44 protein-coding genes (1 of these 44 cut by a window edge) are annotated in these 57,671 nt (G+C 69.2%); 12 read left to right on the forward strand and 32 right to left on the reverse strand.

The window, feature by feature from the left end; translation table 11 throughout:
• Nucleotides 1-154 precede the first annotated feature (154 nt).
• Nucleotides 155-1,249, reverse strand: coding sequence for a bifunctional succinyldiaminopimelate transaminase/glutamate-prephenate aminotransferase (locus ACIOJD_RS03175; RefSeq protein WP_401907931.1), 1,095 nt, complete (start codon nucleotides 1,247-1,249; stop codon nucleotides 155-157).
• A 181-nt stretch (nucleotides 1,250-1,430) separates the two neighbouring features.
• Nucleotides 1,431-1,751 carry a ferredoxin gene (fdxA, locus tag ACIOJD_RS03180; protein WP_003985062.1) on the reverse strand — a complete coding sequence of 107 codons (321 nt, stop codon included), beginning with the start codon at nucleotides 1,749-1,751 and terminating at the stop codon, nucleotides 1,431-1,433.
• A gap of 140 nt (nucleotides 1,752-1,891) precedes the next feature.
• On the opposite strand from fdxA, the gene ACIOJD_RS03185 reads away from it, so the two are divergent.
• Both ACIOJD_RS03185 and ACIOJD_RS03190 read left to right on the forward strand, forming a co-directional pair.
• A complete protein-coding gene (locus ACIOJD_RS03185; RefSeq protein WP_401907932.1) occupies nucleotides 1,892-2,986 on the forward strand; it encodes a GNAT family N-acetyltransferase in 1,095 nt (364 codons plus the stop codon).
• 17 nt (nucleotides 2,987-3,003) lie between these two features.
• Nucleotides 3,004-3,876, forward strand: coding sequence for a tetratricopeptide repeat protein (locus tag ACIOJD_RS03190; RefSeq protein WP_401907933.1), 873 nt, complete (start codon nucleotides 3,004-3,006; stop codon nucleotides 3,874-3,876).
• Between the two features lie 263 nt (nucleotides 3,877-4,139).
• On the opposite strand, the gene ACIOJD_RS03195 is transcribed toward ACIOJD_RS03190, so the two are convergent.
• From ACIOJD_RS03195 to ACIOJD_RS03230, 8 genes are all read right to left on the reverse strand, one after another.
• The gene (locus ACIOJD_RS03195; RefSeq protein WP_401907934.1) at nucleotides 4,140-4,778 is read right to left on the reverse strand and encodes a response regulator; all 639 of its coding nucleotides are present in this window, start codon (nucleotides 4,776-4,778) and stop codon (nucleotides 4,140-4,142) included.
• Nucleotides 4,779-5,140: 362 nt separating this feature from the next.
• On the reverse strand, nucleotides 5,141-6,253 hold the full coding sequence (locus ACIOJD_RS03200; RefSeq protein WP_401908917.1) for a sensor histidine kinase: 1,113 nt from the start codon (nucleotides 6,251-6,253) through the stop codon (nucleotides 5,141-5,143).
• A 65-nt stretch (nucleotides 6,254-6,318) separates the two neighbouring features.
• Nucleotides 6,319-7,056: an ABC transporter permease gene (locus ACIOJD_RS03205; RefSeq protein WP_401907935.1), complete on the reverse strand. Its 738-nt coding sequence runs from the start codon at nucleotides 7,054-7,056 to the stop codon at nucleotides 6,319-6,321.
• Nucleotides 7,053-8,000 carry an ABC transporter ATP-binding protein gene (locus ACIOJD_RS03210; RefSeq protein ID WP_401907936.1) on the reverse strand — a complete coding sequence of 316 codons (948 nt, stop codon included), beginning with the start codon at nucleotides 7,998-8,000 and terminating at the stop codon, nucleotides 7,053-7,055. The genes ACIOJD_RS03205 and ACIOJD_RS03210 overlap by 4 nt, the downstream gene beginning before the upstream one ends.
• Nucleotides 8,001-8,406: 406 nt before the next feature.
• Entirely contained in the window at nucleotides 8,407-10,617 is a 2,211-nt protein-coding gene (locus ACIOJD_RS03215; RefSeq protein ID WP_401907937.1) for a hypothetical protein, read from the reverse strand.
• A 234-nt stretch (nucleotides 10,618-10,851) separates the two neighbouring features.
• A complete protein-coding gene (locus ACIOJD_RS03220) occupies nucleotides 10,852-11,262 on the reverse strand; it encodes a DUF6113 family protein (protein ID WP_401907938.1) in 411 nt (136 codons plus the stop codon).
• Nucleotides 11,259-12,242, reverse strand: a complete 984-nt coding sequence (gene mshB / locus ACIOJD_RS03225; protein ID WP_401907939.1) for an N-acetyl-1-D-myo-inositol-2-amino-2-deoxy-alpha-D-glucopyranoside deacetylase — start codon at nucleotides 12,240-12,242, stop codon at nucleotides 11,259-11,261. The genes ACIOJD_RS03220 and mshB overlap by 4 nt, the downstream gene beginning before the upstream one ends.
• 189 nt (nucleotides 12,243-12,431) lie before the next feature.
• Complete coding sequence (locus tag ACIOJD_RS03230; protein WP_329829152.1) at nucleotides 12,432-12,626, reverse strand: hypothetical protein; 195 nt, start codon at nucleotides 12,624-12,626, stop codon at nucleotides 12,432-12,434.
• 157 nt (nucleotides 12,627-12,783) lie between these two features.
• On the opposite strand from ACIOJD_RS03230, the gene ACIOJD_RS03235 reads away from it, so the two are divergent.
• Nucleotides 12,784-14,994, forward strand: a complete 2,211-nt coding sequence (locus tag ACIOJD_RS03235; RefSeq protein WP_401907940.1) for a prolyl oligopeptidase family serine peptidase — start codon at nucleotides 12,784-12,786, stop codon at nucleotides 14,992-14,994.
• Between the two features lie 187 nt (nucleotides 14,995-15,181).
• On the opposite strand, the gene ACIOJD_RS03240 is transcribed toward ACIOJD_RS03235, so the two are convergent.
• The 6 genes from ACIOJD_RS03240 to ACIOJD_RS03265 all read right to left on the reverse strand — a co-directional run bounded on the left by ACIOJD_RS03240 (nucleotide 15,182) and on the right by ACIOJD_RS03265 (nucleotide 21,740).
• Nucleotides 15,182-16,354 carry an ABC transporter ATP-binding protein gene (locus ACIOJD_RS03240; protein ID WP_401907941.1) on the reverse strand — a complete coding sequence of 391 codons (1,173 nt, stop codon included), beginning with the start codon at nucleotides 16,352-16,354 and terminating at the stop codon, nucleotides 15,182-15,184.
• Nucleotides 16,347-17,321, reverse strand: a complete 975-nt coding sequence (locus ACIOJD_RS03245; RefSeq protein WP_401907942.1) for an ABC transporter ATP-binding protein — start codon at nucleotides 17,319-17,321, stop codon at nucleotides 16,347-16,349. The genes ACIOJD_RS03240 and ACIOJD_RS03245 overlap by 8 nt, the downstream gene beginning before the upstream one ends.
• Nucleotides 17,322-17,330: 9 nt before the next feature.
• Entirely contained in the window at nucleotides 17,331-18,323 is a 993-nt protein-coding gene (locus ACIOJD_RS03250) for an ABC transporter permease (RefSeq protein WP_401907943.1), read from the reverse strand.
• Nucleotides 18,316-19,239: an ABC transporter permease gene (locus ACIOJD_RS03255; RefSeq protein ID WP_401907944.1), complete on the reverse strand. Its 924-nt coding sequence runs from the start codon at nucleotides 19,237-19,239 to the stop codon at nucleotides 18,316-18,318. Before ACIOJD_RS03255 ends, ACIOJD_RS03250 begins: the two co-directional genes overlap by 8 nt.
• A 66-nt stretch (nucleotides 19,240-19,305) precedes the next feature.
• A complete protein-coding gene (locus ACIOJD_RS03260; RefSeq protein ID WP_401907945.1) occupies nucleotides 19,306-20,937 on the reverse strand; it encodes an ABC transporter substrate-binding protein in 1,632 nt (543 codons plus the stop codon).
• 209 nt (nucleotides 20,938-21,146) lie between these two features.
• Nucleotides 21,147-21,740, reverse strand: coding sequence for an ATP-binding protein (locus ACIOJD_RS03265; protein WP_401907946.1), 594 nt, complete (start codon nucleotides 21,738-21,740; stop codon nucleotides 21,147-21,149).
• 161 nt (nucleotides 21,741-21,901) lie between these two features.
• Here ACIOJD_RS03265 and ACIOJD_RS03270 point away from each other — a divergent pair, with 161 nt between their 5' ends.
• Together ACIOJD_RS03270 and ACIOJD_RS03275 are read left to right on the forward strand one after the other, a co-directional pair.
• Nucleotides 21,902-22,786 (forward strand): helix-turn-helix domain-containing protein, encoded by an 885-nt coding sequence (locus tag ACIOJD_RS03270; RefSeq protein ID WP_401907947.1) that lies wholly within the window; start codon nucleotides 21,902-21,904, stop codon nucleotides 22,784-22,786.
• A complete protein-coding gene (locus ACIOJD_RS03275; protein ID WP_401907948.1) occupies nucleotides 22,783-22,986 on the forward strand; it encodes a DUF397 domain-containing protein in 204 nt (67 codons plus the stop codon). The genes ACIOJD_RS03270 and ACIOJD_RS03275 overlap by 4 nt, the downstream gene beginning before the upstream one ends.
• 355 nt (nucleotides 22,987-23,341) lie before the next feature.
• Here the strand turns inward: ACIOJD_RS03275 and ACIOJD_RS03280 are convergent, their stop codons facing one another.
• From ACIOJD_RS03280 to ACIOJD_RS03325, 10 genes are all read right to left on the reverse strand, one after another.
• Entirely contained in the window at nucleotides 23,342-23,953 is a 612-nt protein-coding gene (locus tag ACIOJD_RS03280; RefSeq protein WP_401907949.1) for a hypothetical protein, read from the reverse strand.
• A 1,247-nt stretch (nucleotides 23,954-25,200) separates the two neighbouring features.
• Complete coding sequence (locus ACIOJD_RS03285) at nucleotides 25,201-25,560, reverse strand: hypothetical protein (RefSeq protein WP_401907950.1); 360 nt, start codon at nucleotides 25,558-25,560, stop codon at nucleotides 25,201-25,203.
• A gap of 1 nt (nucleotide 25,561) precedes the next feature.
• Nucleotides 25,562-30,265, reverse strand: a complete 4,704-nt coding sequence (locus ACIOJD_RS03290; protein ID WP_401907951.1) for a putative T7SS-secreted protein — start codon at nucleotides 30,263-30,265, stop codon at nucleotides 25,562-25,564.
• A gap of 231 nt (nucleotides 30,266-30,496) precedes the next feature.
• Nucleotides 30,497-31,624: an ABC transporter ATP-binding protein gene (locus tag ACIOJD_RS03295; protein WP_401907952.1), complete on the reverse strand. Its 1,128-nt coding sequence runs from the start codon at nucleotides 31,622-31,624 to the stop codon at nucleotides 30,497-30,499.
• A gap of 25 nt (nucleotides 31,625-31,649) precedes the next feature.
• Nucleotides 31,650-32,711 carry an ABC transporter ATP-binding protein gene (locus tag ACIOJD_RS03300; protein ID WP_401907953.1) on the reverse strand — a complete coding sequence of 354 codons (1,062 nt, stop codon included), beginning with the start codon at nucleotides 32,709-32,711 and terminating at the stop codon, nucleotides 31,650-31,652.
• A 10-nt stretch (nucleotides 32,712-32,721) separates the two neighbouring features.
• Nucleotides 32,722-33,699 (reverse strand): ABC transporter permease, encoded by a 978-nt coding sequence (locus ACIOJD_RS03305; RefSeq protein ID WP_401907954.1) that lies wholly within the window; start codon nucleotides 33,697-33,699, stop codon nucleotides 32,722-32,724.
• 152 nt (nucleotides 33,700-33,851) lie between these two features.
• A complete protein-coding gene (locus tag ACIOJD_RS03310; RefSeq protein ID WP_401907955.1) occupies nucleotides 33,852-35,651 on the reverse strand; it encodes an ABC transporter substrate-binding protein in 1,800 nt (599 codons plus the stop codon).
• A gap of 99 nt (nucleotides 35,652-35,750) precedes the next feature.
• A complete protein-coding gene (locus ACIOJD_RS03315; RefSeq protein ID WP_401908919.1) occupies nucleotides 35,751-36,704 on the reverse strand; it encodes an ABC transporter permease in 954 nt (317 codons plus the stop codon).
• 592 nt (nucleotides 36,705-37,296) lie between these two features.
• Complete coding sequence (typA, locus tag ACIOJD_RS03320; protein WP_401907956.1) at nucleotides 37,297-39,171, reverse strand: translational GTPase TypA; 1,875 nt, start codon at nucleotides 39,169-39,171, stop codon at nucleotides 37,297-37,299.
• Between the two features lie 445 nt (nucleotides 39,172-39,616).
• Nucleotides 39,617-42,334 (reverse strand): ABC transporter substrate-binding protein, encoded by a 2,718-nt coding sequence (locus ACIOJD_RS03325; protein ID WP_401907957.1) that lies wholly within the window; start codon nucleotides 42,332-42,334, stop codon nucleotides 39,617-39,619.
• Between the two features lie 376 nt (nucleotides 42,335-42,710).
• Here ACIOJD_RS03325 and ACIOJD_RS03330 point away from each other — a divergent pair, with 376 nt between their 5' ends.
• The 4 genes from ACIOJD_RS03330 to ACIOJD_RS03345 all read left to right on the forward strand — a co-directional run bounded on the left by ACIOJD_RS03330 (nucleotide 42,711) and on the right by ACIOJD_RS03345 (nucleotide 46,771).
• Nucleotides 42,711-42,941: a hypothetical protein gene (locus ACIOJD_RS03330; protein ID WP_401907958.1), complete on the forward strand. Its 231-nt coding sequence runs from the start codon at nucleotides 42,711-42,713 to the stop codon at nucleotides 42,939-42,941.
• Between the two features lie 72 nt (nucleotides 42,942-43,013).
• Nucleotides 43,014-43,880: a hypothetical protein gene (locus ACIOJD_RS03335; RefSeq protein ID WP_401907959.1), complete on the forward strand. Its 867-nt coding sequence runs from the start codon at nucleotides 43,014-43,016 to the stop codon at nucleotides 43,878-43,880.
• 66 nt (nucleotides 43,881-43,946) lie between these two features.
• On the forward strand, nucleotides 43,947-45,941 hold the full coding sequence (locus ACIOJD_RS03340; RefSeq protein WP_401907960.1) for a fumarate reductase/succinate dehydrogenase flavoprotein subunit: 1,995 nt from the start codon (nucleotides 43,947-43,949) through the stop codon (nucleotides 45,939-45,941).
• Between the two features lie 8 nt (nucleotides 45,942-45,949).
• A complete protein-coding gene (locus tag ACIOJD_RS03345; RefSeq protein WP_401908922.1) occupies nucleotides 45,950-46,771 on the forward strand; it encodes a succinate dehydrogenase/fumarate reductase iron-sulfur subunit in 822 nt (273 codons plus the stop codon).
• Nucleotides 46,772-46,868: 97 nt separating this feature from the next.
• Here the strand turns inward: ACIOJD_RS03345 and ACIOJD_RS03350 are convergent, their stop codons facing one another.
• Complete coding sequence (locus ACIOJD_RS03350; protein ID WP_401907961.1) at nucleotides 46,869-47,927, reverse strand: glycoside hydrolase family 18 protein; 1,059 nt, start codon at nucleotides 47,925-47,927, stop codon at nucleotides 46,869-46,871.
• Between the two features lie 199 nt (nucleotides 47,928-48,126).
• Here ACIOJD_RS03350 and ACIOJD_RS03355 point away from each other — a divergent pair, with 199 nt between their 5' ends.
• Nucleotides 48,127-48,420 carry a hypothetical protein gene (locus ACIOJD_RS03355; RefSeq protein ID WP_401907962.1) on the forward strand — a complete coding sequence of 98 codons (294 nt, stop codon included), beginning with the start codon at nucleotides 48,127-48,129 and terminating at the stop codon, nucleotides 48,418-48,420.
• Nucleotides 48,421-48,488: 68 nt separating this feature from the next.
• Here the strand turns inward: ACIOJD_RS03355 and ACIOJD_RS03360 are convergent, their stop codons facing one another.
• From ACIOJD_RS03360 to ACIOJD_RS03380, 5 genes are all read right to left on the reverse strand, one after another.
• Nucleotides 48,489-51,047 (reverse strand): SpoIIE family protein phosphatase, encoded by a 2,559-nt coding sequence (locus tag ACIOJD_RS03360; protein WP_401907963.1) that lies wholly within the window; start codon nucleotides 51,045-51,047, stop codon nucleotides 48,489-48,491.
• A 147-nt stretch (nucleotides 51,048-51,194) separates the two neighbouring features.
• On the reverse strand, nucleotides 51,195-51,797 hold the full coding sequence (locus ACIOJD_RS03365) for an ATP-binding protein (RefSeq protein WP_401907964.1): 603 nt from the start codon (nucleotides 51,795-51,797) through the stop codon (nucleotides 51,195-51,197).
• Nucleotides 51,798-51,869: 72 nt separating this feature from the next.
• Nucleotides 51,870-52,304 carry a (deoxy)nucleoside triphosphate pyrophosphohydrolase gene (locus ACIOJD_RS03370; RefSeq protein WP_401907965.1) on the reverse strand — a complete coding sequence of 145 codons (435 nt, stop codon included), beginning with the start codon at nucleotides 52,302-52,304 and terminating at the stop codon, nucleotides 51,870-51,872.
• A 273-nt stretch (nucleotides 52,305-52,577) separates the two neighbouring features.
• Nucleotides 52,578-52,757 carry an SPOR domain-containing protein gene (locus ACIOJD_RS03375; protein WP_401907966.1) on the reverse strand — a complete coding sequence of 60 codons (180 nt, stop codon included), beginning with the start codon at nucleotides 52,755-52,757 and terminating at the stop codon, nucleotides 52,578-52,580.
• Between the two features lie 270 nt (nucleotides 52,758-53,027).
• Entirely contained in the window at nucleotides 53,028-53,780 is a 753-nt protein-coding gene (locus tag ACIOJD_RS03380; RefSeq protein ID WP_401907967.1) for a GntR family transcriptional regulator, read from the reverse strand.
• A gap of 264 nt (nucleotides 53,781-54,044) precedes the next feature.
• Between ACIOJD_RS03380 and ACIOJD_RS03385 the strand changes: the two genes are divergently transcribed.
• The gene (locus ACIOJD_RS03385; protein WP_401907968.1) at nucleotides 54,045-55,154 is read left to right on the forward strand and encodes a threonine synthase; all 1,110 of its coding nucleotides are present in this window, start codon (nucleotides 54,045-54,047) and stop codon (nucleotides 55,152-55,154) included.
• 110 nt (nucleotides 55,155-55,264) lie between these two features.
• Nucleotides 55,265-57,671, forward strand: partial view of a glycosyl hydrolase family 65 protein gene (locus tag ACIOJD_RS03390; protein ID WP_401907969.1) — the 5' portion only. Its footprint extends 209 nt past the window's final position; only the first 2,407 of its 2,616 coding nucleotides appear in the window; it begins with the start codon at nucleotides 55,265-55,267; its stop codon lies off the right edge, out of view.

The raw sequence follows: 57,671 nt of genomic DNA on the forward strand, positions 1-57,671 counted from the left end.
TGCCCCGGCGGGGCGGCGGGGGGGGGGCGCGGCGCCGCGCCCGCCCGCTTTTTCAAATACCCCCCGTCTCACATTACGTTCGTGTGGTGGGGGGGGGGCGGGGGCCCCCCCCCCCCCCCCCCGCCCCTCCACATGCGGCTGCCACCGAACGACCTCAGACCAGCCGCTTGACCGCCGCTTCGATCCGCTCGTCGGTCGCCGTCAGCGCCACCCGCACATGCCGCTCCCCCGCCGGGCCGTAGAAGTCGCCGGGCGCGACCAGAATGCCCAGCTCGGCGAGGTGGGCGACGGTGTCCCAGCACGGCTCGTCACGCGTCGACCACAGGTAGAGGCTCGCCTCGCTGTGGTCGATACGGAAGCCGTGCGCCTCCAGCGCGGCGCGCAACGAGCGGCGGCGGGCCGCGTACCGCTCGCGCTGCTCCCGTACGTGCGTGTCGTCCCCGAGCGCCGCGACCGTCGCCGCCTGCACCGGCGCGGGGGTCATCATCCCGCCGTGCTTACGGATCTGGAGCAGCTCACCCAGGACTGCCGCGTCGCCCGCCAGGAAGGCCGCGCGGTACCCGGCGAGGTTGGAGCGCTTGGACAGCGAGTGGACGGCCACGAGGCCCTCATACGTACCGCCGCAGACATCCGGATGCAGTACGGACACCGGCTCGGCCTCCCAGCCGAGCTCCAGGTAGCACTCGTCGCTGAACACCAGCACGCCGTGCTCACGGGCCCAGGCCACGATCCGGACCAGCTCGTCCTTGGCCAGCACCTGTCCGGTCGGGTTGGACGGCGAGTTGAGCCACAGAAGCTTCAGGCCCGCCGGGTCCAGATCCGTCGGGTCGTCGTACGCGACGGGCTCGGCGCCGCAGAGCCGCGCGCCCACCTCGTACGTCGGGTACGCGAGCCGCGGATACGCGACCCGGTCGCCCGCGCCGAGACCGAGCTGCGTCGGCAGCCAGGCCACCAGCTCCTTGGAACCGACCACCGGCAGCACGTTCGCATGCGTCACACCACGCGCGCCGAGCCGCCGCTCCACCCAGCCGGTCAGCGCGTCACGCAGCGCCACGGTCCCCCACACCGTCGGATACCCGGGCGAATCGGCCGCCGCGATCAGGGCACGCCGGATCAGGTCGGGGACCGGGTCGACGGGGGTACCGACGGACAGGTCCACGATCCCGTCCGGATGGGCCCCGGCCGTCGCTTTGTACGGCTCCAGCTTGTCCCAGGGAAAGACGGGAAGGCGCGAAGAGACTGCGGACACGGTGCTCACTCTTTCTCGTACTTTTCCGTACGGCTCCCGGCCGCACGGATGCCCGGCCGTACGGATTCCCGACCGCACGACGGCCGACCGTACGACCGGCCGTCCGTACGACGGCCGGTCGTACGGACGAAACACCGCGGTCCCGTACGGCGGGAAGCCGTACGGGACCGGGGGCACGCTGTCAGCCGTTCTGCGGCGGCAGCGCGGCGATGAAGGGATGGTCGCGCTCGATCAGGCCGAGCTTGGAAGCACCACCGGGCGAACCGAGCTCGTCGAAGAACTCGACATTCGCCTTGTAGTAGTCCTTCCACTCCTCCGGGGTGTCGTCCTCGTAGAAGATCGCCTCGACCGGGCACACCGGCTCACAGGCTCCACAGTCGACGCATTCGTCCGGGTGGATGTACAAGGACCTGGAGCCCTCGTAGATGCAATCGACCGGGCACTCCTCGATGCACGCCTTGTCCTTGACGTCGACACAAGGCTGCGCGATGACGTAGGTCACGCTGTCGTTCCTCCTCGGTAGGGCGCGGCGGGCCGATCTGCGGCTCCGTCCACAGGCGCGCGGAAGCGCGGCGTCGTCGATGCCCACATCTAGTATCTCCGTTCTTGAGCGCGATCCGAACAGGAGGGGCGGACAGAGCTGTGGAATTCACTGCGGGCGGACGGCTTGAGGTCCGGATCACACCGTTTGACGTGGGCAAACGTGTATCAGTCAGACAGTTGACCGGCGGGGGCGCGGGGGCGGAGAAGTTCACCGACACGGTAGGCGTTCTCACATCCTGGGACGACGGTGTGCTGGTCGTCACACGACGCACCGGTGAGAGCGTACGCATCCCCGAGTCCGCGCTGGTGGCGGGCAAGGTCGTACCGGCCGCGCCCGCCCGGCGCCGGGGGCCCGCCGCGAGCTTCGAGGAACTGGCCACGGTCTGCGCCCGCGCCTGGCAGCCGGTGGAGAGCGAGCCGCTCGGCGGCTGGCTGCTGCGGGCGGCGGCGCGGGCTCCGGGCTCCGGCGGGGCACAGGGTCCGGGCTCCGGCGGGGAGAGCCCGGGTTTCACGCGGCGGGCCAATTCCGTACTGCCCCTCGGCGACCCCGGCATGGAGCTGGACCAGGCGCTGGAGCGCGTACACCGGTGGTACGAGGAGCGCGGGCTGCCCGCGTACATCCAGGCCGCGACCGGCGCGGAAGGCACCCAGGAGCAGCTGTGCGCGGAGCTGGAGCGGCGCGGCTGGCGCTCGGAGGTGACGGCCGAACTGCGGATCGGCGCGCTCGCGCCCCTCGGGGACATGGACGCGGACGTCTCCCGGGTACGGCTGGACCGCACCTGTGACGAGGCCTGGCTGCGGCGCTACCAGCGATCCGGTGCGCCGGGGCCCCATGTGCTCCACGTACTGAACAGCGGCCCTTCCGTGTGGTTCGCGACCGTGCCGGGCGTGCCTGGTGCGCCCGGGGTGCCAGGGGTGCCCGGGGTGCCCGGCGAAGGCGATGTCCCGGCGGCGATCGGCCGGTGTGTGGTCGACGGACGCTGGGCCGGGTTCATGGCCGTGGAGGTCGACCCCGCGCACCGGCGCCAGGGGCTGGCCACGGCCGTGATGACCGCGCTCGCCCGCCGCGCGCTGGAGGAGGGCGCGTCCGCCGCCTGGCTCCAGGTCGAGACGGACAACGACGGGGCGCGTGCGCTGTACGAAGGCATGGGCTTCGCCGTCCACCACCGGTACCACCACTTCCGATCGCCCTGAACGGGTACGAGGCGCATATGCAACCGGAACCCACCGACCGCCGCCGGCTGTTCGCCGAGGAAGCCCGCGCGGAACGGCCGGACCTCGCGATGCTCTGCCTGCTCGTGGCCGCGGAGGCCGACCCGGACTCGGGCGACTCGGCTCTCGACGCGGCCCAGGCCGAGCTGGACCGGCTGGCCGGGCTGCTGCCCTTCGGGATCAAGGGCCCGGCCGCCTGGGCGAAGGCGGTCGCGGACCTGCTGGGCACCCGCTGCGGCTTCCACGGCTCCGCCGCCGACTACCAGCGGCTGGAGTCCTCGCTGCTGCCCTCGGTGCTGCGGCGCAGACGCGGCCTGCCCATCCTGCTCTCGGTCGTCTGGATCGAGGTCGCCAGGCGCGCGGGGGCGCCGGTGTACGGCGTGGCGCTGCCGGGACACTTCGTGGTCGGCTTCGGCGAGGGGTCCGGTGGGGGTGCGGGGGCGGACTCCGACGCCTCGGGGCTCGGCGAACGCGTCCTGGCCGACCCCTTCGCGGGTGGTCGCCTCCTGACCGGCGCGGACGCGGAACTGCTCGTCAGCGGCACGACGGGCGCGAACCTGGAACCCGCCATGCTCACACCCGCCGACCCGCTCGACATCGTCCTGCGCGTCCTCAACAACATCCGCGCATGGGCCGAGGCCAGGCCGGAGCGCAGCGATGTGGCGCTGTGGGCGGTCGAGTTGTCGCTGCTGCTGCCGTCCCATCCGGCGAAGCTGCGGTACGAGCGGGCCGAACTGCTGGTGCGGCGAGGGGAGTTCCTGCACGGGGCGACGGAACTGGAGGAGTACGCGGAGGTGGTGGAGGCGGTGGATCCGTCCATGGCGGAAGCGGTACGGAGGCGGGCTCGGGCGGCTCGGGCGCGGCTGAACTGAGGGGTCGCCCGTCCGGCTGGGTGCGGTGTGTGGGGGCGGGGGCCGGGGCACCGTTGTGGGTTGCGGGGGCCGGTGCGCCGTTGTGGGTGCGGGGCCCGGGGCTCCGGAGGCGCATGTCCGGACTGCATGATCTACGCCGCGTGCGGGTCTCGTCGTTGGGTGCGGGCCGGTGTACGGCACACATCACGCTTTACGTCCGGACGCGTCGCCTCCTGCGACCCCGGCCCCCTCCCGCCCAGATCCGACTGCCGGTCACGTCCGGGCTACAACCAGCCCTTCTCCCTCGCCATCAGGACCGCCTCCGCCCGATTGCGGGCGGTCAGTTTCTGGATCGCCGTCGACAGGTAGTTGCGGACCGTGCCCTGGGACAGGTGCAGCGCACTGGCCAGTTCCGCGTTGGTCGAGCCGTCCGCCGCCGCGCGCAGGATCTCGCGTTCCCGGTCGGTCAGGGGGTTCGCGCCGTTGGCGAGCGCGGCCGCCGCCAGGGTCGGGTCGATGACGCGTTCGCCGTCGAGGACCTTCCGTACCGCCTCGGCCAGTTGGGCCGCCGGGGCGTCCTTGACCAGGAAGGCGTCCGCGCCCGATTCCATCGCGCGGCGGAGATAGCCGGGCCGGCCGAAGGTGGTGAGCACGACCACCTTGACGTCGGGCAGGGCGGCACGCAGCGCGGCGGCCGCGTCGATGCCCGTCATCCCCGGCATCTCGATGTCGAGAAGGGCCACGTCCACGTCATGGGCGCGCGCGGCGGCCAGGACCTCGTCGCCCCGGGCGACCTGCGCGACGACCTCGATATCCGGTTCGAGACCGAGCAGCGCCGCCAGGGCCTCCCGCACCATTGACTGGTCCTCGGCGAGGAGAACTCTTACCTGTCCTACGGGGCGCCCACCTGGCACGTCAGTCATATGGCCAGGGTAGACATCAACGCGCCCCGCCCAGCACCTGGCCGAACGGTCGGACTGTGGGGCCGATCGTCCGCACGGGAATGCTCGGGCCCGTCGTCACCCGTGACGTGGTCGGGCCGTTCGGGACAGTTCTCCCTCAACGGGCAGGCACACGTGGGCGATTTGGTGGCCGACACCATATGGCCACCATCGGCGCGCTGTCGAAGTAGCCCTAGGGGAAGGCGCATGCGGCGGCAATTCGCGGAGATGTCGACACGGCCAGGAAGCTCATTCTCTGACGCTTCGACTGCTCATGTAAGAGGTCGATAATTCATAGGCGTGCAGAACGGAGAACCCACCAGGGAGGACCTTGATCATGCGGCTCACGCACGTCCCGCAGGGGCACCCAGTGGCGCTCTGACCGTGAGGGCGAAGCCGCTGCGGGATCTGCCGGTCTCCAGCGTGCCGCCGACCGTGGCGAGGCGTTCGGCCAGGCCGGTCAGGCCGTTGCCGTACGGAACACCGTTCGTGTCGCTCGCGCCGGAGCCGTCGTCCTCGACGGTGAGTTCGAGCACCGGCCCCTCCAGGGTCTGGCGCGGGGTGAGCGCGACGACGCAGCGGCGGGCGCCGCTGTGCCGTACGACATTGGTGGTCGCCTCCCGCAGCGACCAGGCGAGCGCCGCCTCGCTCTCCTCGGTCAGCTCCCCGCCGGGGAGCCCGTCCGGGACGTCCGCCGGTACCTCGGCGAGGATGCCGGCCACCGCCAGCGCCGTACGCGCCCCGGCCAGTTCGCCCGGGAGCGTGGGTCTGCGGTAACCGGTGACGGCTTCCCGTACGTCCATGAGCGCCTGGCGGCTGACCCGTTCGATGTCGGCCACCTGCTCGGCCGCGCGGTCGGGCTGCCCGGGGAGCATGCGTCCGGCCAGTTCGCTCTTCAGGGTGATCAGGGACAGCGAGTGACCGAGAAGGTCGTGCAGGTCGCGGGCGAGACGCAGCCGCTCCTCGTTGGCGGCGAGTTCGGCGACCGTGGCCCGCGCCTCGCGCAGCTCGACCGTCGTACGGACCAGTTGCCGTACGCCCGACATGGCGAACCCGCCGACGAGGGCGGGGATCACCAGGGCGGTGAGGAAGTCGCCCGCGTCCTCCCTGTGCAGGCCGGCCAGGAACATCGCGCCGGTGACGACGAGGATCGCCGGGCGGCCCGCCGATGGCGGCAGCGCCGCCCCGCAGGCCACCGAGACGTAGACGAAGAGCACCAGCCACGGGGTGCCCATGGTCAGGGTGAGCGCGACCGCGGTGGCGAACATGAGCAGCAGCGTGGCGTGGACCGTGTGCCGGGCCACCCGCTTGGTGTGCCGGAAGATCACGATCAGATAGGCGGCCACGAAGACGAGGAGTCCGAGCGCGCCGAGCGCGGTCGCCCATGCCGTGTGCTGACCTTCGAGGGTGTCGCTCACCGGAGCGCCCATGAAGGCCAGCCAGATACCGACCCACATCAGCTTGAAGAGGATGTGGCGGCGGTTGTCCGGAGTCTGCCCTATGGAGGGGAAGGTCGTGTCGCTCACGCCTTCAGTGTGTCCTTCCGGTACAGCCAGGCGGCGCCGCCCGCGAAGACCAGGAAGTAACCGAGGAGGATCGCCACGTCCTTCAGGTGCGGTGCTCCGCCCAGTTCGACGGCCTGGCCGAGGCCCGCGTAGGCGTGGGTGGGCAGCCATTCCGAGATGTTCTGGAGCCACTGCGGGTAGGCGGTGGTGGGCAGCCACAGTCCGCCGAGGATCGAGAGACCGAAGTACGTGATCATCGTGACCGGCCGGACCGCGTCGCCGGAGACGAGATAGCCCAGTGCCACACCGAGCGCGGCGAAGCACAGGCTGCCGGCCCAGATCACACCGGTGAGCGCGAGCCACTGCCAGGTCTCCAGACGTACGCCCTTGGAGGCGCCGGCGACGACGAAGACGATGACGATGGAGGGCAGCGTGACCACGGCGGCGCTCGCGATCTTGGCCAGTACGTAGCCGCGTCCGGGCAGTGAGGTGAGCCGCAGCTGGCGGACCCAGCCCTTCTCACGCTCCTTGGCGATCTTCTCGCTGTTGCCCATGAGTACGGCGGTGAGCGCCCCGAAGGAGGCCATCGCGACCATGTAGAAGGCGCCGAGGCTCAGGTCCGTACCGGGCACCTTGCCGTTGTCCTGGGGTCCGGCGATCACCAGAAAGAGCACCGAGGGGTAGATCACCGAGAAGAACATGAACTTCTTGTTCCGCAGGGTGCGGGTGATTTCGAGCCTGATCAGGGTGTTCACGCTGTCCTGGCCTCCTCGGCCTCGGTGATGGCGACGAAGGCCTGCTCCAGGCCGAGTCCGGAGACTTCGAGATTGCGCGGGTAGACGCCGAGTCCGTACAGCGCGTGCACGGTCGCGTCGGCGTTGTGCGACTGCATACGAACGGTGGTGCCGGAGACCGACAGGGAGCTCAGGAACGGCAGCCCGCGCAGGGCGCTCTCGTCGGCCCGGGTGCCGTCCCGGCCGGAGTCGGGACCGAAGTCCAGGTCGAAGGAGATCCGGCGCGCTCCGGCCCTGGCCTTGATCTCGGCGGCGGTGCCGTCGGCCAGCAGCCGTCCCCGGTGCAGGACCAGGACCCGGTCCGCTATCGCGTCGGCCTCTTCGAGGTAGTGGGTGGCGAACAGGACCGTACGCCCCTGCCGCGACTGTTCGCGCATGGTGGCCCAGAACGCCTGCCGGGCGGTGACATCCATGCCGGTGGTCGGCTCGTCGAGGACGATCAGGTCGCTTGCTCCGGCGGTGGCGAGCGCGAAGCGGACCCGCTGTTCCTGGCCGCCGGAGAGCTTGTCGACCCTGCGGTCCGCGATCTGGGTGATCCCCGCCATGGCGAGGACCTCGGAGACGGGGTGCGGCTTCGGGTGCAGCGCGCAGGCGAGTGCGACCAGTTCGCGGACCTTGACCTCCTCCATCAGCCCGCCGCTCTGGAGCATCGCGCCGACGCGGCCGGCGGCGATGGCCTCCTGCGGGGTCGTACCGAAGACGGTGACGCTGCCGGAGTCCGCGTTCCTGAGGCCCAGCAGCAGATCGAGGGTGGAGGACTTGCCGGCGCCGTTGGGGCCGAGGAGCGCCACGGTCTCGCCGGGGTGGAGGGCCAGCGAGAGACCGTCCACGGCGTGGACGTCTCCGTAGGTCTTGTGCACGTTTTCGAAGCTCACCACGGTGGTGGTGGGGGCTGTCGTCGTCATGGGTCCAGCGTGCCCGGGAGCCGTTCGCTGCGGCAGTGTCGCGGGTCGTGGGCCCGGGATGACATCCGTCATACCGGGGATATGACAGAGCCGCCCGGGGCATGACGGTGCCGCTCGGGTCATGACGAGTTTCCGGGAGACATGGCGGAGCCCCCGCCCGGATGTGGTGCTGTCCGTGGGCGGGGGCCGCGGTCTCTTGTCCAGTGCTTGTCCAGGGCCTCTCGTTTGGATCTTGCCGGGCTCGCGTGCCCCGGCACCGCGTCTCGCCGCGTTGTCGTCACTCCACGACTCCCCCACTGCCTCAAGGGCGTGGGAGGTGCCCCCGCCGCGTCGCCTCACTCCTCCGCCTTGCGATCCACGGCACCAGACCCCGCTCCCTGATCCGGCCTGATCCAAACGAAAGACCCTAGCTGGGGTCGAGGCTGATCTCCTGGGTGCGCTCTTCGGGGGTCTTGCCGCGCAGCGCCCTCTGCATGGCCTGCGCCACATCGGCGGAGGAGACGGGGTACTGCTTGCCGTTGCCCCTGGTGACCGTGATGCCGTCGAAGACGCCGTCCAACAGCTGGTCGATGGCGTTCCGGTTGTAGACCTCGACGAGCTTCCCGTCCACGGGCTTCATGGAGAGGATCTTGGGCAGCGACTTCGCGGGCCCGAACTGGATCTGCTTGGCCCCGGCCTTGATCGTGACCAGGTCGGACATCGCGGGCTTGGCGAAATCGTTCATCGCCCGGTCCAGCTCCGCCTGGCTTATCGTCGGTTCGCGTGTGACGGCGGGCAGTTCGATGTTCTTCGTCTTCCCCGTCTGGACCTGGGCGCGGTAGGCGTCCCGTACGGAGATGATCGAGTGGTTGACGTCCAGCGCCTTGCCCGACTTTCCGGGTACGGCGACGGCCCTGCCGGGTTCGAACTTGATCGTGCCTTCGGAGGCCGAGCCCGAGGTGCCCGCCAGGTCGGTCAGCGCGGCGGCCAGCTTCTCCTCGTCCACCGGGATCACCGGCTCGGCGACCCGTGGGCCGCCGAACAGTGAACCGATCACCGAGACGGGGTTGTAGTCGCTGCCGGCCGCGCCGCGGACGGTCGCCTGGCTGTCCAGGCTGAGCCCGGCCTTGTCCGGGGCGAGTGTCTGCGTCTTGCCGTCGACGGCGAGCCGCAGCGGCACGGCGGCGCGCTTGCCGAGGGTGGAGTCGAGCTTGATGACGGCCGCGTCCCGGGTACCACCGCCGATGTCGACGCCGAGGACGGTGGTGCCCTTGGGCACGTCGGAGTGGTTCATGAGCAGACCGGCGCCGTAGACACCACCGGCGATCACGAAGAGGGCGACGCCGAGAAGCATCAGCTTCGAGCGGCCCTTCTTGGCGGGCACGGACGGCTTCGTACTTGCGGGAGGCGCGGGCCGTGACGGCGGGGCGCCCTGGCCGGAGCCGACGGGCCCGGGGAAGTCCGGTGCCGAGAAGTCGTCGTCCGGGCCCGGTGCGCCGGGCCGGGACAGCGGATCGGCGATCGGCCCCGATCCGGGGAAGGGCGTGCGCTGCTCCGCCGGCACCACGGGGATTCCGCTGGTCAGCGTGTCACCGGAGACATTGCCGCCGGGGCCCGGCTCGGGCGCGGGCTGCTGCGGGGTCAGTACGGCGGTGTCGTCCGACAGCCGGGCCCCTGACGGGGAGCCCGGGGCGCCGGGGTTGCTCAGGGATCCGGGCGGAGTGCCCAGCGGCGAGCCGCCGTAGGCCGGTCCCGTGGTCGGACCGCCGGGGCCGGACGCACCGGGGGTACGTGTGCCGAGCGGCGGGGTGGTGGGGCCGGACGGGAAGCGGTGGGACCCGGTGGTCGAGTCGTCCGTCCCCGGACCCGACGGGAAGCGATGCGACCCCGTGGTCGAGTCGTCCGTCCCCGGACCCGACGGGAAGCGATGCGACCCCGTGGTGGAGCTGTCCGTGCCCGGACCGGCCGCGAGGTCGCTGAGCGAGCCACCGCCGGTGGGCGACTGCGCACCCGGTCCTTGCGAACCCTGCCCCTCGGAGGGGCCCGAGTAGTACGGCGATTCGGAACGGCGGTCGCCGGTGGCGGCCGGGGGCGGTGTGACGGCGCCCGAGACGGCGGCGGCTCCCGCGCCCATGCCGGCGCTCATGCCCGAGCCCGTACCGGCGCCCGAAGTCGTACCGGCACCCGGGCCCGCACCGGCGCCAGACGGCGACGGCTTGCGCGGCGCGAACCAGTCGCTCGTGGGCTTGTCCGCGGGCGGCTTCTCCTCCGCGGCCTCGGCCCGCCGGGCGTCGGTGACGTCCGGTCCGGCGTCGGGGCGGGGAATGCTCGCCGTGCGTTCGGCCGAATGGGTGTCCCGGGTCTCGCCGGTCGCCACGTCGCTCATCGGCGTCCGCATCACGACAGGCGGGATCGGCCGCGAGCCCGGGATGTTGATCCGGATACGCGTGGTCAGCGTGGTCTCGGTTCTGGGCTCGTCCGGCTGCGGGGCGGGCTCGGCGCCGGTCTCCTCCGGGGCGTCCTGCTGGGGATGCAGCGACGGATACTGGCGTGATCCGTACGGCGGTGTTCCCGAGGGATACGCGGCTCCGCCGCGCCCCTGGGGCCCGGAGGACGAACTGTCAGTTTCACGACTCAAAGCAGGCTCTCCCGGTTGGCTCCGCCGCCCGTTCTTACGTGTACTCGTACTCGGCTGTTCAGTTCCCCTGTGCCGGAGGCGAGGGGAAGGCCCGGAGCGCGCACCACCATACTGGCCTCCGCCGACAGGCGTCCGACGCCAGTGTGGAGCGACAGCCCCGCAAGCCGTCCGGACATGGTCGATACCCGGTCAATTCAGCAGCAGCCGGGCGCGTCAGCGGCAGTCGGGCGGGCCTCACTTCTCAAGTCGGCCGGACTGCGCACCCGGTTGCGGCAACCGCGACATGGTGGCACACATCACAGCCACCACCATGCCGCCCAACAGGTAGACCAGCGGCCCGATCCCCGCCGAGAACGCCGCGTCCCCCTCCGGGCGGCCCATGCTCAGCAGGATGGCCGCGGCCAGCCACCCGGCGGCGGGCGCACCCACACCGAACTGGGTACCGGTGGCGCGCAGGCCCCCGTAGAAGAGCCCGGCCGTGGCGAGCAGCGCGAGCAGCAAACCGCCCGGGAACCAGGCGCCTTGGAGGAGCGAGCCCGCGATACCGACCAGGGCACCGAGCACCGCCAGCGCGAGATACGCACCGATTCGCCCGGGTCTGGGCGGTGTTGCGAGCCAGCCTCCGGGCTGGTGCTGGGCGCTCATGCGTTCGCTCCGGCGTCCGGGCCCGCATCCGCGCCGGTGTCCACACCGGCGAAGAGGTCGCTCTCACGTTCACCGGCGGGCGCCGCGGACACACCCTGGACCAGCTCGTAGTACTCGGTGGAGAAGATCGGCTGGCCCAGGTCGTTGGAGAGGGCGAAGAAGGACCCGTCCACGGCGATTTGGGTGGCGTGGGCGCGCATCGCGGCCGCCTTCCGCGCGGAGTACGGCGCACCGTCGATCGCGGCTGTGATCTGCGCGTCGTCGACCACGCCCGGGATGTCGTCGATCTCGGCGACCCCGGGGAAGTCGGCACCGGCCTCGCGCAGCCGGGCGAAGCCCTCCTCGGCGACCGAGCGCGGAACGCGGTTCCAGTAGATCTTGCCGATGGTGTGCGGGGCTCCGCCGTACGAGACTCCGGCGTCCCCGGATCCGGTCTGCGGGGAACCGGTGTGCGGGCCTCGCAAATTAGGCCGAAAATCGACGTCGGCCGCGAGGGCCGCGGCGCGCATCGCGACCCGGTGGGCCTGGATGTGGTCGGGGTGGCCGTAGCCGCCGTTCGGGTCGTATGTCACCAGCACCTGCGGTCGCACCTCCCGGATCACCTCCACGAGGTGCGCGGCGGCCTCGTCCAGGTCCGCGCTCCAGAAGGAGCCCTCCCGCCGGTTCTGCTCCAGGCCCATCATCCCGGAGTCCCGGAACCTGCCGGGGCCGCCGAGGAAGCGGTGGTCGGTGACGCCCAGCTCCTTCATCGCCGCGGTCAGTTCACCGATGCGGTGGGCGCCGAGGCGGTCGTCGCGATCGGCCGCCAGGTGGGCGAGGGCGGGCACGATGATCTCGCCCTCCTCGCCGAGAGTGCAGGTCACCAGGGTGACCCGGGCGCCCTCGGCCGCGTACTTGGCCATGGTGGCGCCGTTGTTGATCGACTCGTCGTCGGGGTGCGCGTGCACCAGCAGCAGACGCCGGGCGGGTAGATCGGTCATGGGGACAGCCTACGAGGCGGCATGCCGAACCCCTCGGCCAGTGGCCGGCCGCTGGCCGCCGCTGGTCGAGGGGTGCCGGTCTTCTACGGCCGAACGCCGGCCTTGATCGTCAGTGGGCGTGGGGGGTGATCGGGGATGGTCATGGGCGGGGACGGCGGGTCGTCGGAACGGCGGTCGTCGGGAACGGCGCTAGAACTTGATCCCACCGATCATCCCGGCCACGTTCGTGGTCAGTTCGCTGATGGTGGGGGCGATGGAGGAACTGGCCATGTAGAACCCGAGCAGCATGCAGACCACCGCGTGTCCGGCCTTCAGCCCGGATTTCCGGACCAGCAGGAAGACGATGATCGCCAGCAGCACCACCGCCGAAATCGAGAGTGCCACGGCGGTTCACCTCCATAAATATTCGATCGGAAACTCGCAGCGTGCATGTGCCGGCAGGTACCTACCCACCTAGCGCTACGGATCATAACTATCCGTACGTACGCATCGATCGGTGCATGGCAGCACAGGGGGGCGCACGGGCGCTATTTTCGGTCGTATGACCTTGAGCCAGCAAGTCTCGTTCCCGCGTCAGTCGGCCCGAACCCAGCGGTTCACTCTTGGCAGCCCACGCGCGTTCACCGTGTCCCCGGACGGCAAGCGGGTGGTCTTCCTCCGTTCCACGTCGGGCACGGACCGCGCGAACCGCCTCTGGGTGCTCGATCTTGACGGTCCGTCAGCCGCCGCGGGGGCCGAACGGATCGCCGCGGACCCGGAGTCGCTGCTGGGAGGCGTCGCCGAGAATCTCTCCGCCGAGGAGCGGGCCCGGCGCGAGCGGAGCCGCGAGGGGTCGGGGGGCATCGTGGGCTACGCGGTGGACGGCGCCGTGGAGTTGGCCGCTTTCACCCTCTCCGGGCGGCTGTACGCGGCCGAACTGCGCGCAGGGACGGCACGCCGACTCCCGGCGTCCGGACCGGTGATCGACCCCCGCCCCTCGCCGGACGGGCGGCACATCGCATATGTGGCGCGTGGGGCGCTGCGCGTGGTCGGCGCGGACGGGGAGGGCGACCGCGAGCTGGCGGGGCCGCAGGCGGGCGCTGGAGAGGACGTCACGTACGGTCTGGCGGAGTTCATCGCCGCAGAGGAGATGGGCCGCTCACGGGGCTTCTGGTGGTCTCCCGAGTCCGATCGGCTGCTGGTCGCGCGGGCCGACACGACGGAGGTCCGGCGGTGGTGGATCTCCGACCCGTCCCGGCCCGAGCGGGAACCGGTCCAGGTCGCCTACCCGGCGGCAGGCACACCGAACGCGGACGTACGGCTGTTTCTGGTCGATCTGAACGGGCCCGGCCGAGCGGCGACTTCGGATGGCGCGGTGGAGGCAGCGGGCGGGGACGCAGGCGGCACCGCGCGTACGGAAGTGATCTGGAACCGCGCCGACTACCCCTACCTGGCCCGGGTCCACTGGTCCGCCCAGGGCGCCCCGCTCCTGCTCGTACAGAGCCGCGACCAGCGCGATCAGCTGTATCTGGCGGTCGACACGGACACCGGCGCGACCCGGCCCGTACACCGGGACGAGGACCCGGCCTGGCTGGAGCTGCCCACCGGCGCACCCGCCTGGGCGCCGGACGGACGTCTCGTCCGGCTCTCCGACGAAGGGGGCGCACGCGTCCTGATGGCCGGCGACCGGCCGCTGACCGGGCCGCAGTTGCACGTGCGGGCGGTGCTGGACATCGGTGAGGACGACATCCTGGTCTCGGCGTCGGCGGGCGAGGAGGCCGCCGATCCCGAGACCGGGGAGATCCACGTCTACCGGGTCGCCGAGAGGGGGACCGAGCGCCTCTCGGACGGCGTCGGGGTGCACTCCGCGGTCCGTACCGGAGCGGTGACCGTGCTCGCGTCGGCCGGGCCGGACACCGCCGGGGTGTCCGTGCGCGTCTTCCGGGACGGCAAGCAGCTCACCACCATCACCTCGTACGCCGAGCAGCCGGCGCTCACGGCTCGCGCACGGCTCACCGAGGGGGGCGCACAGCGCATTCCGTGCGCCGTCATGCTCCCCACCGGCTACCAGGAATCGGATGGTCCGCTTCCGGTCCTCCTGGATCCCTATGCATGCCCGCACGGCCAGCGGGTGGTCGCCGCGCACAACCCCCATCTCACCTCGCAGTGGTTCGCCGACCAGGGTTTCGCGGTGATCGTCGCCGACGGCCGGGGGACCCCGGGCCGCTCCCCCGCCTGGGAGAAGGCGATCAAGAACAACAAGCTGCTCATCCTCGACGACCAGATCGAGGCGCTCCAGGACCTCGCGGGACGGTTCCCGCTCGACACCGGACGGGTGGCGATCCGCGGCTGGTCCGGCGGCGGCTGGCTCGCCGGGCTCGCCGTACTGCGCAGGCCCGACATCTTCCACGCGGCGATCGTGGGCGCGCCCGTCACCGACGTACGGCTCTACGACACGCACTACATGGAGCGCTACTACGGCACCCCTCAGGAGCAGCCCGAGGTGTACGCGGCCCACTCACTGGTCACGGACGACGGCCTCTCCGGAGCCCGGGAACCGGCCAGGCCCATGATGCTCATCCACGGCCTCGCGGACGACAACGTGGTGGTGGCGCACACGCTCAGGCTCTCCGCGGCGCTGCTCGCCGCGGGCCGGCCCCATGAGGTGCTGCCGCTCAGCGGGGTGACCCATATGACACCGCAGGAACAGGTCGCGGAGAACCTGCTGCTGCTCCAAGTCGACTTCCTCAAGCGGTCGCTGGGCATGTCCTGAGCAGGTAGCGAGCACGGTGAGCAGGTCGCGAGCACGCTGAGCACGCCCTGAACGGGCGACCGGCCGGGACCCTGGAGTCCCGGCCGGTCTACGGCACCCGCACGGCCGTACGCTGTTCAGCCTGACGCGTCCGTATATCGGTACCGGGTCGACCAAGTTGCGCGCGTGTTAACGAAATTGATGCGGTTTACAGCGCTTTGCCCCCTGCGTCACCACGCGTGCCGACGCCCGTACCGTCACCGGATCCGTCCCCCGTACGATCACCGGATCCGTCCCCCGGGACGATCCGCCGCTCCTCCGCGAAGTGGCAGGCCGACGGATGCGCGACGGCCCCCCGCCCCGTCCTGAAGACCTCCGGGACCGCCAGTTCCGGGACCTCCACCGCGCACCTCTCCCGCGCCTTCCAGCACCGGGTACGGAAGCGGCAGCCCGACGGCGGATTCGCCGGGGACGGGACGTCGCCCGCCAGGATGATCCGGTCCCGGCGCTCCCGTGCCGTGGGGTCGGGCAGCGGTACGGCCGAGAGCAGCGCCTGGGTGTACGGGTGCGTGGGGTGCTCGTAGATCTCCGTGTCCGTGCCGATCTCGGCCAGCCGGCCCAGGTACATCACGGCGACCCGGTCGGAGATGTGCCGGACGATCGACAGGTCGTGGGCGATGAAGACGTACGCGAGGCCGAACTCGTCCTGGAGCCGTTCCATCAGGTTGATGACCTGTGCCTGGACGGACACGTCGAGGGCCGAGACCGGTTCGTCGGCGACGATGATCTCCGGCCGCAGCGCCAGCCCGCGGGCGATGCCGATGCGCTGACGCTGACCGCCGCTGAACTGGTGCGGATAGCGGCCGATGTACTCGGGGTTGAGCCCGACCACGTCCAGCAGGTCCTGGACCCGGCGGCGCCGGTCGCCCTTCGGCGCCACCTCGGGATGGATCTCGAACGGCTCCCCGATGATGTCGCCCACGGTCATCCGCGGATTGAGCGAGGTGTACGGGTCCTGGAACACCATCTGGATGTTGCGGCGCACCGCCTTCAGCGCGCGCCCGGACAGCTCGGTGATGTCCTCGCCCTTGTACCGGATCCGGCCGGCCGTCGGCTTCTCCAGGTTCACCAGCATCTTCGCCACGGTCGACTTGCCGCAGCCGGACTCCCCGACGATGCCGAGGGTCTCCCCGGCTGCGAGGTCGAAGGAGACGCCGTCGACCGCCCGTACCGCCCCGACCTGCTTCCTGAAGAGGATGCCCCGGGTCAGCGGGAAGTGCTTGACCAGGTCTCGTACTTCCAGCAGGGGTTCTGCCGCCGGGGAGCCGGCCTCTTCAAGAAGAGCGGAGCCGGTGGGACCGGCCGCCGCGGAGTCAGCCATCGAGCGTCTCCCTCCAGAAGTAGCAGGCGCTCCGCCGCTCTCCCGCCACCTCGTACAGCGGCGGCACGTCCCTGCGGCACACGTCCTGGGCCATCGGGCAGCGCGGGTGGAAGGCGCAGCCGGGCGGGATGTGCAGCAGGTTCGGCGGCAGCCCCTTGATCGCGTAGAGTTCCTTGCCCTTCTGGTCCAGGCGCGGGATCGACTCCAGCAGGCCGCGGGTGTACGGGTGGGCGGGCGCCTTGTAGATGTCGTACACCGGCGCGCTCTCCACGATGCGTCCCGCGTACATGACCGCGATCCTGTCGGCGACGTCGGCGACCACTCCGAGGTCGTGGGTGATCAGGATCAGCCCCATGTTCAGCTCCCGCTGGAGTTCCGCGAGCAGGTCCATCACCTGGGCCTGGACGGTGACGTCCAGTGCGGTGGTCGGTTCGTCGGCGATGATCAGCGCGGGTTCCAGCGCGAGCGCCATCGCGATCATGATGCGCTGGCGCATCCCCCCGGAGAACTGGTGCGGGTAGTCGCCCGCCCGGTCCCTGGCCGCCGGGATCCTGACCCGGTCCATCAGCTCGACGGCCTTCGCCCGCGCCTCCTTGCGGGACATCCCCCGGTGCACGATGAACATCTCGGCGAGCTGCGCGCCCACGGTGAGTACGGGGTTGAGCGACGACAGCGCGTCCTGGAAGATCATGGCCATCTCGGCTCCGCGCACCTTGCGCCGCCGGTCCTCCTTGAGCTTCAGCAGGTCGCGGCCCTGGAACAGCACTTCGCCGCCGGTGATCCGGCCCGGCGGCATGTCCAGGATTCCCATGACCGCCTGCGCGGTGACCGACTTGCCGGAGCCGGACTCGCCCAGCACGGCGAGCGTCTCGCCGGCCTCCACCGAGTACGTGACGCCGTTGACGGCCTGGACGATCCCGTCGCGGGTACGGAACTCCACCCGCAGATCGCGCACTTCGAGCAGCACAGGGCACCCCTAACGCAGCTTCGGGTCGAGGGCGTCGCGTACCGCGTCGCCGAGCATGATGAACGCGAGCACGGTGACCGCCAGCGCGCCGGCCGGCCAGAGCAGCATGTGCGGGGCGTTGCGGATGTACGGCGAGGCGTCCGAGATGTCGATCCCCCAGGACACGGTCGGCGATTTGAGCCCCACACCGAGGTACGAGAGGGTCGCCTCCAGCGCGATGAACGTACCGAGCGCGATGGTCGCCACGACGATCACCGGCGCGATGGCGTTGGGCATGATGTGCCGCAGCATCATGCGGGTGCTGGAGGCGCCGAGCGCGCGCGCCGCCTGTACGAAGTCGTTCTGTTTGACGGTGATCACGGAGCCGCGGGCGATCCGGGAGATCTGCGGCCAGCTGAAGAGCACCATGAAGCCGATCACCGGCCAGACCGTGGAGCTGGTCACCACGGACAGCAGCACCAGTCCGCCGAGGACCACCGGGATCCCGAAGAAGATGTCGGTGACCCGGGAGAGCACCCCGTCCGGGAGCCCGCCGAAGAATCCGGCGAGTGCGCCGAGGACCGAGCCGAGGACGGCGACGCCGAGGCTGGCGCAGACGCCGACGACGACGGAGGTCCTGGCGCCGTAGACGGTACGGGTGTAGACGTCGCAGCCCTGCCCGTTGAATCCGAAGGGGTGGCCGGGCCGGGAGCCCTCCTGAGCCCTGGCCAGATCGCAGGAGAGCGGGTTGCCGCCGGCGATCAGGGACGGCCGGATCGAGATGATCACCAGGAAGACGATGACGAGCCCCGAGACGATGAAGACGGGGTTACGGCGCAGATCGCGCCAGGCGTCCGACCACAGGCTGCGCGGCCTGCCGGCCGGCCCGCCGCCGTACGGTCCGCCGGGCCCCCGCTCCAGGGTGCCCCCCTCGCTGGTCGCGAGGTCCATCGCGCCGCCGGCTCCGGTGGACGCGATGGCTCCGCCGTTGTCGTCGGGCGGCGGCCGCAGGAGTTCAGGCATACCGGATCCTCGGGTCGAGAACGGCGTACAGAAGGTCCACCAGCAGATTCGCCACCAGGAAGACGATGACGAGCACGGTCACGAAGCCGACGACGGTCTGGGTGTTCTGGCGCAGGATGCCCTGGTAGAGCTGGAATCCGACGCCGTGGATGTTGAAGATCCGCTCGGTGACGATGGCGCCTCCCATCAGCGCCCCGATGTCCGTACCGATGAAGGTGACCACCGCGATCAGCGAGTTGCGCAGCAGGTGCCGGGTGATCACCCGGTGTCGGGGCAGACCTTTGGCGATGGCGGTACGGACGTAGTCGGAGCGGGCGTTCTCGGCGATGGACGTACGGGTCAGCCGGGTGACGTAGGCGAGCGAGACCGAGGCGAGCACCAGCCCGGGGACGATCAGCTCGCCGAGCGGCGCGGCGGCGGAGACGGACGGCGAGATGACCTTCCACTGCACGCCCAGCAGGAGCTGCGCCAGCAGGCCGGTGACGAACGTCGGTACGGCGATGACGACCAGGGTCAGCAGCAGTACGGAGGTGTCGACCGGGCGGCCCCGGCGCAGGCCGGTGATCACGCCGAAGGCGATGCCGATGACGACTTCGAAGACGACGGCCACGATCGTCAGCCGGACGGTGACCGGGAAGGCCGTGGCCATCAGGTCGATGACCTTCTGGCCGTTGAAGGCGGTCCCGAAGTCGCCGGAGAAGACGTGCCCCATGTAGGTGAGGTACTGCTGCCACACCGGCTGGTCGAGGCCGAACTCGCCGCGCAGCCGGGCCACGGTCGCCGGATCGCACTGCCGGTCGCCGCAGAGTCCGGCGATGGGGTCGCCCATCACGTTGACCATCAGGAAGATCAGCAGCGTGGCCCCGATGAAGACAGGGATCATCTGGAGCAGACGCCGGATCACATAACGTCCCATGATGGGCTCCCGGGGTCGTGGTCTTCAGTTGCGGGGGCGAGCGCGACGGGCCCGGGGCGTCGACGGTCAGCGGACCTCGATCTCGTTGTAGACGGGCACGCTGAACGGGTTCAGCTCGACGTGGGTGATCCGGTCCGAGTACCCGGCGCTGCCGTTCTGGTACCAGAGCGGGATGGCCGCCATCTGGTCCCGTACGACCCCTTCGGCCTGCTGGAACTTCTGGATCGCGGTCTTCTTGTCGGTCTCGGCGTTGGCCTCGTTGATGAGCTTGTCGAACTGGGGGTTGCTCCACTTGCCGTCGTTGGAGGAGGCGTTGGTGTAGTAGAGGGGCTGGAGGAAGTTCTGGATCAGCGGGTAGTCCATCTGCCAGCCCGCCCGGAAGGGGCCGGTCAGCTTCTTCTGGCCGAGCTTGTTGCGGAAGTCCGCGAAGGTGCCGACCGGGCTGCCGACACACGCCCTGTCGTTGCCCAGCGCGTTGTTGATGCTGTTGCAGACCGCGTCGACCCAGTCCTTGTGGGAGCCGGTGTCGGCGTTGTACGTGACGGTGAGCCGGCCGCCGGGAATGCCGCCGCCGTCCGAGACCAGCTTCTTCGCGGCGGCCGGATCGTAGTCGCAGGCCCTGCCGCAGAGCCCGGCCTTGTAGCCGCCGCCCGCGCCGAGCACCGGGGAGGTCCAGTCGGTGGCGGGGGTACGGGTCTTCTGGAAGATCGTCTTGGTGATCTGGGCGCGGTTGATGGCCATGGAGAGGCCGGTACGGACCTTGACGGCCTTCGGGGTGTTCCACCGCCTGTCGTAGTACGGGAACGCCAGGGTCTGGATGATGCCGGCCGGGGTGTTGATGTACCGGCCGTTCAGGTCGGTCTTGGCGTTCCTGAGCTGCGCGGCCGGGACGTCGTCGACCAGGTCGAGGTTGCCGGCGACCAGATCGGTGTAGGCGGTGTTGTTGTCCGTGTAGACCATGAGGTCCACACCACCGTTGCGCGCCTTGTCCTTGCCCGGGTACTTCTTCCAGGTGCGCAGGGACATCTGCGATCCCTTGGTGTACCTCTGGATCCTGTACGGGCCGTTGCCGACGGGCTTGGCGACCCAGGCCGCGTGGTGGTCGAAGAACGCGCGGGGCAGCGGCGCGAAGGCGGCGTAGCCGAGGGTGTCCGGCCAGGTGGAGAAGCGCTGCGAGAGCTTGACGGTGAAGGTCCGCGGCCCGGTGACCTTCAGCCCCGACAGGGTGCTCGCGGTGGGCTGCCCGGACTCCGGGTGGACCTTGTCGTAACCCTCGATGTACTGGAAGAAGTAGGCGTTCTTCTGGTTGTTCCTGAGATCCGCGCCGTAGTTCCAGGCATTCACGAAGGACGCGGCGGTGACCTTCTCCCCGTTGCTGAAGGTCCATCCGTCCTTGACGGTGACCGTGAAATGCGTCGAGTCCTTGGTGTCGATCTTCTCTGCGAGTGCGTTCTCGGCCTTGCCGGTCTTCGGGTTGTACCGCTTCAGCCCCCGGAAGACCATGTCGAGGACCTTGCCGCCCTGGACCTCGTTGGTGTTCGCCGGTTCCAGCGGATTCTGCGGATCCCCCCAGGAGGACCGCACCACACCGTCGGCGCCGCTTCCCCCGCTGTCGCCACTCCCCCCGCCACAGGCCGTACCCACCAACGCCACGGCCGTCACGCAGGCGGCCCATGTGACGTGTGTGGCTCCGCGCATGGGTACCTCCTCATCGGACGCACGTCTCACCTGCCCCCAATACACCCCATACGGTGAGGGCCCGCACCTTGATCGCGGCTGTACGTGCGGCCCCCGACGGCGCGGCGGCGGACGCCCGCCGGGGCGCCCGGGGGCCGGGGGCCGGGGGGGCCGGGGGCCGGGGGGGCCGGGGGCCGGGGGGGGCGAAGTCGTGTACCCGAATTCCCGCGTCACGGGCATTCGGGTACGGGAACGGGTGCGGAGCCCGGCACCCCTGGCCCGGCCGTTCTCTCGCCGCGCACACCGGGGACCACGAGCCAGGCGCTCCATCCCCATCCCTGTACGCACGGACCGGGCGGGAGGGCAACCGCAGGCCCGCTCCTCGGCGCCGCCAGCTCCGCCCAAACGATCTTCCCGACCCCACCGGCGCGCGCCTCGACCCCCCAGCGCTCGGCCAGTGCTTCAACCAGAAGTAACCCGCGCCCACCGGTCTCGTCGTCACGAGGCACCCGCACCCCGGGCGTACCCGCACCGGCGTCACCCACCTCCAGCCGCAGCACCCCACTCTCCGCCGAGCGCGCGATCCGCACGCTTACCTGACGATCGGCGGGCACGGGCACCCGCAGGGCGTTGGTCACCAGCTCGGAGAGGACCAACTCCCCGGATTCCGCGACGTCTTGACCCACGCCCCAATCGTCGATCGCGGCGCGCAAGACGGCTCGGGCCCTCGGAACGCTGCTGCGGCGACGTGTCAGCCGGAAACTCACTTCGTACGGTTCACCCACGACAACTCCCAAAGAGTCGAAGCTCAACCGGAGTCCCATGACAGAGCTGGCAGTTCACGCCGGGACGCCGATGTCCATGGCGAGCAGCATGTACGCGCATCACACGAATCTGCAACGTTGCCGAAGGGCACCATGTCGATGTTCCCTCTTTCGAGTTAAGCCTGTTCCGACGAATCTGTTGCTTTGATAGACGTGTCCGTATGTCAGCGAAGAACGTCACCCCGAACCCATCGACTGTCCTCGGCCGCCAACTCGGCGAAGAATTGCGCCGCTTGCGAGAGTCGGCGAGGCTGACCACTTCCCAGGCGGCCGAAGCTCTGGACTGCACGAAAGGCAAGATCAGCCGGATCGAGAATGGCCGGGTGGCGGTCCGACTCCCCGACCTGACGGCGATGCTGCACGCATACGAGGCATCGGAGCCGGAGCTACGAGAGCGGCTGAGCGCACTGGCTCGCAAGGCCAACCGCCGCCGCAGGGACGGCTGGTGGAACCAGTACGGTTCCGTCCTCGCCGACACGTACCGCGACTACATCGCGCTGGAGGCCATGGCGGGATCGATCCGCACGTTCCAGGCACAGCTCATCCCTGGCCTGCTCCAGACTCCGGAGTACATTCGGGCCGTCACCGTGGCGTCGCAACTGTGGGAGACCGCGGACGAGATCGAGAGCTTCGTCCGGGTACGCCTCGCCCGCCAGGAACGTCTCGCGGAGGACTCGCCCTTGCCGCTCTGGGCCGTCCTCTCGGAGGCCGTTCTCATGCAGCAGGTCGGCGGAGCAGAAGTAATGAAAGCGCAGTTGCAGCACCTGCTGACCATGTCCGGAAAGCCCAACGTGACGGTCCAGGTGCTGCCGTTCTCGCGCGGCGCCCATGCGAGTATGTTCGGCCCCTACGTAGTGTTGGGATTTCCCGAGGACGGGGCGCTCGACGTAGTGCTGGCAGACAACCCGACAGGCTCCATGTGGTTGGAGCGGGAGGCCGAAGTCACCCGCTACCAGGACCTGTTCGATGCGGCACGCACCTCCGCGCTCTCCCCGACGGAGTCCCGTGCCGTCATCCATCGCAGGGCCAAGGAGCACAGAGCATGAACAACTCACGTGCCAGCACGCTGGTTCCGCCGGACGCGAAGTGGCGTACCAGCACATACAGCGGCGGGAACAACGAGTGCATACAGGTCGCCGACCACGTCCCCCACCTCGTCCCGGTCCGCGACAGCAAACGCCCCACCGGCCCCGTGCTCGGCTTCAGCCATCACGCCTGGAGCACATTCCTCACCCACCTCGCCTGAGCCGGGCCCATTCGACTGTTCGATGAGGGACGTCACTTCGGGGACAGTGAGACGCGCGGCAGGGGCGGGTTGCGTCCAGTCGGCAGTCGCGGCGAAGACCCGGGCCGTGCAGGCCGGCTGGGACGCACCGGGATGCGGCGGGCGACTTCGGCGAACTGAGGGCGACGCTCACGGAGCGGTACAGTCCGCTGCCCGCATCTGAGATTCAACCGTCACTGACCCCGGACCAACGTCATCACGGACGCGATCAAGCGACTCGCCCTCCGGCGTTCACCACGCCATCCTCGGCGTTGCCCGTCGGCGCAACCTCACCCTCGCGGGCTGGAGCCACCACCACACCCAGGCGAACCACCGGTCACTCCGCCAGCGGAGGCGGCGTGTTGCGCGGCCACCGCGCGCCCACATACTCGGACGCGGCTGCCCGAAACGCTTCCATCAGCGCGGACCCCGGATACGTCCCGAACTCGGTGTACTTCCAGCGGTAGTACACCGACCAGTAGCTCACCACGCGTCGCTCTGTGCGTGCGAAAAAGGCCGGATTACGTGCGATGAACTCGCCGTACAGCCTGCGACAGGCAGAGCCCGGGACAGCAAGGTCGGGAAGCCCTTGGCTGATCGCATCAATGATCTCCAGCACGTATTCGCCGGCCAGCTGTACCACGAATGGGACAGTCCACTGCTCCCTCGACGCCATGAGCTGTTCGAGGTGGCGCTGGCGAACCCGGCCGTCACTGTGCCGGGAATACAGGCAATGCAAGACCATCTGCTGCGTTTCGGTCAGCACCCGTTCCCAACCGACATCCGGCTCCTCGTTGTAGATCCGCGAGGGGATAGCGATGCTCCCGCCCTGCAGCCCAACCTCGAAGGAGCGTACCGGCTGGAGGCTGGCATCCGGCATCACCGCCAGGACGCTCTGCACATCACCGGCAAGACGGGCCGGAAACGCCGCCGCCAGGATGCACGTCACGTTCGACGGAACCCGAGATGTCAACTCTTTCCAGACTTTTGGATTTCAGTGAGGTAGCGGCGGCCGATCAGGACATGCCGGAGCGCACTGACCTTCCGATGCCGACAAGTAAAAAAGGGGGTCTGAGCCCCCTTCGCCCCGAGTATCAGTCTGCGATGCATTCTGGGAGAGGGTGTCCGAGAATTACCGCCTGGACGAATTCCTCAGGAGGTTGGTAATAATGATCAAAGATGTAGTGATATACGAGATTCGGCGCTATGAATATTTCCCCGCCTGATGCTACGACACGCACCTCGGCGGATCCAAGGGATATCTCCTTATGCTCTGACTTCATCTTGTAAGGGCACGGTAGGCGAGCCCATCCGTGCGGCAGCGCACAGGAGTGCCAACCTCTGGTTCTCGCGCGTGGGTGATGTTCGATAAGATCGACCAAGGCACCCTTAAAAACATCGGAAGTTTCACCTACACGGAAATCGTGCCCTTTACCCAGCCAGCCCACATTTAGAGCCGTACGGGATGCCGGGATCGCCTCCCGGAGGTATGAGTAGGGTGTGAGATCCTCATAGCGAGACATTATCTTCACCATTAGTCGAAGGTTACAGAACAACGACTCCCGACGGGCTGCCCCATTTTCACAATCTTCAACTGGTGGCTGCTGGGCGTGGGTTTGCCCCCTCACCGTGAGGGGGCAAACCCGGAGCCGGGCTACTCCTCCACAGGGAGGCTGACGATCCAGTAGTCATACTCCTCTGCCGTTACTCCACAGATGTGATGACCGGAGTGAGAGCGTGCAATGAATTCCACCCTTCCTTGGCCATCTGTAAGTTTGGATACATCCGTCTCCGGCGTCAGGGAGACCTCCACCCAGCCAATTTCCCTACTGCCGCCACTTACGACCGTGACGAGAAAAGAACCTCCCTCGTTAAAAATCCCGTATTCTCTTGAGCTCTGCAATCAGAGACTGTTTACTTCATGGGCAGTACATGCGGATTTCAGTGGAGTAGTGGCGATTGGCTCAACCTCAAAGTTTGCAACAGCCCTCCACGCTTCATCGATCGTAGGCGCCCCAGGCACACCGGAGATACCTATGACCGAGAGGCCGCTCGCTCTGACCTTGCCCAACAGGACTCGGTCATCGTGCGTAGCCTCAGAATTCCAGGAGATCGCATACACCCTTTAGGAAGTGCCCATCACGCACCTGTGGGCCGTGAATGTAATCGCAAAAGCTCGGCGAACTCACAGGGAACCTAGTCGAGTCCACGCAGTGGTCCAAACTTGGAGGGCGTGCGGGGACCTCCGAGATCTTCATGCCACCCACAATGAGTCGCATAGATGTAAAACTCGCCACCGCCCAGGAGGTACACACTCATTTCTCTATTTTGATGTGCACCCTCATGCGCGCGCGCTTGAGGGTCGGAAGGTTCAAGTCGGTCAATCCGCAGACGCTCCAGCGACGACGGCAAGTTCATCATCGAAACGTTCGAGAACAGTACATCGATCCGAGTTTCCGAACCTTCCACGTTGATACTTCGGAGCAGGAGTTGCGAATAACTGACGGTGTAGTGCCAGATCCTGAACTCGCGGTCCCACTCGGCAACTTTCTCCATGTTATCCTCCTAGAAAATCTGGGCGAGGGATGCGTGCAGTCACGTCATTACCTTTATAGTAGAACGAAATACTGTCCCAGGTACGGTTTTCCCATTTCACCGAATCCCCAACGATAGCCATCTCACGCTCGGTTGTGTACCAGTTATCTCCCTTCCCTCGCGTGTACGCCGCTTCGAAAAGCTCGGGAAGATTGTCAGTAACTTGGTCTTTCAGGCCTCGGAATCCATCCAGGGTGATATGCAGCCGAACGTGTGGCTGCTCGTGCGCCGCATTGCGGACAGACGACAACGCACCTTCCTGCGATTGATCGAGAAAGTGAGTATAGTTTCGAGTTTCGGCAAAATTCCTCAGATCTCCCTCCTTCCGAGTCCCCAGAGCGACATTATCGGGGCATGGTCCCAGCCCCAGCGGATCGGACCAGGTGTGGGGGTTGTTGACATAAGTGGTGGGATTCGGGGCTGGGGAGAGGCCCAGCGGGTCCGGGGACGCGTAGCGCGCGGTTTCGGGGTCGTAGTGGCGGAAGTAGTTGTAGTGGAGGCCGGTTTCGGGGTCATGGTACTGGCCCGGGAAACGGAGTGGCGTGTGCGCCGTGGCGTCCGTATTCCATGTGGTCGTACCCCAGAGCGTGGTGCGGGTCCGCCAGGCTATGTCGCCCTGTTCGTCGATGAGTTCGGTGGGGCTGCCGACGAGGTCCGTGACGATGCTGAAGAATCGCTGGTCGATTTCTTCTTGCGGGGCGTCCGCCGCCGTAATGCGTTCGGTCTGCGCAATGGGGTGCAGGCCCTGGTGGTCCCAGGTGAGGGTGACCGGGTTCGGCAATTCCGCTGACTGGCTTGTCTGTTCGCAGAGGGTCGTGCCGTCCCAGGTGAAGTCCACCTGTTCCTCGACCGTGATTCCGTCCGCAGCCAGCCGCTGTTTGGCGATACGGCGGCCGAGTGGGTCGTAAAGGTACAACCAGCGTGAGCCGTCAGGGGTGGTGACTGCGGTCAGGCGGCTCTCGGCGTCCCAGGTGTAGCGCCAGGTATCGGGTTTGCGGGAGAGCCTCCGCTTCTGCCGGAGGGTGATGCGGCCGAGTTCGTCGTGTTCGTAACGGACGTTTCCGGCCCGGGTGATGCTGGTTCCGGAGTAGCTGCGAGGGCCCGTGGCGTCCTGGCCGGGGTGGGAGGTGGGCCAGGATGCCTCGGTCTGGTTGCCGGCTTCGTCGTAGGCGTAGCGCTCGGTCCAGCCGTGGGCATGGACGGCGGTGACGCGGCCGGCGGCGTCGAGGTCGAAGTGGCGGGTGCCGGAGAGCTGATCGTCGATGGCGGTGAGGTTGCCGTCCGCCCGGTACGTGTAGGCGCGGGCCTGGATGCCACGGTCGGCGCTGGTGATGTGCTGTCCGGTGAGGCGCCCCAGTACGTCGAAGCTGGAGGCGAGGGTGACCGTGTCGTCGATGTGGCGGGCGAGTTCGCGGCCTGTGGCGTCGTGCTCGAAGGTGAGCGTACGGCCGGTGGTGGTGAGAGTGGAGCGTCGGCCGGCCGCGTCGTACGTCCATGAGCTCGTCGCGCCGGAGGGCGTCGTGCGGGACGTCCTGCGGCCCAGGGTGTCGTGACCGAAGGTGAGCACGCGGCCGTTCACGGTCTCGGATTTGAGGCGCCCGAAGCGGTCGCGGAGGAAGGTGATCGAAGCATCCGGACTTACGGCCTCGGCCAGTTGGTCGGAATAGTCGTACGCGAAGGTGGTGACACTCCCCTCGACATCCTTGGCGATGATGCGGTCCAGGTCGTCGCGCTCGTAGCGGGCGGTCTGGCCCAAGGCGTCGGTACGTTCGGCGAGGCGTCCCGCCGTGTCGTACGTGTACGCGAGGGTGCGGCCGTCGAAGTCCGTTTCGGAGCTGAGGCGGCCTGCCTCGTCGTACGCGTAGTTCCAGGTGAGGCCCTGCGGGTTGAGTACCCGGGTCAGGCGTAGTTCCGTGTCGTGTTCGAACTCGTGGCGCACTCCGTCGGGGCCGGTGCGGGCTGTCATGAGGTCGAAGTGGGTGTACTCGAAGCGGGACTCGGCGCCCATGGCGTCCACATGGCTGACGCAATTGCCCTCGCCGTCGTAGGTCCACGACTGGGTGGTGCCGTCCGCTTCGACCCGGCGGGCCGGTTTTCCCTCGACCGTCCATTCCAGGCGGGTGGTGGCCCCCAGAGCGTCGGTGACGGCGGCCGGGCGGCCGAAGGCGTTCCTTTCGATACGGGTGACGGCGCCCAGCGGGTCGGTTATCTCGGCCGGCTGTCCGGCCGCGTCGTAACGAACACGGGTGGTGTTGCCGAGCGCGTCGGTCACGGCCGTCGCATGACCGTGATCGTTGTACGTGAGGCGGGTCGTGGTGCCGGACGCGTCAGTGAGGGTGAGGAGGTTTCCCCGTCTGTCGTACTCGCGGCGCACCGACGTACGGTCCGGGTTGGTCGTACGAGTGGGAAGGCCGAGGTCGTCGTACTCGGCGGTGGCCTCGCGTCCGTCGGGTCGCGTCACGCTCGTAAGGCGCCCGGAGTCGTCGTACTGGAAGAGCGTGACGCGGCCGAGCGGATCGGTGCGGGACAGCAGGTTGTTGTAGCGGTCGCGCTCAAGGCGGGTGACCGCACCGAGGGGGTCGATTTCCGTGACCATTTGGTGCGCGTCGTTGATCACGTAGCGGTGGACGGCTCCGGTGCCGGTGGTGGCGGTGGTGACACGCAGGCCCGTCTCGGGGTCGGTGCCGTCGTAGTCGATCCGCAGCGCGACATGGCCCTCCACCCCGCCTTCGGCGATGCACCGGTCCTGGTCGTCGTACGCGTAGTCGTAGCGGCTGTCGTTCGTGTCCGTCCAGGACGTGACCCGGGCGCGCTCGTCGTAGGTGAACCGCGTCGGGAGGCCTGAGGAGTTGATGACCTCGCTGAGATGGCCGTCCGTGTATCCGTAACGGAGAAGCTCCTGGTCGGAACCGTCGGCGGCCGCTCCGGCCAGGTGCAGGGCGGTGACGCGCCCCTGGTCGGTGGTGAGCTTCAGGTGGTAGCCACCGTGATGCACGATGCTCGTCGGAGCGCCGGTCTCGTCGTACTCGAAGGCGATCCAGTTGCCGTTACGGTCATCGATCTGCGCCAGCGCGGCGGTCTCTTCGTCCCGGGTGGCGAAGTGCCAGACCCGGCCGGTGGCCGGGTCGGTGACGGTGTAGTCCCCGTCGGTGTCGCGGGCGAGGGGCCGTCGCGGGCCGTGGCTGGGCATCACCGGGGCGCCCGGTGCAGGGTGCGGGTAGGACAGGAGCAGGCCGTCCTCACAGACGAAGATGACCCCCTCGGAGTCGATCTCCAGACGCTGGTCCGCGGTGGACGACCAGGACGGACCGAACCACCGGCCCGCCCGGTAGTCGGAGGCCACACGCCGGCGGAACACCAGCGGGAGCGCGCCCGGCAGGACGACGTCCGTCTGCGGCAGATACATCGTCCCGGTGGCGAGGTCGACCGGGTCCGTCGGGCCCTTCTCCACCGCATTCTCGGGCCGTGACGGCTTGGCCGGGTCGTGCACACTGCTGCGTGCGGTGGATTCGGCGCCCTCCTTGAGGCCATCCTTCACGCCAGCCCTCAGGCCGGCCCTGAGGCCTGCTCCGGCGCCTTTGGTGGTGGCGAGTTCGGGCACGAGGCGGCCGCCGAATTCGGCGGGGTCGCTCTTGAGCGCTTCCCACGCGCCCTTCAGCGCCCGGTCGGGATGGGCCGCCGTGGAGGCGAGACCGGCCAGGGTCATGTTGACGCTTCGGTAGTACTCCGCTGGGTGCGTCACGTTGTACGGATCCTGCGGATTGACCGCACGCACAAAACTGACGATCCCAACCGTCCCCTTGGCGATGCCGGAGACCATGTGGGTCCGCTCCACCCCCTGGGCCACGCTGAAATCGTCCAGGTTGAACTTCGCACGCTCGGTCGCCGAAGGCTCCGCCGGCGCATGCGCCAACGCAGCGGTCACCGCCCTCTTCGCCGTACCCGCAACCTCATCACGCTGACGCCGCGCCCCGGCCAAAATCTCCTGGGCCCGCTTGCGCTTCGCATCGCCGGGGTCGGTGAACCCACCGGGATCGGGCAACGACGCATCACCGGCCAACGACTCCTCGTGAGCCAGGCGTTCCTTGTCCCACGCGGCACGCGCCGACCTCGACGCCGCCTCACCCTCCTTGTAGAGGGCGACCGCCTCCCGCGCCTCACCCTGCGCCCACGTCACCGTCTTCGCATACGTCTCCAACGCCCCCGCCGCATCCTCGAAGGCGTCCGCCGCATGCAGCCAGTCGGTCGGCAGGCTCTGGAACCGTTCACGGAACGCCTCGGCCGCCTCGCCCTTCCAGTGACCCGAGTCCAGACTCTTCAGCCCCTGGCCGACCAGATCGAACGCCGCCCCGAAGTCCCGCAGGTTCTTCACACTCGCCGCGATGTCCCCCGCACGGCCGTGAATCAGCTCATCGGCCTCCTCACTCTCACCGAGTTGCTGCTCACCGACCTTCGCACCGAGCGAGGAAGCGGTCCGGTCGCCCCAGTCCTCCACCACATCCGCGACCGCGTGGTGGTCGAGACGCTCCAGGACCGAACCCGTCCGGTCCGTCGCCCAGTCGACCCCCTCACCGACCTTCCGCTTCCCCTCGTCCCACACCTCCTCCGCCTTACCGAGCCCCTTCTCCGCCAGCCCACCCCAGTCCACCCCACCCGCACCCGACATCAGCGATCCCCCCAATTCGGCTGCTCCGCCTGCCGAACCGCCTGTCGCGTCCCCGATATGTCGTCCCCGCCCTTGGCCATAGAGCGGATTCTGTCGCGACCCGGTTACCGATCGCAACGTCGGACGTACGCTCGCGAGCTGCGAGTTCGGACCGCCGGGTCGCACACGAAAACGCTGTACGGGCCGACTTCGGCCCGTACAGCGCTTGGAGGAACGACACAGCCGCGCCGCTCAGTCCTCCTTCGACAGCCCCTTCTCGATCGCCACCAGCGCCGGATCCATCACGACGTCCTCGTCCCGGGCCTCCGTCGTCGGCTCCTCAGGGAAGTGGCACGCCGTCAGGTGGCCCTCGTGGCTGCCCGCGATCTGGACCAGCGGCGGTTCCTCCGTGGCGCACTTGTCCTGCGCCTTCCAGCAGCGCGTACGGAACCGGCAGCCGGACGGCGGCATGATCGGCGAGGGGACGTCACCGGCGAGCCGGATCCGTTCCTTCTTGTCGAGGTCGATGTCCGCCTCGGGCACCGCGGAGAGCAGGGCGTGGGTGTACGGGTGACGCGGGCGGTTGTAGAGCGAGTCGCGGTCCGCGACCTCCACCACCTTGCCCAGGTACATCACCGCGACGCGCTCCGAGAAGTGCCGCACGATGGCCAGGTCGTGGGCGATGAAGACGAAGGCGATGCCCAGCTCGCGCTGGAGATCCTGGAGCAGGTTGACGACCTGCGCCTGGATGGAGACGTCGAGCGCGGAGACCGGCTCGTCCGCGACGATCAGCTTCGGCTCCAGTGCGAGCGCGCGGGCGACGCCGATGCGCTGGCGCTGGCCGCCGGAGAACTCGTGCGGGAAGCGGTTGTAGTGCTCCGGGTTGAGGCCGACGGTCTCCAGCAGCTCCCGTACCCGGGCCTCGCGGCCGCCGGGCGGCTTGATGCCGTTGATCTCCATCGGGCTGGAGATGATCGTGCCGACGGTCTGCCGCGGGTTCAGCGAGGCGTACGGGTCCTGGAAGATCATCTGGATCTCGGACCGGATCGGCGCCAGCTGCTTGCGGTTGGCGCGGGTGATGTCCTTGCCGTTGTACGTGATCGAGCCCGCGGTGGGCTCCAGCAGCCGGGTGAGCAGCCGGCCGGTGGTCGACTTGCCGCAGCCCGACTCGCCGACCAGGCCCAGGCTCTCGCCCGGGTAGACGCTCAGGCTCACGCCGTCGACGGCCTGGACCGCGCCGACCTTCCGCTTGATGGGGAAGCCGCCGTAGATCGGGAAGTGCTTGGTCAGGCCCTTCACTTCGAGCAGCGGCTCGGTCGAGGCGGCCCGCTGCGGCGGGACCTCGTCCTCGACGGTGGTGGTCGTGTTCTTCTCGCTCATGGTCATAGCCCCAGTCGCTGGTACATCAGCCCAGCCGGGGCTGAATCTTCTCGATGAAAACCTGCTGCTTGCGCTCCGCCGTCAGATGGCAGGCGGAGCCGCGCCCCTCGGGGAGCAGCGGGCGCTCGTTCACGCAGTGGCCGCCGTCCACCAGCTCGACGTACTCGCACCGCGGGTTGAACGCACAGCCGGTGGGCGGGTTCAGCAGGCTGGGCGGGCTGCCCGGGATGGGCCGCAGCGGCTCGCCCACATCGGACGACAGCCGCGGCATCGAGCCGAGCAGGCCCCAGGTGTACGGGTGTTGCGGCTGCTTCAGCACCTCGCGGACGGAGCCGCGCTCGACGGCCCGTCCGGCGTACATCACCAGCAGGTCGTCGGCGACATTGGCCACGACGCCCAGGTCATGGGTGATCAGGATGATCGCGGAGCCGAACTCCTGCTGGAGGTCCTTGAGCAGGTCGAGGATCTGCGCCTGGACGGTGACGTCCAGCGCCGTGGTCGGCTCGTCGGCGATCAGCAGTTCGGGGTTGCACACCAGCGACATGGCGATCATCGCGCGCTGGCGCATACCGCCGGAGAACTGGTGCGGGTAGTCGTCGACCCGGCTCTTGGGGTCCGGGATGCCGACCTTGCCCAGCATCTCGATGGCCCGCGCGCGGGCCTCCTTCTTACTGGCGCCCGTGTGCTTCCGGTACGGCTCGGCGATCTGCCGGCCGACGGTGTAGTACGGCGACAGGGCGGTCAGCGCGTCCTGGAAGATCATCGCCATCTTGTTGCCGCGGAGCTTCTCCAGCTCCTTGTCCGCGACGTCGGTGAGGTCCTGGCCGTCCAGCAGGATCTCCCCGCTGATGTCGGTGAACTGCGGGTTGTGCAGGCCCAGGATGGACAGGTTGGTCACCGACTTGCCGGAGCCCGACTCGCCGACGATACCGAGCGTCTGACCGCGCTTCAGGTCGAAGGAGAGCCCGTCCACGGCCTTGACGGTGCCGTCCTCGGTGGAGAAGTGGACACGCAGGTCGCGCACCGACAGGAACGCGTCCGACTCGGTCGGGGCCGGGGCGTCCTCGGTCTTGGTGAGTGTGGTCACGGTCGTTCTCCTAGGACAGACGCACGCGCGGGTCGATGATCGCGTACAAGGCGTCCACGATGACGTTGAACAGCAGGATGAAGGCGGCGCTGACGATCATCACGCCCATGGTGAGCGGCAGGTCCTTGTCGATCACCGAGTCACGGGCGAGACGGCCGATACCGGGCAGGCCGAAGGTGATCTCGGTGACCATGGCGCCGCCGAAGAGCGCGCCGAGGTCGATACCGAGGATGGTGACGATCGGGATGAGCGAGCCGCGCCAGGCGTACCGGAAGAAGACGTAGCGGCTGGCCATGCCCTTGGCACGGGCCGCTCTGACGTGCTCCTCCTGAAGCTGCTCGATCATCGTCGAGCGCGACATACGCGTGTAGTTGGCGGTGAAGATCACCGACATCACGAGCCAGGGGATCAGCAGGCCCATGAACCAGCCGCTGAGGCTCTCGGTGAAGGGAACGTACTTCGGCTTGTCCAGCCATCCGGTGCTGTAGACGAAGAGTCCGAGCACGACCGGGCCGAGGAAGTAGATCTGCAGCGAACTCAGCACCAGCGAGGCGGAGCTGAACGCCTTGTCGATGAAGGTGCCCTTCTTCCACGCGGCCATCATGCCCGCGCCCAGGCCGACCACGAGGAAGACCAGGAGGCCACCGGCCGAGAGGGAGAGCGTCAGGGGGAACCGGTCGATGATCGTGTCCCACACCATCTGCTGGTTGTTGAAGGACACACCGAAACAGGGGGCCGAGCAGTGGCCGACGGCGAAGTCACGGCCCGCGAAGATGCCGACGATGAAGTCCCAGAACTGCACCGGTACCGGCTTGTCCAGGCCGAGGTTCTGGTGGATCACCGCGAGCGCGTCCGGAGTGCAGTTCTTGCCACAGGCGAGCATCGCCGGGTCCTGCGGGATGGCGAAGAACATGAAGAACGTGACGGCACTGATCAGAAAGAGGGTCAGGACTGCGCCGAACGTCCGGCGAAGGAGGAATTGAAGCATGGCTGGTCGCTGCTCTCAGGACGGCGGCTGTGAGGGGGTCGAGAGGAGAGGATCGGCGGCCCGGAGGTGCGCACTCCGCCGTGTGCGCACCTCCGGGTCCGGCCTGCGCGTGCTCTGTTACCTCTTCAGGATCAGGAACAGGCGCATGACGTCTACTTCTTCAGGAACAGGCGCGTGACGTCGACGTAGCTGGAGTCCGACGAGTAGCGGGCGCCACCGACGTTGGAGCCGAAGATCTGGAAGACCTTGGTGAAGTAGATCGGCGCCGCCGGGTTGACCCGCTCCACGATGTCGCGGTGCAGCTTGGCCCACTCCTTCTGCGCCGCGGCCGGGTCCGTGATCTTCAGGATGCGGGCGATCTCGGAGTTGACCTTCGGGTCGTCGATGTGCGAGTAGACCGCGGAGCCGTCCTGGAGCTGGGTGCCGTCGAACGACGGCGGGATGACCGTGGAGGGCGACGGCCAGTCCTGGCCCCAGCCGGTCATGTAGAGGTCCAGCCCGTTGTCGACCTTGCCGACCTGCTCGTACCAGGTGGCCTGGTCGATCTCCTTCTTGACGATCTTGAGGCCGATCTCCTCCAGGCGCTTGGCGATGACGACCGACTGCTGCTGGCGCACCGGGGTGTTGGCGTACGCGTAGACCAGCTTCTGGCCCTCGGCGCCCGCCTCCTTGATCAGCTCCTTGGCCTTCGCGACGTCACCGTTCGGCTTCTTGAGCTTGCCGAAGGGGTCGTAGCCCTTCTCGTAGCCGGGGGTGGTCGGCGACATCAGACCGGTCGCGGTCTCACCGCCGTACGCACCGCCGTCGAGCTTGTAGATCTGGGCGCTCGGCATGGCGTACGCGATGGCGTCGCGGACCTTCTTGTTCTTGATCCGCTGGAGGTTGAAGTTCAGCTGCCAGACGTACGGCGCGTAGCCATCGATGGTGCGCTTCTTGGCCGCGGGGTCCTGGACGACGTTGCGCACCTGGTTGGTGGAGACCTGGCCGGTGAACATCACGGTGTTCTTGGCCTCGCCGCGGTCGGCCAGCAGCGTCTTGGTCTGGTCGTCGTCGTCGTGGTTGAACTCGATGTTGAAGCCGTCGACGTACTGGTGCCGGACCGAGTCGGTCTTCGGGTCCCAGTTCGTGTTCTTGACCAGCTTCATCGACTTGCCGGGCTTGAAGTCCGCGATCTTGTAAGGGCCGGTCGACATCGGCGCCGTGTCGTACTTCTCCTTGGTGTCCGTCTTCTTGGGCACCAGGGCGTAGCCGGGCATGGTGAGCGCCTGCGGCAGGTCGGGCTGCGCGGTCTTGAACTTGAAGACGACCGTCTTGGCGTCCGGGGTGGCCAGCACCGAGTCGGGCAGGTGCTTGCCCTTGTACGGGCCGTCCGGCAGCGCCTTGCGGTACGTGGTGCCCGCGCCGGAGAGCCAGTTCTGGATGTAGGTCGGGCCGTCCGTGATGAACGGGGCGTACATCCGCTCGATGCTGTGACGGACGTCCGCCGAGGTGATCGCGGAGCCGGTCTGGTCCTTCAGCCCGTCCTTCAGCGTGAAGGTCCAGGTCTTGCCGCCGTCGGTCGCCTTGCCGGCGTCGGTGGCCAGGTCGCCGACGACGGTCAGCTTGCCCTTGTCGTCCTCCTGGAACTGCGTCAGACCGCGCTGGAGCAGCCGGTCGAGCAGCTTGCCGTCGCTGACGTAGGTCTGGGCCGGGTCCAGGTGGGAGAAGTCGTCCTCCTGGAAGACCGTCATGGTCCCGCCGGCCTTGGCGCCGGGGACCTCGGCGGCGGGGCCGGTGGACGCCTTCGCGTCTCCGTACGTGACGGCCTCCGCCTGCGCGGCGGCGTCCTCCTGGGTCTTGCTGTCGTCCTTGGTTCCGCTGTCGCTGTTGCCGCCACAGGCGGTCAGCACCAGCGAGCCGGCCGCCAGGGCGACGACGACAGCGCGTGTCCTGCGCGTGCCAAAGATCCTCATGATGATGAGTACCTATCTGTCAGTAGTGATCCAACGGTGCTGCCTGGCACGTCCGGTGTGGGCCGGCGCCCGGGTGGCAGCTTTCCCCTCGGCGGGACGTCAGCGTCCGGACTTCGGGTCGAAGGCGTCCCGAACCGAGTCGCCGAGGAGGTTGAACGCCACGACAAAGATCACCATGGCGACACCCGGGAAGATCATGTAAGCCGGGTCCTGCTCGTAGATACCGGCGCCCGTGGCGAACATCCGGCCCCAGTCCGGGGTGGGTTCGACGAAGCCGACGCCCACGAAGGAGAGGAAGGCCACGGAGAGGATGGTCGACGGGAGCAGCAGCGTGGCCTGCACCAGGATCGGTGTGACCAGGTTGGGCAGCAGTTCCTTGCGGATGATGCGCCAGGGCGAGGCGCCCGCGATCTTCGCCGCCTCCACGAACTCCCGCTCGCGCAGGGAGAGTGTGGCGGCCCGGATCAGCCGGGACAGGCCCATCCAGCCCAGGAAGGACAGCACCACGATGATCGCGGCGGCACGCAGCGCGGTGGGCGTCTCCTCTTCCGGACTGACGAAGGCGGCCACGATCACCGGCATGGAGGCGATGAAGAAGAGCTGGCTGGGGAAGCCCAGCAGAAAGTCCGTCAGCCGGCCCAGCCAGTAGTCGATCTTGCCGCCGTAGTAGCCGCCGACGAGTCCGATCACCACACCCACGACGACCATCAGGACGGTCGCGGCCAGTGCCGTGTAGATCGAGGTGCGCATGCCGTAGATCAGCTGCATGAACACGTCGCGGCCGAGGTTGGGCTCGATACCGAACCAGTGGTCCGGGGACATGCCGCCGAACGTCCCTGTCGGCATGTTGAATTCGTCGAGCAGGTCAAGACTGTCCTGGCCGTACAGCGTGTACGCGTCCTTGCCGTAGACCATCTTGATCACGGGCGCGAGAAGCGCGATCACGAAGAAGAAGATGACAACCACGGCGGAGACGACCCCGGTTCGGTCTCTCTTGAAGCGGCGCCACATCAACTGGCCGGGAGAGAGCCCGGCGAGTGTCCTGGCCTCCAGGGTCCCGTCCTTGGAGACGGGGCCACCGTCCCCGACGGCGGACGCTTCGGCGCCCTCGGTCTGCACTGGACTTGTCACGATCGCTCTTCCCCCGCGGGGATCACTGCCGCGCGCCCGACCCATTCGGTGCTGATGGCACCACGCATGGGGTCCTCCTCATGAGTCCACTTGTCACTACAAGAAGGGCACTATCTACGCGCGCTGACAACACTGACAGTGCGCTCTTCAAGTAACCCCGAAGTGTGCTCGTGAGCCGTCGCACCCCCACAGCGCATGACTCATTGACCCGAGCTCAATGGCCAACTATTAAGTACGACCGGGCCGTAAACCACACTTAAAGGGTCTCGTTTTGGCAACATCGACATACCTCGTCCTCCCGAAATCCGGACAAAGTTAGCCCAGGCAGACACCCGCGAAACGGACCGTTAACACATCATCCGGTGATCACCCGCCGATAATCGGACGTCGCCCACAAAAACGCACTTGACGTCAAGGCGTCCTGAAGCCATCGGAAACGTCACACGCGAACGACCGACGGCCCGCCCCTGCGCGCAGGGGCGGGCCGTCGGGTCGAAAATGAACTGACGGGGTGTCAGCCGTGCTTGGCGCGCGAGGCGCTGCGGCCACGCTGCTTCTGGTCCAGGACGACCTTGCGGATCCGGACCGTCTCCGGGGTCACCTCGATGCACTCGTCGTCGCGGCAGAACTCCAGGGACTGCTCCAGCGACAGCTTCCTGGCCGGCACCACGTTCTCGGTGGTGTCCGCCGAGGCGGCACGCATGTTGGTGAGCTTCTTCTCCTTGGTGATGTTCACGTCCATGTCGTCGGCGCGCGAGTTCTCACCGACGATCATGCCCTCGTAGACCTCGGTGCCGGCCTCGGTGAAGATGACACCGCGCTCCTGGAGGTTGACCATCGCGAACGGGGTCACCGAACCCGAACGGTCCGCCACCAGCGAGCCGTTGTGACGGGTGCGCAGGTCACCGAACCACGGCTCGTGGCCCTCGAAGATGGAGTGGGCGATGCCCGTGCCACGCGTCTGGGTCAGGAACTCCGTACGGAAGCCGATGAGCCCGCGGGACGGAACGATCCACTCCATGCGGATCCAGCCCGAACCGTGGTTGGTCATGGTCTCCATACGGCCCTTGCGCGTCGCCATCAGCTGGGTGATGGCGCCGAGGTGCTCCTCGGGGGAGTCGATCGTCATGCGCTCGATCGGCTCGTGCGTCTTGCCGTCGACCTGCTTGGTGACCACCTCGGGCTTGCCGACGGTCAGCTCGAAGCCCTCCCGGCGCATCTGCTCGACCAGGATGGCCAGCGCCAGCTCACCGCGGCCCTGTACCTCCCAGGCGTCGGGGCGCTCGGTGTCCAGGACACGGAGCGACACGTTACCGATCAGCTCGCGGTCGAGACGGTCCTTGACCTGGCGGGCGGTGACCTTGTGGCCCTTGCCGCCCTTGCCGACCAGCGGCGAGGTGTTCGTACCGATGGTCATCGAGATCGCGGGCTCGTCGACCGTGATCAGCGGCAGCGCGATCGGGTTGTCCGGGTCGGCCAGGGTCTCGCCGATCATGATGTCCGGGAATCCGGCGACCGCGCAGATGTCGCCAGGACCGGCCTTCTCGGCCGGCTTGCGGGTGAGCGCCTCGGTCATCAGCAGCTCGGTGATACGGACGTTGGACATCGAGCCGTCACGCTTGATCCACGTGACGGTCTGGCCCTTCTTCAGCTCGCCCTGCTCGACGCGGCAGAGCGCGATACGGCCGAGGAAGTTGTCGGCGTCCAGGTTGGTGACGTGGGCCTGGAGCGGCGCGCTCTCGTCGTACTCCGGAGCCGGGACATGCTCCAGGATCGTGGTGAAGAACGGCTCCAGGTTCTCGCTGTCGGCCGGGACACTGCCGTCCTCCGGCTTGGTCAGCGAGGCGATGCCGTCCCGCGCACAGGCGTAGACGATCGGGAACTCGATCTGCTCCTCGGTCGCGTCCAGGTCCAGGAACAGGTCGTACGTCTCGTCGACGACCTCGGCGATCCGGGAGTCCGGGCGGTCCGTCTTGTTGATGCAGAGGATGACGGGCATCTTCGCCGACAGGGCCTTGCGGAGCACGAAGCGCGTCTGCGGGAGCGGGCCCTCGGAGGCGTCGACGAGCAGGACGACCGCGTCCACCATCGACAGACCGCGCTCGACCTCGCCACCGAAGTCGGCGTGGCCGGGGGTGTCGATGATGTTGATCGTGATCGGGTCACCGCCCGTCTTCGGGTGGTACTTCACGGCGGTGTTCTTCGCCAGGATCGTGATGCCCTTCTCACGCTCCAGGTCGTTCGAGTCCATCATCCGATCGTCGAGGTGCTCGGCGGCGTGGGCGGCGAATGCGCCGGCCTGCTTCAGCATGGCGTCGACCAGAGTGGTCTTGCCATGGTCGACGTGGGCGACGATGGCGACGTTACGGATGTCGTGGCGCGTGGGCATGCTGGCTGGCGCTTCTCTCGATCGTGGGTGCGGCGTTTTTTCCTCGTACGCCCGCCGGGCGGACACGCCACGGCCTGTCCCATGGTACGGGCCCGACGCGCCGGGGGCTTCCCGGCCCGATCGAAGGGGCCGGAGCACGGCTGCGCACGAGATGCGCGCGGGGGTGTGCGAGGAGTATGCGGGGGTGCGCCGGTGGGGTGCACGAGGGGCTTGCGGGGTGCGCGGGTGGGGCGTGTGAGGGGTGTGAGCTGCCCGGGTCGAGGCCGGACATGAGCTTGCCCGCCGGGGAGGCCGGCGGGCAAGTGAATTGTTGGGGTCCCGGATGTCGTCCGGCCGTCGCCCGGACTTCGTCCGATGTCGTCCGAGCGTCGTCCGGTCGCCGGAAGCGGCCTTGACCTGCCGCGTCCGGCCCGGAAGCGGCCTCGACCTGCCGCTTCCGCTCCTACTACTTCTTCTTGGCGTCCGGGCCCGAGTCCCCGGCGTTCTTGTATCCCATGTCCTGGTAGCGGGGGGTGGCGAAGCCGAACGCTCCGGCGTTCATCAGCCCCGGCTTGGCGGCCGCCAGCTCCGGACGCTGGTAGAGCGGGATCGAACCGGCGGCCGCCCAGATACGCGCGTCCGCCTGCCGCACCAGGTCGCGGGCGGTGCCCTCGTTCAGCTCGGAGGCCGCGCGGTCGAAGAGCTGGTCGATGTGGTACGTACCGACACGGGTGTAGTTCTGCTCCACCAGCAGCGATCCGTCGCTGGCGGGCACGGGCTTGGCGAAGATCGGCCGGCCGTCGGTCGCCGGGTAGGCGGTGGCGGGCCAGGAGTAGAGGGCCAGGTCGTACTCGCCGGAGGCGATGTGGTCCTTGAAGTAGCTGGCGTCGTCGACCTTGGTGATCTCCGTACCGATACCGATGCGGTCCAGCATCCGCGAGATCCGCTCACCGACGGTGCGCAGCGACTCCGATCCCTCACCGGAAGGCAGCACGAAGCGCAGGGTGAGGCGCTTGCCGTTCTTGCCGAGCGGTCCGGTCCGGGGGGCGGGGGCGGCCGTACCGCGCGGGGCGTAGGCGCCCGCCATGCCGCCCGGCTTCTCGTGGGACGCGTGGGCCACTCGCACGGTCCGCGATCCGGTGCCGGAGCCGGAGTGGGTGTCGCCCACGGACGCGGCCTGGCGGAGCAGGGTGGCGCCGTGGAAGGCGGCGGTGGTCGCGAGTGCGGGTGCGAGGATGTGGGTGGCGGACTCGGGGTTCGGGGCCGCCTGGCGGGGTTCTGCCTGAAGGGGGTCCGCCTGGCGGGTTTCTGCCTGCGGGGAGTGCGTCTGGGGGGAGTCCGTCTGAAGGGGCTCGGCCTGGCGGGGTTCCGGACGGCGGGGTTCCGATCGGCCGGGCTTGCTGTCGCCGACGATGTACTCACCCTCGTCGGAGGGCGCCTCGCCGGCGCTGCTCCCTTCCGACTTCGCCGAGGCGGATTTCTCGTCCTCGGCCTTCTTCTCGTCGTCCGCCGGTGCCTTCTCGGCCGGCTTCTTCTTCTCGTCCGGCTTCTTCTCGTCCGACTTCTTCTCGGCGGCCTTCTTCTCCTCCTTCTTCTCGTGCTCTTCCCACTTCTTCTTCTCGGCCGCCGCCCGCTCGTCGGCCTTCTTCTCCTCGGCCTCCTGCTGCTTCTCGGACATCGGCTCCTTGGACGGCTTCGTCTCCGAGGACTCCTCCTCCGCGTTCTCGCTGCCCTCGTTCCCCTCGGCCCCGCCGGACTTCTCGCCCTTCTTGGCCTCGCTGCCGGCCTTGGTTCCAGCGGCCTTCTTGCGGCCTCCGCCCGGGACCCAGCCCGCGTCCGCCAGCAGCGCCTGCGCCTCCTGCGTGTCCTGCTTGCCGAGCGCCTTGCTGCTGTCCGCGTACGCCTGCTGGCCGATCAGGGCCAGATGGCTGCCGAGTGTCCTCGCGGGCAGTCCGAGCGGCTTGAGTACGGTGTCGGCCAGTTCCTGGCGGTCGAGCGCGCGGGCCACCGCGCGCCGTACCCGCTCATCGGCGAGCGGCCCGGACTCGCCGTTCAGCGCGAGCTGCGTATAGGCCGGCTCCAGCGACTTGCGGACTTCGTAGCCACGCAGCGCCTTCTGCTCCCGTGCGTACGTCGCGATGGCCCGCTCGGTCTGCTTGCGGGCGTCCTGGGCCTCCTCGGCCTTCTCGTCGTCGGAGCCGTGGGCCAGGGCCCAGGAGCGCAGCGCGGAGGCGGCGGTGATCTCGGTGCCGGGGCCGTGAGTGAGCGGCTGTCCGCCGGATCCGTTGTCCCTGTCGGCCAAGGAGATACGTTCCGCCGTACGCCGGTCGATCTCCGCCAGGTCGAGCTTGCCGTCCGCGAGCGCGGCGGCGCGCTTAGCGCGCGGAACCGCGCTCAGGACGATCGAGTTGAGCTTGGCGGGCTCTCCCCACCAGCGCGGGTTGCGGGTGAGAGTGACCTTCTTCTCCTTGCGGTCCACCTTCTTGACCCTGAAGGGGCCCGCCGTCGTCTTCAGCGCGGTCCTGGCCTTGTCGTTGAACGAGTTGGGCTTCCCCGTCACATCCTTCGGATAGAGGGGGCTGAAGAGGGACTTCCAGTCCGCGTACGGCTTGTTGAAGGTGACCCTGACCTCGAGGTTGTTCGCTCCGCGCTCGATCTTCTGGATCCGCTCGTAGCCGGCGTTGCGGGCCGTCCAGTAGGCGGAGTCCTTGCCGCGCAGCGCACGCCACTGGGACGCGAAGTCCGCCGCCCCGATCTCCCGGCCGTCGCTCCACACCGCCTGCTGGTTGAGCTTGTAGAGCACGACCTGCTTGGGCTCGCGCTCGACGACCTTCGCGGACTCCAGGTAGTCCGGGTTCCGCTGCGGGCGACCGCTCTTGTCGAGCGTGAAGAGGGCGGGCAGCACGGCGCCCGCGACCCGGCTGGTGGCACCGTCCGCGTCGGCCTGGAAGACGTTGAGTGTGGTGGGCACGGAGTCGATCGCCCAGCGCAGGGTGCCGCCCTGGCGGACCCAGTCCCGTCCGGCGGGCGCGATGTCCGGGGCGGCGGCGGACGCGGAGTCGCTGCCGTCGTCCGAGGAGCACGCGGACAGGGCGGGGAGGGCGAGCACACCGGAGGTGAGGAGGGCGACGGAGCGGAGCGTTCGGGAGCATGTCCTCCCGCGTGGGGCGCCGACGTGGGACATGGCTTGTACCTCTTAGTCCTGTTCGCGGAATTTAGAGATGATCACACCTAATGCCCGCCCACTGAAGTGGACCGGAACAGGAGGACGGCGCAGACACGGCGGTACGGCACACAAAGCCCACCCGTGCGGCCCAACGGGGGGCGCGAACCGCCCGCGCGCCGGGTCCGAGGAAAGCATCGAAAGCATCCCAAAGCGGTAATCACCGACAGCGACACGGACACCCTTCGGCCGAACGGGACCCCCTAAAAAAGAGACCTACGCCTTCACAAGCGGGGGTGTGACGCGGAACACTTCCAGGCGCACACAGAGAGCGTCCGAGGGGTGACCCCCCGGGAACCCCGCATGCCACCAGCGACCGTGGAAATGAGGGCAACTCGTGTCCGTGCAAGATGATTTGACGGCAGTCAGGCGCTGCCTGGACGACTTGGTCCGCACGGTCGGACAGTTGGAACGCAGTCTGGCGCGGACGCACGAGAGCGAGCCCCCGCAGCAGCCGGCCTGCCGCGTCGACGACCTGGTCACCATCAGCGACGCCCCGTACAACAGCGCGCTGTGGACGGACTCGGACGACGAGGGACTGGGTGTGCGCGACCGGCGGGCTCCCTGAGGAGTGCTCCGGACAGGTTCACCGGCTTGCGGGCCGACGACACTCCTTCTGAAACGCGCCTAGGAGACCTCATTGGCCACCGGTACGGAACCTCCACACGTCAGCACGGACACCTCGGCCGCGGGCGCACGGGCCGGGGCTGGTGCGCGCGGGGGCGTGCGCGGCGCCTCGCGCGCCGCCATCGCTCCCCGGCATCTGCGGACGGACCGCTGGTGGCTGGCGCCCGCCGTCACCGCCGCCGGGCTGTTCGCCTTCATCGTCTACTCGACCTGGCGGGCGTTCGCGAACAGCGACTACTACGCGGCGCCGTACGTCTCGCCGTTCTACTCGCCGTGCCTGGCGGAGAACTGCGCGCCGATGCGCGGCGGCCCCAACTGGGAGCTGTTCGGCAGCTGGTGGGGCCTCTCCCCCGCGCTGCTGATCCTGATCTTCCCGCTGGGATTCCGGCTGACCTGCTACTACTACCGCAAGGCGTACTACCGCGGCTTCTGGGCCTCGCCGCCCGCCTGCGCCGTCGCCGAGCCGCACGCGAAGTACACCGGTGAGACCCGCTTCCCGCTGATCCTTCAGAACGTCCACCGGTACTTCTTCTACGCGGCCGTGCCCGTCGCCGGCATCCTCACGTACGACACCGTGCTGACCTTCCGCGACGAGGAGTACGCCTGGGGCCATATGGGCCTCGGCTCGCTGCTCTTCCTCGTCAACATCGGGCTGATCTGGGCGTACACCCTCTCCTGCCACTCCTGCCGGCATGTCATCGGCGGCCGGTTGCGGCACTTCTCCAAGCATCCGGTGCGCTACCGCCTCTGGGGCTGGGCCGGCAGTCTGAACAACCGTCATATGCAGCTGGCCTGGGCCTCTTTGATCAGCGTCGCGCTCTGCGACTTCTACGTGTATCTGCTCGCCACGGGGGCCTTCGACGATCCGCGCTTCTTCTAGCCGGAGACGGCAAAGACAGGCCGGCGGGCGGCCACGGACAGCCAGGGACAGGGAGATCCTTCAGAAATGACGCAACTCGAACGCCGTCAGTGGGACGTCGTGGTGGTGGGCGCGGGTGGTGCGGGACTGCGCGCGGCCATCGAGGCGCGCGAGCGGGGGGCTCGTACCGCCGTCATCTGCAAGTCCCTCTTCGGCAAGGCCCATACGGTGATGGCCGAGGGCGGTATCGCCGCCTCCATGGGCAATGTGAACTCCGGCGACAACTGGCGGGTGCACTTCCGCGACACCCTGCGCGGCGGGAAGTTCCTCAACCAGTGGCGGATGGCGGAGCTGCACGCGCGGGAGGCGCCGGAGCGGGTCTGGGAGCTGGAGACCTGGGGCGCGCTCTTCGACCGTACGCCCGACGGGAAGATCTCCCAGCGCAACTTCGGCGGCCATGAGTACCCCCGGCTCGCCCATGTCGGCGACCGGACGGGCCTGGAGCTGATCCGCACCCTCCAGCAGAAGATCGTCTCGCTCCAGCAGGAGGACTTCCGGGAGTACGGGGACTACGAGGCGCGCCTGAAGGTCTATCAGGAGTGCACGGTTACAAGGATCTTGAAGGACGCGGACAAGGACGCGGGCGGCGGGGACGGACAGGACGGCGAGCGGGTGGCCGGTGCCTTCTGTTACGAGCGGGAGTCCGGCCGTTTCTTCGTGCTGGAGGCCCCGTCGGTCGTGCTCGCGACCGGCGGGATCGGGAAGTCCTTCAAGGTGACGTCCAACTCGTGGGAGTACACGGGCGACGGGCACGCGCTGGCCCTGCTCGCGGGCGCGCCCCTGCTGAACATGGAGTTCGTGCAGTTCCATCCGACCGGGATGGTCTGGCCGCCGTCGGTGAAGGGCATCCTCGTCACCGAATCGGTGCGCGGTGACGGCGGGGTGCTGCGCAACTCCGAGGGCAAGCGGTTCATGTTCGACTACATCCCCGATGTCTTCAAGGAGAAGTACGCGGAGTCGGAGGAGGAGGGCGACCGCTGGTACGAGGACCCGGACCACAACCGGCGCCCGCCCGAGCTGCTCCCCCGCGACGAAGTGGCCCGCGCCATCAACTCCGAGGTCAAGGCGGGCCGCGGCTCTCCGCACGGCGGTGTCTTCCTCGACGTGTCGACGCGGATGCCCGCTGAGGTCGTCCGGCGCCGACTGCCGTCGATGTACCACCAGTTCAAGGAGCTGGCGGACGTCGACATCACGGCGGAGGCGATGGAGGTCGGCCCCACCTGCCATTACGTGATGGGCGGCATCGCCGTCGACTCGGAGACCGCCGCCACACCCGGCATCGCCGGTCTCTACGCGGCGGGCGAGGTCGCCGGCGGGATGCACGGCTCCAACCGGCTCGGCGGGAACTCCCTCTCCGACCTGCTGGTCTTCGGGCGTCGGGCGGGCCTGCACGCCGCCGAGTACGCGACCGGCCTCGGCGCGCGGCCGGCCCTGGACGAGAGCGAGATCGACGCGGCGGCGGCCGAGGCGCTGCGCCCGTTCAGCGCGGAGGCTCCCGAGGGGCCGGAAATACCGGTGAGCGAGGGGACCGTGGGTCCGGCGGAGAATCCGTACACCCTCCACCAGGAACTCCAGCAGACGATGAACGACCTGGTCGGCATCATCAGACGCGAGGCCGAGATGGAGCAGGCCCTGGAGAAACTGGCCGAGCTGCGGGTACGGGCGAGGCGGGCCGGGGTCGAGGGGCACCGGCAGTTCAACCCGGGCTGGCACCTCGCGCTCGATCTGCGGAACATGCTGCTGGTGAGCGAGTGCGTCGCGCGGGCGGCCCTGGAGCGTACGGAGAGCCGGGGCGGCCACACCCGCGAGGACTGGCCGGGCATGAACGTCGACTGGCGCCGGATCAATCTGCACTGCCGGCTCACCGAGACCGCCGGCCGGGACGTGGTGGCGACCGAACCCACCCGCGGCCAGATCGCGCTGACCAGGCACACGACCGAGCCCATCCGTCCCGATCTGCTCGCCCTGTTCGACAAGGAAGAGCTGGTCAAGTACCTCGCCGAAGAGGAGCTTCACGAGTGAGCGCGAACGTGGGTACGGGAACGGGAACGGGCGCCGGCAGCGATCCGGGGGCGGGTGCGTCCGCCGCTTACGAGGCGAAGTTCCGGGTCTGGCGGGGCGACATGGACGGTGGGGAGCTGAAGGACTTCACCGTCGAGGTGAATGACGGCGAGGTCGTCCTCGACATCATCCACCGGCTCCAGGCGACACAGGCCGCCGACCTGGCGGTGCGCTGGAACTGCAAGGCGGGCAAGTGCGGTTCGTGCAGCGCGGAGATCAACGGCCGCCCACGGCTGATGTGTATGACCCGTATGTCGGTCTTCTCGCGCGAGGAGACGATCACGGTCACCCCGCTGCGCGCCTTCCCGGTGATCCGGGATCTGGTGACGGACGTGTCGTTCAACTACACGAAGGCGCGGGAGGTTCCCTCGTTCGTACCGCCGCCGGGTGTGGCCGCCGGGGAGTACCGGATGCAGCAGGTGGATGTGGACCGCTCACAGGAGTTCCGTAAGTGCATCGAGTGCTTCCTGTGCCAGGACACCTGCCATGTGGTGCGGGACCACGAGGAGAACAAGACGGCGTTCGCCGGACCGCGTTTCCTGATGCGGGTGGCCGAGTTGGACATGCATCCGCTGGACGCGGCCGGGGAGTCGGGTCTCGACCGGAAGAAGACGGCCCAGGACGAGCACGGTCTGGGGTACTGCAACATCACCAAATGCTGTACGGAGGTGTGCCCCGAGCACATCAGGATCACGGACAACGCCCTGATCCCGCTCAAGGAACGGGCGGCGGACCGGAAGTACGACCCGCTGGTGTGGCTGGGCAACAAGATCCGGCGCCGGAGCGAGTAGTACGGGGTGCGTGTGAGGTGGGGCCGGTCGCGATTCCCTCGGGCCGCCCCTTCCTCGGCCGGTCGTTCGGACGGCCCGGTGCACACCTGACAGGTGATCAGGAACCGTCCCCCGGGCACGACTCGGGCTCCGTACAGCCCCACCCTTCGCGGTACGCCGTCCAGTCGCTCTCCCTCGCCGCGAAGTCGACGTACAGCGCCACCCCGAAGCGCTTCCGGTCGCGGTCCGTGCGCCCCAGCCCCAGCCTGACGCCGTGGACCGCGGCCGCCGCCGTCTCCGCGTGAGCGTGATGCCCCAGGTCGTCCGTGTGGTAGAAGGGCAGCCCCATCAGCAGGTCGGTGCCCTCGGGCGTGACCTCCAGGGCGAGGCTGGTCTGCTGCGCGACATAGCCGCCGTACAGGCTCTCGACCGGCAGCGTGGTGTCGTACGACATCACGGCGATCTGGTCGACCCGGCGGGCGACCTGCGCGAAGTACGCCTGCGACCACCACCCGGGGTGCCCGGTGAGCGCGCCCGCGACGGAGTGCAGGGCCGGCAGTGGATCGATCTTGTGGGCGGCGACGGAGAGCGGCACGTCGCGTGCGCGGGTGAGGGCACGCAGATCGTCCAGCAGTGAGAGGTAGTCGCGGTTGTCCGAGTGCAGCGGCTCCAGGTCGAAGTGGACGCCGTCGAAGCCCACGTCCAGGATCTGTCCGGCGGAGCGCACCACGGCGGCGCGGGACGCGGCCCGCTCCAGACGCAGTCCGTCCGGGCTCTCGCTCGCGAGCTTGTCGCCGAGCCAGGCGTGGACGCGTACGCCCGGCATCTCCCGGTGTACGGCGTCGATCAGCCACTTCGCCCGGGGATAGCGCGCTTCGGGCAAGGTGCCGTCGTGCTCCAGCGGCCCGGCGTGGACGTACAGGTCACGGATCCCGGTCCCCTGGTTCCGGCGGGCGAAGGCGGCGAGGTCGGCGTCCTTCTTACGGCCGTCCACCCAGGCGTGGCCCAGCCAGACGGCGTCCTTCCCGCGGGTACGGGTGCCGTCCTGGATGTCGCCCGCGTAGTTGGCCCGCAGGAGGACGGCACCGGTGACGGTCGGCACGAGGAGCAGGACGACCAGCCCCAGCGCGATCCTCCTGGGCCACCGGGCACGGGGATCACGCCATGCCCCTGCCACTGCCCGCCCTGTTCCGCGCAGCCGTTGACGCAAGACCGCTCCCTCCCCCGTCGGTCCACGGGCGGTCGCCCACGGAGGCGCCCAGGCTATGCGGCGGCACGGACCTACCGCGGCGGATGTGACGAGTCAGGTCCACCGAGGCAGGCGGGGGTACGGCGCCCGGTCGCGGACACACTCGTACGGACATAGCCTCCCAAATGTGACGCCGCGCACCAGCCGCTCCCGGACCCACATAGCCTTCCTGGCCGTGCTGGTCCTGGCGTGCTGCCTGATCGCGCTCGCCGTCGCCGACGCGAGGGCGGGCACGGGCGTCGGCACGGGTGGCGGCTCCCAGAGCGGCAGAGCGCGCGACGCGGGCGCCGCGAGCAATCTGGTCCTGCCCCTGTCCGTGATGGTCGGGGCGGTGGCCGTCGGCACGTACACCTTCGTGAAACGCAGGCGGCGGGCCCGGACCCGTACGACACCGCGCAGCGGACCGCAGGACTGGGGCTGAAGGCGGTCCTCGGCCCCGCACCTCGGCCCCGCACCTCAGCCGCTCATCTCAGCCTCGCGGCTCCGCCCTCAGAACATGCTCAGCAGCTGCTCGACCGACGGCTCCGCCGCCGACTCGCCGTCCGGCAGGGCCAGTTCGAACCAGACCGTCTTGCCACGCGGCGTACGGCGCGAGCCCCAGGCGGCGCTCAGCAGCCCCACCAGTTGCAGTCCCCGGCCGCCCTCGTCGGTGTCGCGGGCCCGCCGTCGCCTCGGCTGCACCAGCCCCGCGTCCCAGACTTCGCAGACGAGCGTACGGTCCAGCAGCAGCCGCAGCCTGATCTCGCCCTCGCCGTACCGCATGGCGTTGGTGACCAGCTCGCTGACCAGCAGTTCGACCGTGTCCACCAGCGGTTCGAGATCCCAGGCGAGCAGTTGCGTACGGGCCAGCTCCCGGGCCAGGCCGACCGAGCGGGGCTCGCGCGGCAGCACCCAGTCGCCGACCGCCTCGGTCGGCAGCCCCTGGATACGGGCCATGAGAAGGGCGATGTCGTCCTCGCCGTGCCGGGTGTTCAGCGTGTTCAGCACGTGGTCGCAGACGTCTTCCAACGGCCGTTCGCCATGAGTGAGGGCGGCACGCAGGCCGGCCAGCCCCTCGTCCAGCGGATGGTCCCGGGATTCGACGAGGCCGTCCGTGTAGAGGGCGAGCAGGGCGCCCTCCGTCAGCTCGACCTCCACCTGCTCGAAGGGCTCACCGCCGACCCCGAGCGGCATGCCCGGCGGCACGTCGAGCATCAGCGCCGCCTCGTCCGGTTCGACCAGCACGGGCGGCGGATGGCCGGCGTTGGCGAAGGTGCAGCGGCGGGTGACCGGGTCGTAGACGGCGTACACACAGGTCGCGAGGTAGACCTCGGCGAGGTCCGCGTCCCGCGATTTGTGCGCGACGCGCGAGGCCTGCTGCGCGCCGCTGGGCGAGCCGAGGCCACGGGCGATCTCGTCCAGCGCGGAGAGCACCTCGGCGGGCTCCAGGTCGAGCAGCGCCAGTGTCCGTACGGCCGTGCGCAGCTCGCCCATGGCGACGGCGGCCCGCAGACCGCGCCCCATGACATCGCCCACGACCAGCGCGGTGCGGTGACCGGGCAGTTCGATGACGTCGAACCAGTCGCCGCCCACCTCGGTGGCCGTATTGCCCGGCAGATAGCGGCAGGCGATGTCCAGCCCGGCGGCCTCCGGGTCGCCGGGCGGCAGCAGGCTGCGCTGGAGGATCAACGCGCGCTCGTGCTCGCGCCGGTAGAGGCGGGCGTTGTCGATGCAGACGGCGGCGCGCGCGGCGAGTTCCAGGGCGAGCGCCCGGTCCCGTTCGCCGAACGGCTCGCTGCCCTTCGTACGGGAGAACTGGACCAGTCCGATGACCGTGTCGTGCGCCACCATCGGCACGGCGAACGTGGACTGGACCAGGCTGCCGGTCCCGCCGGGGATGGCCTGGACCCGGCCCGTACGCAGGGCGCTCGCGCAGGTCGAGCTGAAGGGGAAGCGGTGCACCGCGCCGACCTCGGGGGGGACGTACCCGTCGTCGTCCTCGCCGCCGGGCCCGGCCAGCGGGGCGTCGGAGACGGCGCTCGCGAACGCGACCCGGCGCAGCCGGGCGCTGCCGCCGCCGGAGTCGGCCCCGGAGGAGCCCCAGCGTCCGGGCGGAGCCTCCTCCCCGGTGAGCAGGCTCTGGTAGAGGTCGACGGAGGCCAGGTCGCAGAAGCCGGGGACGGCGACGTCGAGCAGTTCGCGTGCGGTGGTCTCCAGATCGAGGGAGTTGCCGATACGGGCACTCGCCTCATTGAGGAGGGCGAGATTGCGCCGGGCGCTGGCGGCCTCGCGGGCGGCGATATGACGGCGTGTGACATCGGTGCCGACCCCGGCGATGCCGAGGGGGCGGCCGGATCCGCTGTGCACGCGGTAGAGGTCGACCGACCAGTGCCGGCGTTCGCTCTCGCCGGGCACGGTGCCGACGATCTGGAGGTCGCTGACCGCCTCTCCGCTCTTCAGCACCCGGGCCAGGGCGCCGGCCATCCGCTCGGCCTCGGGGCGGGAGAGGTAGTCGTAGACCGTACGGCCACGGTGCGTGCCCGCCGCACCGCCGAAGACGGTGGCGAATCGATCGTTGACGCGCTGCATCCTGAGATCGGTACCGAACAGCATGAAACCGAAAGGAGATTGGCCAAAAATGGCCTGCGACGAGGCGAGATCCGTTTCGATCCGGCGAAGCGCGCGGACATCGACGACGATGCAGAGCGCGCCGCGCTCGCCGGTCTCCGTCTCGCTCGGCATCACATAGATCTCGGCGAGCCCGTTCGCTCCGCTGCCCTCGTCCTCGCCGAAGGGGACCAGACCGGTCCACTCCTTGCCGTCGAGGATCTCCTTGACCTTGCGGCGTCCATGCGTCCGCAGCTCGGGCGGCATGAACACCTCAATCGGGTCCCTGCCCCTGACCTCGTGCGGACCGATTCCGAACAGTTCGGCGGCCCGCTCGCTCCAGTGCTCGATCAGCCCGTCGGGCCCGATCGAGAAGGAAGCGACCCTGATGTAGTCATAGATCGAGCCGGGCGGACTGCTCTGCCATACGACGTCGCCCGCCGCCCCAGATATCTCGCTCACGCGACCGTCCCCTCCAGCTCACGCACCGGACCGGCCTTGCCCGCAGTATTCAGCACTACGGCGCGGACCGACACGGCGTTCACGATCACAGCACAGTCTCGTTCTTTTTGAGCCGAGTCCGACGTGATCGATCGTCCCTTCAGACTTCTAACCAGGGAGCGGCAGCTCGAACCACACGGTCTTGCCCGTCTTCCCACGACGCGTTCCCCAGCGGCGGGCGGAACATGCCACGAGCTGGAGACCCCGGCCCCCCTCGTCCTCGGGACCGGCGGGACGTTCGGTCGGGGGATCCGGCAGCGGATCGGAGATTTCCACCAGCAGGGCGGCGCCACGCTGCGTGGCGACGGCCCCGTCGTGCCCGTTCGGACTCCCGGCGTCGCTCAGCCCGCCGGAACCGCCCGGACGCCGGGGACCGGCACGCTCGCGCCCGGGGACGGCGAGGTCCGGGCCGACGCGGTCCGGACCCGCCCCCTCCAGGGCCTCGGCGTCCGGACCGGCCCCGTCGGCGTCCGAACTCGCGCTCACGGCGCGGACCGCGAGCCGCACCCCGATCGGCCCGGAGGCATAGCGCAGGGAATTGGTCACCAGCTCACTGACCAACAAGGTCGCCACCTCACCGACCGAGGGCGGCATTCTCCAGTCGCGGAGCGTGTCGCCGACCGCATGGCGGGCGGCACGTACGGAGTTGGGCTCGGCGGGGAAGGTCCACTCGGCGCAGGCGCCGCCCTCGGTGTCGATCAAGCCGATCACTTCCCAAGACCAACGGGAGGCCCACACCCTTTTTAAGGTGGTTAATCAGCACATACCCGATATTCGAGCCGGTTACCGTTCCAACGGGCGCACGGAGGCACCAATGGAGTACGGAGGCGTACGCAGGAGGCGCACGGCCTCGGCGACGGCCGGGCGGTCCTGGTCGAGCCAGTCCACGGTATGGATCTCGTCGGGTGCGAGCCAGCGCAGTTCGTCGTGGTCCTCAAGGGGGCGGGGTTCACCGGAGAGCAGCAGGGCGGTCCACACCTGGAGCACATAGCCGGGCTTCAGCGGCCACTCGCCGGGGATCCGCTCCACCGGCCGGGCCTCCACGCCGAGTTCTTCGCGCAGCTCGCGCACCAGGGCCTCGCCGGGGCCCTCGCCCGGCTCCAGTTTGCCGCCGGGCAGCTCCCAGCGCCCGGCCAGCTCGGGCGGCGCGCTGCGGCGAGCGGCCAGCAGCCGTCCCCGGTCGAGCACGGCACCTGCCACCACCACACGATCAGTCATGCGCCGGAGCGTAACGCGGTACGGCGGGGGGGGCACGGACGGGGAGGGTCCGGCCGCCGGGAAGGGGGCGCCCGACAGGGAGGGGTGTACCCGTGAAACCCCGCCGAGGAGGGGAGCGCCCGCGAAACCTCCGCCGATGAAGGGAGCGCCCTCGAAAGCCCCGGCGGAGAAGGGAACCGGAACGGCTCCCGCGTCACCGGGCGGCCGACGGCGCACCTGTTGTCGAGCGGCTGGGCGGCGCACCTGTTGTCGAGCGGCTCCGCGGCCCGCCTGCTACCGGGCGGCCTGACTGACGCGCTCCACCCAGTAGAGCCGCTCCTGTCCCCTGCCGTCGAGGCTGTCGGCGATCCTCTTCGCCTCGTCCTCGGTGGCGTACCGGCCGACGCGGTATTGGTTGCCGTTGCCGTCCTGCCGTATGACCAGCCAGGGGAGCACGGCCCCGCCCTCGTTCATCGAGCCCCTCCCGCCGCCGAGCCGCATCTCTGTGAGAAACCCCAGGAAACCGCATTGCGCATATGCCGGAGCCTACGCCTGACCTTCACTCAGCGGTGATCCCTTTTCACAAAGAGGTACGCATCCGGCCACCAACGCGCCGAAAAGCAGGCACCGCTCGCGACTCCACGGCCTCCGCCGCCCCACGGACCGTCAGGACGGCGCCCGTCGACCGTCATCCGTCCCCTGTCCCCTGTCCCCTGTCCCCTGTCCCCGGTCACCCGTCACCCGTCACCTGACGGACAAGTGGTACGCGATGCGATACCGGTCGGCCGGGACGACCACGTCCGCCGTCTCCACCGCCCGCCCCGACGCGTAATACGTACGCTCCAGGACCATCACGACATGGCCGGGCACCCCGCCGAGCGCCAACAGCTCCTCCGCCAGGCCCGGACGCGCGCCGACCTCCTCCAGCACGTTGTCCACCACGATGTCGATGGCCGCCATCCGCTCGACCACCCCGCAGCCACCGAGCGGCCCCTCCTCGGGCAGCATCACGGGCGTGCGCCCCGTGACCGCGAGGGGCTCCCAGGAAGTGGAGAGCATCATCGGCTCACCCCCCTCCCGGAACACGTAGTGCGTCCGCATCACGCGGTCGCCCGGCGTGATCCCGAGCCGGGCCGCGACCTCCGGCCCCGCTTCCTCCTGCTCGCTCCGGGACTCCCAGGTCCCTCGCGCGCCCGTCTCCGCCTGCTCCTGACGGAACGGGCTGGAGCCGGACGGCGGCCGGTATCCGGAGCGCGCGATACGGCGCGGGACCGGCCGCTCCCGTACATACGTCCCCGAACCGGAGCGGCCCTCGACCAGCCCCTCGGCCATCAGCACCTTGCGCGCCTCCAGCGCCACCGTGTCGGAGACGCCGTACTGCTCACGGATTCGGGCCTGCGAGGGCAGCCGGGTATGGGGCGGCAGCGCGCCGTTGACGATCTGCTCCCGCAGATCGCTCGCAACGCGTAGATAGGCGGGCTGCTCACCGAAGGCCACTGGCCACTCCCATCAGGTTGACAGACAGCAACAGCGTGACAACGGTCGGTTGTTGACCGCAAGCATGGGCCAGAGTTTCACCCGAAGTGATGAGTGGGGTTTAAGCAGGGGCTACTGCCCCGCGGGCGACCGTTCGACGCTCCTCATGACCCCGTGAGCCCCCTGTGCGCGGCGGCCGCTCAGCGCGGACAAGAGTGTTCGGACGAGAAGGACGGCCGGGGCGAGGGACAGGGGCGAACGGCCGGGGCTGCCATGCTGACGGCCATGACGACGACGTATCTCTGCCCGGCCGACGGCGCCCGCTCCCCCGTCGATACGGACGCGTGGTGCTGTCCCGTATGTCAGGGGCCCTGGGATCTCGACTTCGAGGCGCCGCCCGTACCCCTGGCGTCCCTTCCCGGGCGCGTCCCCTCACTCTGGCGGTACGAGGAGGCCCTGCCGCTGCCGGCACCGCCCCTCACATCCCTCGGCGAGGGGCGTACACCCCTCGTACGGCTGACGCCGTCCGTCTCCGCCAAGCTCGACTTCCTGATGCCGACGCTCTCGTTCAAGGGCCGGGGCGCGGTGCTGCTCGCGGAGCTGGCGCTGCGGCTCGGACCCGAGCGGGTGATCGCCGACAGCAGCGGTAACGCGGGCACCGCCGTCGCCGCGTACTGCGCGCGGGCCGGGCTGCCCTGCACGGTGTACGTGCCAGAAGCCACCTCACCCAAGAAGACCGAACAGATCCGGGCCCACGGCGCACGCCTCGAACGCGTCCCGGGCGGCCGTGAGGCCACGGCCCTGGCCGCCCGCGCCGCCGCCGGCACTCCGGGGACCTTCTACGCGAGCCATGTCCACAACCCCTACTTCCTGCACGGCACGAAGACCTACGTCTACGAACTGTGGGAGGACCTCGGCGGCCACCTGCCCGAGGCGATCGCCGTCCCCGTCGGCAACGGCACCCTGCTGCTGGGCGCGGCGCTCGCGATCGCCGAGCTGTACGGGCACGGGCTCATCGCCGACCGCCCCGCGCTGATCGCCGTCCAGGCCGAGGCCGTCTCGCCGCTGGCCACCGCCTTCCGCGCGGGCGCCGACGAATTGGTGGCCGCCGCCGACCCGGCGCCCACGCTCGCCGAGGGCATCGCCATCCCGAATCCGCCGCGCGCCCGCCAGATCCTGCGTGCCGTAAGGGAGTCGGGCGGCACCTTCCTCACCGTGACGGAGGACCAGCTGCGCGCCGCCCAGCTGGACCTGGCCGCCCGGGGGCTCTTCGTGGAGTCGACGGGTGTGGCCTGCTGGGCGGCGGTGGGCGGCTGGAGCGACCGTTCCGTCGTGGTGCCGCTCTGTGGCGCGGGGGCGAAGACGGGGCTCGCGGATTCGGGCTCGCTCACCTGAGGCGTGTCCGCCCCCACCCGCAACCGACCCCGTACGCGCCGCCTTGAATCAGCCGTTCACCACGCGCGCCCGCGCGCCCGTCCCGTATGACCGGTTCGTACGGTCCTTCCGTGAGCCGAACCCGTACGCAACTCCTCGTCCCTCTCGTCGCGGGCGCGCTCGTCGTCACCGTGCCCCCGGTCTCGTACGCCGACGGCCCACCAGCCCGGTCCCTCTCCCCTTCCTGCGGGCAGAAGACCGATCCCACCGACGACCCCGGCTGGTACCCCACCGCCACCCGTATCGACCCCGCCGACAGCCACCACGCGTACACCGGGAACGGCTACCTGGGCGTGCGCGTCCCGCCCACCGGCGCCGGTTACGCGGAGAGCGGCACGCCGACCGGCTGGCCGCTGTACACCCCGCGCTACGACGGCGCCTTCGCGTCCGGCCTGTACGCGCACGAGTCCGCCACCACCGCCGGCCGCCAGGTGATCGCCGCGCTCCCCTCCTGGACGACGCTGGACGTACGGGTGGGTGACGAGACGTTCGGGCCGCGCGGCCGGATCTCCGACTACCGCCAGAGCGTGCTCACGCGCTGCGGAGTGGTGGTCACGAGCCTGCGCTGGACCACGGCCGACGGCCGCGCGACCGACCTGACGTACGAGGTGCTCACCGACCGCTCCGACCCGCACACCGGCGCCGTCCGGCTGCGCCTCACCCCGCGCTGGAGCGGCGAGGCGACGGTCACCGGCTCGCTCGACTGGCGCGGCGCCCGCCGTATCACCAGTACCGGGGCGAAAGGCGAGGTCACCACCTTCCGCGCGAACGGTACGGGCACGGCGGGCGCCATCGCCTCGGTGCTGCGGCCGTCCGCGCGGGGGCCGGTGCGGGTACGGGCGGGCCGTACGTACAGCTTCACGAAATACGTCGGCGTCGACACGGCCCTCACCTCCCACGACCCCAGGGCCGCCGCCCTCGGCGCCTCCCGGCGCGCGGCCGGTCGCGGCTGGCAGCCGCTGTTCGCCGCCAACGCGGCCGCCTGGGCACGCCTGTGGGCCGCCGACATCGACGTGCCGGGGCGGCCGGATCTCCAACTGTGGCTGCGCTCCGCCCAGTACGGCCTGCTGACCGGCGTCCGCGAAGGCTCCGCCGACAGCCTCGCCCCGACCGGCCTGAGCAGCGACAACTACGCGGGACTGATCTTCTGGGACGCCGAGACCTGGATGTACCCGGGCCTGCTGGTCACCCGCCCCGAACTGGCGCGCTCCGTCGTCGAGTACCGCCACCGCACCCGCGCCGCCGCGGCCGCCAACGCCGAAAAGCTCGGCTTCCAGGGCCTGTTCTATCCGTGGACCAGTGGCGGTTCGGGCGATCTCTGGACGGAGTGCCAGAGCTGGAACCCACCACACTGCGTCACCCAGAACCACCTCCAGAGCGATATCGCCCTCGCCGCCTGGCAGTACTACCTGGCATCCGGCGACCTCCGCTGGCTGCGCGAGCGCGGCTGGCCGCTGCTGCGCGGGATCGCGGAGTTCTGGGCGTCGCGGGTCACCGCCAACGACGACGGCAGTTACTCGGTCAGGGAGGTGGCGGGCCCCGACGAGTACAGCAACGGCGTCACGGACAGCGTCTTCACCAACGCGGGCGCGGCCACCGCGCTGCGCGACGCCACCCGCGCCGCCGCGCTCGTCGGGGAGCGGGCCCCCGCGCTCTGGACGCGGATCGCGGACCGTATCCGTATTCCGTACGACGCCGAGCGCCGCGTCTACCTCCAGTACGCGGGATACGACGGCTCGCGGATCAAACAGGCGGACACCGTGCTGCTGACCTATCCGCTTCAGTGGCCGATGCCCGCCGGAGCCGCGGCCGCGACTCTCGACTACTACGCCGCGCGCACCGACCCGGACGGCCCCGCGATGACGGACTCGGTCCACGCGATCGACGCCGCCGGCATCGGGGCGCCGGGCTGCGCGACGTACACCTACCTCCAGCGGTCGGTGCGGCCGTTCGTACGCGGGCCGTTCGCCCTGTTCTCCGAGGCCAGAGGTACCAAGGCGGGGGCGGACGATCCCCTCTCCGGCTCGCCCGCGCAGGACTTCCTCACGGGCAAGGGCGGCTTCCTGCAAGTCTTCACGCACGGGCTGACGGGGCTGCGGCTGCGCGAGGACGGCGTACGGCTGGACCCCACGCTGCCGCCGCAGCTGGCGGACGGGGTGAATCTGCGGGGGCTGCGCTGGCGGGGCCGTACGTACGACATCGCCATCGGCGCCCGCGAGACGACGGTCCGCCTGAGGTCCGGCGAACCGTTCACCGTCCACACCCCGGACGGCGACCGGACCGTGCGTACGACACTCACCCTGCCCACCCGCCGTCCCGACCTCACCCCGACGGACAACGCGGCCCGCTGCCGCCCGGCGACCGCCACCTCGGAGGACCCGGGCCTGTACGCACCGGCCGCCGTGGACGGCAGCCCGGCCACCGCCTGGGTCCCCTCGGACGCCACGTCCGCGCTCACGGTGGACCTGGGCCGTACGG

The sequence above is a fragment of the Streptomyces sp. NPDC088116 genome, from assembly GCF_044741745.1.
Lineage (GTDB): Bacteria > Actinomycetota > Actinomycetes > Streptomycetales > Streptomycetaceae > Streptomyces.

Bases quoted from the DNA above. Each gene is read 5' to 3' on its own strand.
- ACIOJD_RS03310 (WP_401907955.1), bottom strand. From the start codon at position 35,651: ATGAGGATCTTTGGCACGCGCAGGACACGCGCTGTCGTCGTCGCCCTG.
- ACIOJD_RS03190 (WP_401907933.1), top strand. From the start codon at position 3,004: ATGCAACCGGAACCCACCGACCGCCGCCGGCTGTTCGCCGAGGAAGCC.
- ACIOJD_RS03235 (WP_401907940.1), top strand. From the start codon at position 12,784: ATGACCTTGAGCCAGCAAGTCTCGTTCCCGCGTCAGTCGGCCCGAACC.
- ACIOJD_RS03375 (WP_401907966.1), bottom strand. From the start codon at position 52,757: ATGAACGAGGGCGGGGCCGTGCTCCCCTGGCTGGTCATACGGCAGGAC.
- ACIOJD_RS03195 (WP_401907934.1), bottom strand. From the start codon at position 4,778: ATGACTGACGTGCCAGGTGGGCGCCCCGTAGGACAGGTAAGAGTTCTC.
- ACIOJD_RS03285 (WP_401907950.1), bottom strand. From the start codon at position 25,560: ATGGAGAAAGTTGCCGAGTGGGACCGCGAGTTCAGGATCTGGCACTAC.
- ACIOJD_RS03290 (WP_401907951.1), bottom strand. From the start codon at position 30,265: ATGTCGGGTGCGGGTGGGGTGGACTGGGGTGGGCTGGCGGAGAAGGGG.
- ACIOJD_RS03305 (WP_401907954.1), bottom strand. From the start codon at position 33,699: ATGCTTCAATTCCTCCTTCGCCGGACGTTCGGCGCAGTCCTGACCCTC.
- ACIOJD_RS03265 (WP_401907946.1), bottom strand. From the start codon at position 21,740: ATGGGACTCCGGTTGAGCTTCGACTCTTTGGGAGTTGTCGTGGGTGAA.
- ACIOJD_RS03250 (WP_401907943.1), bottom strand. From the start codon at position 18,323: ATGCCTGAACTCCTGCGGCCGCCGCCCGACGACAACGGCGGAGCCATC.
- ACIOJD_RS03255 (WP_401907944.1), bottom strand. From the start codon at position 19,239: ATGGGACGTTATGTGATCCGGCGTCTGCTCCAGATGATCCCTGTCTTC.
- ACIOJD_RS03385 (WP_401907968.1), top strand. From the start codon at position 54,045: ATGACGACGACGTATCTCTGCCCGGCCGACGGCGCCCGCTCCCCCGTC.
- ACIOJD_RS03260 (WP_401907945.1), bottom strand. From the start codon at position 20,937: ATGCGCGGAGCCACACACGTCACATGGGCCGCCTGCGTGACGGCCGTG.
- ACIOJD_RS03210 (WP_401907936.1), bottom strand. From the start codon at position 8,000: ATGACGACGACAGCCCCCACCACCACCGTGGTGAGCTTCGAAAACGTG.
- ACIOJD_RS03220 (WP_401907938.1), bottom strand. From the start codon at position 11,262: ATGAGCGCCCAGCACCAGCCCGGAGGCTGGCTCGCAACACCGCCCAGA.
- ACIOJD_RS03295 (WP_401907952.1), bottom strand. From the start codon at position 31,624: ATGAGCGAGAAGAACACGACCACCACCGTCGAGGACGAGGTCCCGCCG.
- ACIOJD_RS03200 (WP_401908917.1), bottom strand. From the start codon at position 6,253: ATGTGGGTCGGTATCTGGCTGGCCTTCATGGGCGCTCCGGTGAGCGAC.
- mshB (WP_401907939.1), bottom strand. From the start codon at position 12,242: ATGACCGATCTACCCGCCCGGCGTCTGCTGCTGGTGCACGCGCACCCC.
- ACIOJD_RS03270 (WP_401907947.1), top strand. From the start codon at position 21,902: ATGTCAGCGAAGAACGTCACCCCGAACCCATCGACTGTCCTCGGCCGC.
- ACIOJD_RS03325 (WP_401907957.1), bottom strand. From the start codon at position 42,334: ATGTCCCACGTCGGCGCCCCACGCGGGAGGACATGCTCCCGAACGCTC.
- ACIOJD_RS03240 (WP_401907941.1), bottom strand. From the start codon at position 16,354: ATGGCTGACTCCGCGGCGGCCGGTCCCACCGGCTCCGCTCTTCTTGAA.
- typA (WP_401907956.1), bottom strand. From the start codon at position 39,171: ATGCCCACGCGCCACGACATCCGTAACGTCGCCATCGTCGCCCACGTC.
- ACIOJD_RS03370 (WP_401907965.1), bottom strand. From the start codon at position 52,304: ATGACTGATCGTGTGGTGGTGGCAGGTGCCGTGCTCGACCGGGGACGG.
- ACIOJD_RS03275 (WP_401907948.1), top strand. From the start codon at position 22,783: ATGAACAACTCACGTGCCAGCACGCTGGTTCCGCCGGACGCGAAGTGG.
- ACIOJD_RS03340 (WP_401907960.1), top strand. From the start codon at position 43,947: ATGACGCAACTCGAACGCCGTCAGTGGGACGTCGTGGTGGTGGGCGCG.